This is a genomic window from Phytoactinopolyspora alkaliphila (assembly GCF_010550695.1).
Classification (GTDB): Bacteria; Actinomycetota; Actinomycetes; order Jiangellales; family Jiangellaceae; genus Phytoactinopolyspora; species Phytoactinopolyspora alkaliphila.
In genome coordinates this window covers 169,805-227,475 of record NZ_JAAGOB010000003.1, presented here as the reverse complement: position 1 = coordinate 227,475, position 57,671 = coordinate 169,805, and the positions used below count along the sequence as shown (strand labels likewise).

Below are 57,671 nucleotides of genomic sequence, written 5' to 3'. Positions count from 1 at the left end.
CGGCCGATGGGCGTCAAGCGCTGCGACGCGCCCAAACGTTCGCGAACGGTTGTGCACCGTGCCCCCTCTCAGCGCGACACATCACGCGTGGGCGGTGTGGGAGGTGCGGCGTTCGCGGTCCCACTCCGCCCAATGCCGAGACTCGCGCGCGGCACCCCCGGGGTGTCACGCGCGAGCTCGACCCAGACCCGTGACCGTCAGGAAAGACCGGTCTCAGGCGGTGTGTATCTGAAGTAGACGACGTGGTCTCCGTCGCCCCGTCCGCCCTGTGCCAGTGTCAGCTCCCGGACGGACCCGATCTCTTCGATTGCCGGCGGTTCATAACTCAACTGACCGCCCCCCTCTCCCCTTGATTCTCCGCGGCCGCGGGACAGCTCAGGTGTCCCGTCCTGTCCGCGACTTGCAGCATATCGACCTATTCAGTGGCAAAGGGAGTACATCGGAGGTGAATTCCCAGCCAGTTGCTCGGTCAACGGGCGCCGGCGGTGTCCAACAGGTTCTTTTCCCGCAACATCTCCAGGAACGCGTCCACGTCGGTGCTGGCCTGTTCAGCTGGAATACCGTAGGCCGCCATCAAACCGTCGGCCAGCTCATCCACGGATGTTTCCTCGGCCAGCAGGCGCAAGAGCGTCGACCCGGTCTGATTGGTTCTCAAATATGTGGACGATGACAGGTCGAGAATGACCATCTCGCCATCGATCTCACGCCACGTCACGCCGTCAGTACGGAGCTTCACGCAAGCCCACTCCCCCCAGAGCTCGGTCCTGGCGACTCCGTCCCACCGGGCGCCGACGACCGCGTATGTGAGCGACACAGTACACCAAGCACGCTCAAATGGCACGAAAACGCAGCGCTTGGAATCAACGGACCCAACCGGCGGGATCACGCAGCCGCGGCGGCAGCCGTTGCTCGCCCACCCAGCTGGTCACCATCACGTTGAACAGCTCCGGCGTCTCGCCGTTCCAGCGGGCTCCGGTGTTCGGCGCATAGCGGGCCTCACCTCGCCCGAACCCCTCGGCGAACAGCGGCAGCGACTTCATCACCAGCTCACTCTCACGTTCCCCGGCCACCGCCAGCAGTGGGCTCTGCGACTGTGCGGCCCCAGGTGGGATGGTGAAGCTGAAAATCTCCTCGCCCATCCGGCTGAGCGACTGCCGCGAGCCGAAGGTGTTCGCCTTGCGGTAGCCGTCGACGTCCTCCTCGGGAACGCCGTAGGCCTCCGCGCTCGCCTTCGCGGACAGCCCTCTGGAGGAGTATTGCATCATCAGCTGGCTGCGCCGCCACATCCGCTTCGACATCGACCCCGCGACGACGCTGACACCAGAGACGATGGCGCTGGCCACTAGCTCCGGCCGGGCCGCGGCAAGCACGGCGGTCACATAGCCGCCGAGGGACATGCCCACGATGTTGGCCCGGCCGCCCAGTTTGACCTCGATCACCTCGGCCACCTGCTTCGCGGTGGCCTCCAGCGACTCCCACGCGATGCCGGCGCTTCGCCCGTGACCGGGCAGGTCAACCGTCACGCAGCGCAGGCGACCCGACAGGTCGCGCACCTGACGCCGCCACATCCAGCTGGTGGTGGCGACGCCATGCAGGAACACGACCGGGTCGGCACCGGCCGGCCCGCTGTCCGCCACGTACAAGCCCACGCGTCACAGAGTAGCGATCATGTGCGACGAGCAGTAGCCCACATGCGAGCTCCGGCGATGACCGGTGCCAGGCTGTCAGTTGGCGCCGGTAATCATGCCAGCGCCGACCGTGCGGTTGGTGGCCTCGTCGATCAGGATGAAGCCGCCGGTGATCCGGTTGCGCCGGTACTCGTCGGCCAGCAGGGGCGCGGTAGTGCGCAGCCGCACCCGGCCCACGTCGTTGAGCCCGAGCTGACCCGCCGACTCGTCGCGGTGCAGGCTGTTCACGTCCAGGCGATACTGCAGGTCTTTCACGACGGTACGGGCGGCGCGCGTGGTGTGCTTGATGGCCAGCTTCTGGCCGGGCACCAGCGGAGTGTCAGCCATCCAGCAGACCATGGCGTCGATGTCCTGGGCCACGTGTGGCTGGTTGTGCGGGCGGCAGATCATGTCGCCGCGGGATATGTCCAGCTCGTCTTCAAGCCGGATAGTCACCGACATCGGGGCGAACGCCTCGCCCACCGGGCCGTCGGCGGTCTCGATTGCGGCGATCCGGCTGGTCAGCCCGCCGGGCAGGACCATGACCTCGTCGCCCTTCTTCAGCACACCGCCGGCCACCTGGCCCGCGTAGCCGCGGTAGTCGGCATGCTGCAGCGATTGCGGCCGGATCACGTACTGGACCGGGAACCGGACGTCCACCAGGTTCCGGTCGCTCGCGATGTGCACATGCTCCAGGTGGTGCAGCAGCGACGAGCCCTGGTACCAGGGCGTGTTCTCGGACCGGCTGACGATGTTGTCGCCGTGCAGCGCGGAGATGGGGACGGCGGTGAGATCCGGGATGTCGAGCTTGGTGGCGAACGAGGTGAACTCGTGCGAGATCTCCTCGAACACCTCCTCGGACCAGTCCACCAGGTCCATCTTGTTCACCGCGAGGACCAGGTGCGGGACCCGAAGCAAGGAGACGATGAAGGCGTGCCGGCGACTCTGCTCCACCAGTCCCTTGCGGGCGTCCACAAGCACGATGGCCAGATCGGCCGTCGACGCACCGGTGACCATGTTCCGCGTGTACTGAACGTGGCCCGGGGTGTCGGCGATGATGAACTTCCGCCGCGGCGTGGCGAAATAGCGGTAGGCCACGTCGATGGTGATGCCTTGCTCACGCTCGGCACGCAGGCCATCGGTCAGCAGCGCCAGGTTCGTGTATTCGTCACCGCGTTCCTTGCTGGTCCGCTCGACGCTCTCCAGCTGATCGGTGAAGATCGACTTGGAGTCGAACAGCAACCGCCCGATCAGGGTGCTCTTGCCGTCGTCGACGGAACCGGCCGTGGCGAAGCGCAGAAGCCCGCCCGTCGCCCCGGCTCGAAGATCGGGCGTCATCAGAAGTACCCCTCTTTCTTGCGGTCTTCCATCGCCGCTTCGCTCACCCGGTCGTCGCCGCGAGTGGCTCCGCGCTCGGTCAGCCGCGTGGCGGCGACCTCCTCGATGATCTTTTCGATCGTGTCGGCGTCGGATTTCACGGCCGCGGTGAGCGTGGCGTCACCCACGGTGCGGTACCGCACCTTCTCCAGGAAGGTCTGCTCGTCGTCTCGCGGCCGGGAGAACTCGTTGTTGGCGTAGAGCATCCCGTCACGGAGGAAGACCTCGCGTTCATGGGCGTAGTAGATCGACGGCACCTCGATGTTCTCCTGTGCGATGTACTGCCAGACGTCCAGCTCGGTCCAGTTGGACAGCGGGAAGATCCGGATGCTCTCGCCCAGGTGGATCCGGCCGTTGTACAAGTTCCACAGTTCGGGACGCTGATTCTTCGGGTCCCACTGCCCGAAGTCGTCCCGGAAGGAGAAGACGCGCTCTTTCGCACGGGCTTTCTCCTCGTCGCGGCGGGCACCGCCGAACAGAGCGGTGTACCGGTTCTTCTCCACCGCTTCGAGGAGCACCGGTGTCTGGATCCGGTTGCGCGAGCCATTGGGCTCCTCCGCCACCAGCCCGCGGTCGATGGCATCCTGCACGGACGCCACCACCAGGTTCACCCCCAGCTCGGCCACCCGGCGATCACGGAACTCAAGCACTTCGGCGAAGTTGTGGCCCGTGTCGACATGCATCACCGGGAACGGAATGGGCGCCGGCCAGAACGCCTTCTCCGCCAGCCGCAGCATGACAATGGAATCCTTGCCGCCGGAGAAGAGCAGTACGGGACGTTCCAGCTCCGCCGCGACCTCCCGGAAGATGTGGACCGACTCGGCCTCGAGAACGTCGAGCTGGCTCAGTTGGTAGTCATGCAGCGTCATGTGTGGGACCTCACGGCGGGTGCCGGATCAGTTGCTGAGCCGGAAGAAGCGGCCAGGAGCGCGTCCGCGAGCTCCGGCCGCGCGACCAGCAGGTCGGGCAGGTAGGGGTTGGCGTCGTTATAGCGTAACGGTGAGCCGTCCAGCCGGCTCGCGTGCAGGCCTGCGGCGCGGGCGACGGCCACCGGCGCTGCGGAATCCCATTGATACTGGCCACCGGCGTGGACGTAGCCGTCGGCCTCACCAAGCACCACCGACGCCACCTTGTAACCGGCAGAGCCCATCGGCACCAGCTCGGCGGGAAGCACCCGGGCGACGTTTTCAGCGACGGCGGGCGCCCGGCTGCGGCTGACGGCGATGCGCCACGGCTGTTCATCTGAGCCGCGGCGCGTGGACGGCACCTCCGGCGCGGGATCGGTGGACAGTGTGACGGCACGCCCGGGCAGAGCGACGGCGCCGGCCGCCAGCTCACCCCGCTCCCACAGCGCCACGTGCACCGCCCAGTCGGAGCGGCCCTCCGCGTACTCCTTGGTGCCGTCGAGCGGGTCGATGATCCAGACCCGCTCCGCTTCCAGCCTGGCGAGGTCATCAGCGGCTTCCTCGCTCAGCACGGCGTCGGCGGGCCGTGCCGACGCCAGAGCGGCCGCCAGGAATTCCTGTGCCGACCGGTCCCCGGCGGCGCGCAGGGACGCCGCGTCGAGGTGGCCACCGTCCCGGCGACGAACGTCGAGCAGCAGGGCGCCCGCCTCGTGCGCGAGGCGAGTCGCCAGGGCGGCGTCGGTCTCAGTCACGGTTCTCCTCGAAGCGGGGCCAGCCATCCAGGGTAGGGCCAAAGCTCACGACGTCCGACGCCTGCCCATTATTCGGGACGTGCTGTCCACATGACGGAATCGAACCGACGAGCCGCTGTCGTTAGAACGTGCGGAGGAACGCGTGCACGCCACAGAGGTCGTAGGCCCAGATCAGCTCCACCGGCCGGAACTCCTTGCGCTGCACCCGGTCGAGCAGCATCGGGTAGTCGATGCCGGGCATCCGATAGTCCGGATCATTCAGGTAGTGCTCCAGCCGGTCCCACGGCACGGTGTCCATGACATGTTCGTCAAACAGGGTCTTGTCCCGGCGGTCCAGCACCGAGTCCGGCACCCTGCCCCGCAACGCCTTCCGCACGATCGACTTGGGCGTGAGATCGGGGAACTTGACCTCGGCAGGGAGCCTCAGGAACCACTCCCAGAGATCGCGGTCAGCCAGCGGCTGCCGCACCGTCACTCCCTCCGCGGCGGCGCAGATCTCCTGCGCCTCCGATGTAGTGGTGGTGCCCCGAGCCGCCTGCAGGGTGGGCGTCGCCCAGCGTTTGCGGACCGGGTTCAGCAGCGCCGTCTCGTAGCGGTAGCCGCCGACGACGGTCATGTCGGTCCAGGCTGGGAAGAAGTTCGACTTCCGGCGCACCGCGCGGGCCTTCAGCTTCCCCAGCGGCGCCGGCGTGAGCTCCCACACCAGCCGCCGCGCCAGCCGGCGACGTCCCATGCCCGCCGCCCTGCGCTGCGCCATCTGATCGCCCAATGCCCGCAGGCGGCCGTGCGAAGCGAGATGGCCGAGCAGGAAGGAGTTCACCGTGAACACATACTCGGCCAGTGTGCCGGTCAGCACCTGAGTGGCTCCGAAACCGGCTGCGGCCCGATATCCGTACGCCGCCGTCGCCATCGGAAGGCTATCCCAGGGACCATCGGCGAGCGCCACCCATCGGTCCAGCTCGTCGAGCGGGCCCGCGGACACCTCGAACTCCTCCAGCGGGATGCCCAGCTGCTCGGCGACGGCTCTGGTGTACGGGCTCTCGTCGACGCTGGACTGCCGCGGGTACACGTAGGTGTAGGCCTGCAGCGGCGCACCACCGAGCGACAGGTGACGAGGTGCCGCGAACGCCGCGACGGCCGGGGAGTCGATACCCCCGCTCAGCGCCACAGCTTCCGCGCCGTAGACCGTCCGCTCGACGGCCCGCCTCATCACCTCGACGAGTTCCTCGACCGCGTCGTCCAGCGAGAGCTTCGAGGTCTCCAGCATCTCCGGGCCAGGGTTCCAGTGCAGGTCCTCGGTGCTTCCGTGCGGGCCGACGGTCTGGACGCTTCCGTACCGAAGCCGCGAGACACCCTTGAGCGCCGATGCCTCAGAGACGCCCCGGAAGTACGTGGTGGAAATCGCGTCGAGGTCCGGCTGCCGGATCAGGCCAGCACCGGCCACGACCTGCTTCGCCTCGCTCGCGCCCCACCACGTGCGGCCGTCGTCGCGGAAGAAGAAGGTCCGACCGCCGATGTGGTCCCGGAAGGACCAAGCGCGGTCTCCGTCGCTGACGATCCCGGCGAAGGCACCGCGCAGCCGGGCCGGCGCCCCAGCACCCCAGCGGGCGAACGCCGCCGCCACCACGCGGGCGGACTCGTCCTGCCCGGCGGGCTCACCCTCAAGCCTCAGGTCGGCTGCGAGGTCGGCCACGTTGTCCAGCGGACCGAGCAGAGCACACGCCCAGCGCCCGTGCGAGCCCAGGCTCGAGACGCTGCGCTCCCCGTCGCCCACCACCGCAACGATCGCGTTGCCTGACTCCAGCGTCTGCACCACTGAACCCCGGTGCGGAACGGCCTTGAGCATCCGGATTACCGCGCCCGGATCAGGCCTGTTCTCACGCGATACCACCCCTGCGATTGCTCCAACCGCCATTCTTGCCCCCTCAACTAGCCACCCTGAAACCGCCATGATAGTGTTCTCCATCACTAGGGGGGCAGCATTTGCTTCCGAGGGGTGACAATCGGGGCAATGCGCCCCAGGGGGGAGACACGATGTACGAGCGTCCACAGCTTTACGTCATCGGGTCGGTCGTCGAGCACACACTGAGCCGGTGCAACCCGAACCTTTCGGGTCCGCCGCCGAAGGACAGCGCCGACGTTCCGCACCACATCGACCAGCACGGGGAATGCTCCGCCACAGGTGACAACGGCGGCGGCTTCTCCTGACAGACCTACGGCAAGGGCCCCGATCCTCGTGATCGGGGCCCTTCGCTTTGTGCGGAGCAGGTCGGTGCGCGCCACTCAGTACGCGCCGGTTCCGCGGACGACGGCTCCCGCCGTGCGGCCGAGCAGACGGGCATCGCCTCGGATCGTCCAGTTGTCCACGTACCTGAGGTCAAGGCGCACCGTCTCGTCCCAGGTCAGATTGGATCTGCCGCTGACCTGCCACAGGCCGGTGATCCCGGGGGTGACGAGCAGGCGTCGCATCTCCACCTGGTCGTAGGTTGCGACCTCTTCCACCAGCGGCGGCCTCGGCCCCACGAGCGACATCTCGCCCCGCACCACGTTGACCAGCTGCGGCAACTCGTCCAGGGAGTACTTCCGCAGGATCCGGCCGACGCGGGTGACGCGCGGATCGTCGTACATCTTGAACATCGGGCCCTCGACGTTCACCGACGCCAGCAACGACTCCCGGCGCTGATCGGCGTCGACGAACATGCTGCGGAACTTCAGCATGGTGAAGCGACGGCCTGCTCGGCCCACTCTTGTCTGCCGGTAGATCACGGGGCCGCTGCTGGACACCTTGACCGCGATAGCCCCCATCAGCAGGATCGGCGCCAGGGCCACCAAGAGGACGCCGGCGAGCACCCGGTCGAGGCAGGACTTGACCACGCGCCGCACGCCCTCCAGGGGAGCGGCGCCGATGTGCAGGATGGTCGACGTTCCGGCGCGGCGCACCCATAGCCGGTGAGTGGCGACGTCCTCCAGGCCGAGCTCTGAGACCAGCGCGACCCCGCGCTCGCTCAGCGCCCAGCCCAGAGCACGCAGACGACCATTGGTGAACTGCGACCCCGGCGCGATGCACACGGTGTCGGCCCCAATTTTGTCCAGGGCCACCAAGACCCGTCGTACCACCTCGTCGTCGTGAAAGGCGTCCGGCTCGGCCGGCAGGAGCGGCAGCCGGCTGAGCTGGGGTACGTCCTCGACGACCTCGCTCTCGCCTTCCACGCACGCGCCGACGACGACAAACGGATGATCGGTATCACTGGACAGCCGGTCCACGACGGCCGTGATCTGCCTGCCCGGTCCCACGGTGAGCGTTCTTCGTACCGCGAGGCCCTGCCGGCGCAATGACCTCAGTCGATGACGCGCCACGCTCCGGACGAGAAGAGTGCCCGCCAGCACCAATGCGGAAACTGACGCAAACCACGCGTATCGGGCGCCGCTCCACCCCGATCGGGTAACCAGATCGAGGATTATCTGCAGCCCGCCACCCCACAGGATGCCCGCGGCGACCACCTTGGCCAGAGCGGTGCTGGCGGTGATGATCCGCTGATACCAGGAAACGATCCGCTGCGGCGCGGCGCGCCTGCTGCGTGGATCGTGCCGCTGTTTCGTCCTGACGTGCCGACGCACGCGCAAGCGCGAACCAGTCGGCGAGATGCCGACCGTTGCCATGGCCCCCCCAGGCTTCGACCCGAACCGTGGCCCCCCCACAGTTCAACCCCTCGCCGACCCTTTTCGGACATAGCCGACAACAGGTACTCACGGACTATACGCCTTGACGGCCCAGTGCGCGACGCAGGGGTACTGGCGGGAATGTAAACGTTTGGGCTGAACCGGTCAGCTGTTGTAGTGGTTCTGCGCATAGGTGAGGCCGTCGACGACGAGCGCCTCGACGGCGTCGGCGGCGCGATCCACCTCAAGATCCAGCTCGCGGCGCTCGGCCGCGGTGAACGCCTTCAGCACATAGGCGGCGGGGTCGGTCCGCCCGGGCGGTCGCCCGATGCCGAACCGGATCCGGATGTAGTCGCCGGTGCCGAGTGAGGCGCGCACGGAACGCAGCCCGTTGTGGCCGTTGTCGCCGCCGCCGCGCTTGATCCGCAGCGTGCCGAAGGGGAGGTCCAGCTCGTCGTGAACGACGACGAGCTGCTCCGGACCGACCTTGTAGAAGTCGCAGAGATTCTTGACCGGCCCGCCGGACTCGTTCATGTACGAGCGAGGACGAGCCAGCGCCACCCGATTTCCGGGAGGACCGCCGAGCCGGGCCTCAGCCACGTCGGCCCGCCGCCAGCGGTGTGCCTTGAACGACGCGCCGGCGCGGGCGGCCACGAGCTCCACCACCATGGCGCCGACATTGTGACGGGTGTCTTCGTACTTGGGGCCGGGGTTGCCGAGCCCCACCACCAGCCACGAGTCGCCGGATGTCACTGCCGCTCCTCCAGCCCCTTCGGACGTGGGCGATGCACAAGGGATCGTTTCTGCCTCGTGCAGCCCCTGCTGTGGCTCACCTGAAACCAACGGACCGCACGGGCACCGCGAGAAGCGGCGGCCGTGCGGTCAGGAGGATACTCAGGACTCGTCGGACTCGGAGGCTTCCTCGTCCGGCGCAGCCTCGGTGGCGGTCTCCTCGGCTGCGGCCTCGGCCGCGGCGTCGTCCTCCGCCGCCTGGTCGTAGGCCGCGGTGATGTTGACGATCAGCAACTCCTCGTCGGACACGAGTGTGGTGCCCTTCGGAAGGTCGAGATCCTTGGCGTGGATCTGACTGCCGATGTCGAGACCCTCGATGGAGACGTGCACGCTCTCCGGCAGGTGGGTGGCCTCGGCCTCGATCGAGATGCTCGGGTTCTCCACGCTGACCATGGAGCCGGAGATGGCGTCGCCGTCCACGATGACCGGGATGTCGACGGTGACCTTCTCGCCACGCCGGACCAGCAGCAGGTCGACGTGCTCGATGAAGCCCTTCAGCGGGTCCCGCTGGACGTGCTTGGGCAGTGCCAGCTCCGGGCTGCTGCCGGCGATGTCCAGGGTGAGCAAGGCGTTCGGGTTCTTCAGCGCGAGCATGGTGTCGTGCCCCGGGAGCGCCAGGTGAACGGGATCGGTGCCGTGGCCGTACAGGACCGCCGGCACCTTGTCAGCACGACGCAGCCGGCGCGCGGCACCCTTGCCGAACTCGGTGCGCAGTTCGGCGGCAATCTTGACATCGGACACGGTGAAACTCCTCCACGGGCGGTGGGTGATCTACAGGCGTCAGTGGTGGCTACGGCGACGAGCGCGCGCCGGAAGCGCACCGCGTCGATCACGGAGCTCATTCGAAGAGCGCCCTCGCCGAGGCAACCACGCGATTCTACCTGTCCTCGTTACCCAAACGCTAACCGGGGGGACGTCAGGTGTTCCCGTTGAAGAGGCTCGTGACCGAACCGTCCTCGAAGACCTCACGGATCGCCCGCGCCAGCAGCGGCGCAATCGACAGGACGGTGAGCGTGTCGAAGTGCCGGTCCGCCGGAATTGGCAGCGTATTGGTCACTACCACCTCGCGGATCCCGGAGTTCTTCAAGCGGTCTACGGCGGGCCCGGAGAGCACCGCGTGCGTAGCTGCGACCAGGACGTCCCGCGCGCCGTTGGCGATCAGCGCCTCCGCGGCCTGCGTGATGGTGCCGGCCGTGTCGATCATGTCGTCGACGAGCAGGCAGGTGCGTCCGGCGACCTCACCGACCACCTCGTGCACCTTCACCTGGTTGGCGACGTTCGGGTCGCGCCTCTTGTGGATGATGGCCAGGGGCGTGCCCAGCCGGTCCGCCCAGACGTCGGCCACCCGCACCCGGCCGGCATCGGGTGAGACGACGGTCATGTTGCCCGAGTCGTACCGCTCGGAGATGTGGTTGGCGAGCAGTGGCAGTGCCCACAGGTGGTCGACCGGCCCGTCGAAGAACCCTTGGATCTGTGCCGTGTGCAGATCCACGGCCATCAGCCGGTGTGCGCCCGCGGTCTTGAACATGTCGGCCACCAAGCGCGCGGAGATGGGCTCGCGGCCCTGGTGCTTCTTGTCCTGCCGGGCATATCCGTAGAACGGCATCACCACGGTGATCCGCTTGGCCGATGCCCGCTTGAGGGCGTCGACCATGATGAGCTGCTCCATGATCCACTCGTTGATCGGAGCGGTGTGGCTCTGCAGGACGAACGCGTCGCAACCGCGGACACTCTCGTCGAAGCGGACGTACAGCTCGCCGTTGGCGAAGTCATATGCCCTCATGGGCACCAGGTCCACCCCGAGCCGTTCGGCGACTTCGTCGTTGAGCGTGGGGTGAGACCGCCCCCCGAACAGCATCAGCATCTTCGTACCGCTTGCCCGTAGGCCGTTCACTGGTCGCTCCCCTCGATGCTGCTGTCGCCTTCTGCCATGTGGTCAGTGTGCCTTGCCTTCGCCCGCCGTGCAGCTTCGTCCGTGGGGGTTCCGGCGCGCCTGCGCTCCACCCAGCCCTCGATGTTGCGCTGACGTGCACGGGCGACCGCAAGCTCGCCCGGCTCCGTGCCGGACGTCACAGTGGATCCCGCCGCGACGTAGCTTCCGTCGGCAAGATCCACCGGTGCCACGAGCACGGAGTCACTGCCGACGAACGTGTGGTGGCCGATCGTGGTGTGGTGCTTGGCGACGCCGTCGTAGTTGGCGACGATGGTGCCGGCGCCGATGTTGACGCCGTCGCCGATGGTCGCGTCACCGACATAGGAAAGGTGCGGCACCTTCGAGCCGGCTCCGATGCTGGCCTTCTTGGTCTCGACGAACCCGCCGATCTTGCCCTTCTCACCCAGCGTGGTCTCCGGCCGTAGATAGGAGAACGGGCCGACAGTGGCACGGGCGCCGATCTGTGCTCCGATCGCGTGGGTCCGCACCACGCTTGCTCCGGCGCCGACGACGGTGTCGCGCAACGTCGTGTCCGGCCCGACCTCGGCACCCGCGCCGACGCGAGTGCTCCCGTGCAGCTGGACTCCGGGACGGAGGATGGCGTCGGCGTCGACCGCGACCGTGACGTCGATCCACGTCGTGGCGGGATCGATGATGGTGACGCCGCTTTGCATCAGGCCGGTGGTGATCCGCCGGTTCAGCTCACGGCCGAGCGCGGCGAGCTGCGCGCGGTCGTTGACGCCCTCGGTCTGCCACACATCCTCGGTGACGAGTGCGCCCACGCGGCGGCCGTCCGCCCGCGCGTGCCCGAGTACATCGGTCAGGTACAGCTCTCCCTGGGCGTTGTCGGTGGTGAGCCGGCCCAGCCCGGTGCGCAGGACGTCGGCATCGAAGACATAGATGCCGGAGTTGAACTCCTTGATCCGCAGCGTGTCCGCGTCGGCGTCCTTGTGCTCCACGATGCGGGCCACGCCGCCGTCATCGTCCCGGACGATCCGCCCGTATCCCGACGGGTCGTCGAGCTCGGCGGTGAGCACGGTGACTCCGTTGCCGGCGTTGACATGCGCGTCGACGAGCTCGTCGAGAGTCGCGCCGGAGAGCAGGGGCACGTCACCGTAGGTGACGACGACAACGCCTTCCAGCTCCGGCAGCGTCTCCAGGGCGCACTGCACCGCATGGCCCGTACCGAGCTGCTTGTCCTGGACTGCGGTGGTGACCCGCGGCGCCACGTCGGCAAGGTGCGCAGCGACCTGATCACGGCCGTGCCCGATCACCACGGCAAGATGGTCCGGCTCCAGCGACTGCGCCGCCGCCACGGCATGGCCGACGAGGGTTCTTCCGGCTAGCTCGTGCAGAACCTTGGGAAGCGATGACTTCATGCGAGTGCCCTCGCCAGCGGCGAGGACGATGACAGCTGCGGGACGCGTAGACACGCGGGCGCGCTCCTGAACATCGGCGGGTGGGAACGTCCTTGACGATACTCCCCCATCGCCTGCCGCACGAACTCGCCGTGAAAGACGCCCAACCGATGAGCGCTGACGATGATCCTCAAGATCACAGCGATGATCGGCGACGGTCCCAAGTTGTGCGGGGATTCGAACCAAGCTCCCGGGAGAGGATTCGAACCCCTACCTACAGGCACCAAAAGCCCGCGTGCTGCCATTACACTACCCGGGAGAGTTTGTCAAGTCCGCGGATCACGAATTCAACTGGCTCGAGATTACCCCACGCCTCTCGATGGCCTTACAGATCCCTCGCCACACGCCATCCATCGATCGATACTCCCTCGAACTCTTCGAGACCCGGATGATCAAACAACCCCGATACGCCTCTCCGATGTTCTTCCGAACTGTTCTCGGATTGTGCCTCTTCAGGGTTGTCCGCGCGAAACCGTCGAAGGGAACCCCGACGACGTCGGCCCAATGCTGCTCCGCGGCAGGCACATCCGCAGATTCATGAATGTGGACCCGAAAGCGAAGCCGATCATCGGACACACCCATCATCCGGAGCCAGGCCAGGTGAAGCCTGATCACATCCGGATCACTGTTGATGAAATCAAGCGTCTCCGTCAAGTTCCACGGTTTCCTCTTCGAGCCCTCCGCCCAATACATGACCGCGCCGATCAGCTGCAGCTCGCGCTCACTCAACTCACCGACCTCTCCCACCATCTCATTCAGGATCCGCTCGCGCTGTTCCGACTGTCTGGCCTTGTAGCGATCCCACCGCATGCGGGCCGCGCGCTTGGCCTGAGCCATCCGGTCAGGCGTCGGCTCCCACGCCACCTCTTTAGTGATCAACCAGGCCGTGCTTCGGGCCAAGCCAAGCTCCTCGGCGATCTCTGGCACGGATTGCCCGGCACGGCGCAACTCCAGAGCGCGCACCCTCACGTCCTCCGGAATTCTCGGTCGGCCCTCCCCGCGCCGTAGACGCCCATCACCCGGCTGATGGTGCTGGCGCTGACATGGAGTTCCGACTTGATCTGGGCGTACGTAGCCCCGGATTCACGCATCGCGCGAATCTTGCTCACCAGTTCTTCGTCATCAATCAACCGCGTACCCATGGACAAATAATACCTGTACGCAGGCATAAATTCAAACCTGTGTTCTAGTCCGCCCTTGACGGCAGTCCAGCGAACGCTGCCGGATGCATAGCAGCGCACAGAGGGGGTACCCCACCGAGACGAGAGCTGTACGACGTGTACGTGGTGCGCTCGATCGGTCTCGATATTTCAGTACCTACGGTGTCGTAGGTTACGGTTGCGTAGGAAAGGTACCCCTAAGCACCCGGAGGGCCGGTCATGGCTTCTACCGATACCGCAACCCAGTCCAGCACCCCGCGGCCATCGAGTTCCGAGCCTGATGCCTCCGCAGCCAATGGCAACGGGCTCAACACCTACGGGGCGCATGAGGGCGAGACCCCTTCCACCGGGCGGCGTATCACGCTCGCCCTGTTCATCGGACTTCCCTTCCTCGCCATCCTCGCGGCCATTCCGGTGGCCTGGATGGGCGGCTGGCTGAGCTGGCTGGATATCGTGCTGGCCGTCGTCATGTACGTCGTCGCCGGACACGGCATCACCGTCGGCTTCCACCGGCACTTCACCCACCGGGCGTTCAAGGCCAACCGCGGCCTGAAGATCGCTCTGGCCATCTCGGGCAGCCTGGCCATCGAGATGCCGGTGACCCGCTGGGTGGCGGACCACCGCCGGCACCACAAGTACGCCGACAAGGATGGCGACCCGCACTCGCCGTGGCGCTACGGCACCAGCGTCCCGGCACTGGTCAAGGGCATGTTCTATGCCCACATGGGCTGGATGTTCGACGTCGAGCGCACCGACCAGCAGAAGTATGTACCTGACCTGCTCAAAGACCGGGACATCCAGCGGATCAACAAGGCATTCCCCGCACTGGTCGCGTTCTCCTTGCTCTTCCCGCCACTCGTCGGCGGACTGGTCACCTGGTCCTGGCAGGGTGCGCTGACGGCGTTCTTCTGGGCCACGCTGGTCCGGATCGGCCTGCTGCACCACGTGACGTGGTCCATCAACTCGATCTGCCACGCCATGGGCGAGCGTCCGTTCGACAGCCGCGACAAGTCCGGCAACGTCTGGTGGCTGGCCTTCCTCTCCATGGGAGAGTCGTGGCACAACCTGCACCACGCCGACCCCACCAGCGCACGGCACGGTGTACTGAAGGGGCAGATCGACTCCAGCGCGCGCATCATCCGGATCTTCGAGAAGTTCGGCTGGGCCTACGACGTCCGGTGGCCGAGTCCCGAGCGAATCCAGGGAAAGCGGGTCGACGACTACGGCGGCGAGAAAACCCTCATCGCTCCCTGACAGCAATCGGTGCTGACGCTGGCCGCCGGCCTGCCAGGTTGGCGGCCTTCGCCGTCGCCTCTCGTGCCTCGTCAGCGGGTTCATGTGCCTTTGACGTGATCGCTCGTGACAGGTAACCTCAGATAGGTTTCACAACCAGTGGGTGTCCCGTTAGGTGAGGCTCCTGAGCAAGTACGTGTCTGCTGCCCGGAAAGATCGAGAGATTCCAACGGGTTGAACAGGCCGTGGCCGAATCAAGGTCCGGCTTAACGCAGACTGGCGGTCGTCGGCCGTCTAGATGCTCAGTGCTGAAGCTCTGACGTTGGGAACACGCCGGGCCGTCGTGCCACGGTGCCCTTCGTCTGCGCTTCTCCGGCCTCTCCTGTGCTCCCTCGCTGAGTCGTGCCGCGCGATCCGAAGGAGGTGGAGGCTATGCGTCGTCGATCATCTATGACCGACAGTGAGCCGAGCCATAGTTGCCCTCCCCTCTCGGTGTCGTTCACCTGACATATCGATGCCCTGGGTGGCACGGTGATCCATGGTGCCACGCCGCGGCCGGCACATGAGGCAGAAGCTCAACGCGGGAATCGATTATTGACTTAGCACTGTGACGTGCCTGGTCCCACCAGCGCATGTCCGAAAACCCCCTGGGCGGTGAACCATGAGCGTCGACGAACTGTTTGACATGCTGAAGGAGCAGGACCTCCCCTATCTGAAGGATTGGCTCAGCGCTCAGCCGCCACACGCCATCGCGGATGAGCTTATTCGTGTCGACGCCGCCGGGATGGCGCTGGTGTTCCGCCTGCTCGACAAAGGCAAGGCGCTGGCTGTGTTCGAGGAACTCGACCCCTCGGACCAGCAGGAGATCCTGGCCGGCTTGCGTGACCGGGCGTTCAGCGAACTGGTCGAGGGGATGGACCCCGACGACCGTGCCCGGCTGATCGGCGAGTTGCCGGCCAAGGTCGCTCGCCGGGTTCTCGCCGGTCTCAGCCCGCACGAGCGTCAGATGACCGCCGCTCTCCTGGGCTACCCGGAGGGTTCCGTGGGCCGGATGATGACCCCTGAGGTCGTCGCGATCCACCGCAACCTGACCGTCGCCGAGGCTCTGGACGTCGTGCGCACCAAGGGCGCGAACGCCGAGACCGTCTACACCCTTCCGGTGGTAGACGACGGCCGCCGCCTCGTGGGCATCGCCTCACTCCGGGACCTGGTGACAGCCGACACGGGGCGACGCGTGGACGGCCTGGCCGAGAAAGAGTACGTGTCGGCACGAGCCACCGACGACGCGGAGGCAGCCGCCCGGTTGATGCGCGACGCGAACCTCCTCGACCTGCCGATCGTCGACAGCGAAGACCGCCTGCTCGGATTTCTCACCATCGACGACGCCGTCGAGGTGATCGAGGCCGCGGACACCGAAGACGCCTACCGGCAGTCCGGCTCCGAGCCACTGGCCGGCTCGTACCTCCTGGTCAGCATCCGCCAGCTGGCCAGCCGCCGGGCCCCCTGGCTCCTGCTCCTCTTCGTCGCGGCGATCCTGACCATCAACGTGCTGGACTTCTTCGAGGAGAATCTGGCCGAGGTCACCGCCCTTGCCCTGTTCATTCCGATGATCACCGGCGCCGGCGGGAACACGGGTGCCCAGTCGGCCACCTCGGTGGTGCGCGCGCTGGCACTCAGTGACGTCCGCATCCGGGACCTGCCGCGGGTGCTGTGGCGGGAGGCACGCGTGGGCGCGATCCTGGGCGTGGTGCTGGCCACTATCGGCATCGGCATCGGCACCATATTCGCCGACTTCGATCTGGCCATCGTCATCGCCATATCGCTGCTTGCCGTGTGCACCTGGGCGGCGATCGTCGGCGGATCCATGCCATTGCTGGCGAAGAAGCTGAAGATCGACCCCGCGGTCGTGTCGGCGCCGATGGTCGCGACCCTGGTCGACGCCACCGGGCTGATCATCTACTTCCTCACCGCCCGCGCCATCCTGGGCATCTAGTTGCCCTGCACGCCAGCCCCGTCGTTCGGGCCCCGGGGAACGCTTCCTGGTGCGTCGTCGTGCCTCTGTGCCGCGACCCGCCGCTGCGTCGCTGGCCGCGCCTGCGGCGCGGCACACCCCCGCCCGGCATGATGGGGGTGTGGACACCGACGACGCCGCAGATCCGAACGCGGCAGGCAACCGAATCCGGATGACCGGGAAACAACGCCGGGAGCAGCTTCTCGACATCGGGCGAACCTTGTTCGCGGAGCGAGGCTTCGACGGCACCTCGATCGAGGAGATCGCCGCTCGCGCACGAGTCTCCAAGCCCGTCGTCTATGAACACTTCGGCGGCAAGGAAGGCCTCTACGCGGTGGTCGTCGACCGGGAGATGGAGCGTCTGCTCGACAGCATCACCAACGCCCTCGGCTCGGACACCCATCCCCGGGTGCTGCTGGAGCATGCCGCGCTGGCGCTGCTGGGCTACATCGAGACGTCCACGGATGGGTTCCGCATCCTGGTGCGTGATTCACCGGTGGCGCAGTCCATCGGCGGTTTCGCCAGCCTGATCTCCGATGCCGCCAGTCAGGTCGAGTACCTGCTCGCCGCCGAGTTCTCGTCCCGCGGGTTCGATGCCGAGTACGCGCCCATGTACTCGCAGATGCTGGTCGGCATGGTCGCGCTGACCGGCCAGTGGTGGCTCGACGTCCGAACCCCGGACAAGCACGAAGTCGCCGCGCACCTGGTGAACCTCGCCTGGAACGGCCTCGCCGGCCTGGAACAGAGTCCCACCCTCAACGGCACCCCCTCCCCGCCGCCGCCCCCTCCCAAATGATCATGTAAACCATGTTTTCTCGTGCTTCACCAGGGCTGCAGGCATGGTGAAGCACGAGAAAACATGGTTTACATGATCATTTGGAGGACACGGCGGTGGATGGGGCGGAAGGCGCGGGCGGGCCGCCCGGCCGCTCACCGGTGGGCGACGGCGAACACGCGTCGGTAGTGAAGCAGTGTTCCGTGCACACCCACGGGGTACGCCGCATGCAGGCGGGCCCGATAGGCCTCGGTGAACTCGGCCTGCTCGTCGTCGTCGAGCAGATCGAGAACCGGCCGCAGGGCCGAGCCACGCACCCACTCGAGGACGTCGTCGGGACCGGGCAGCAGATGATGGTAGGTGGTCTCCCAGACCTCGGCGGCCAGGCCCAGGTCAAGTAGCGCGTCCAGGTACTCCTCCGGTTCGTGGGCCGCGGGCCAGGTCACCTCCAGCCGACCCGCCCACCGGGGCGACGCGGCCAGGTCACGCAGCTCCACATGGCTCGGCTCGCCGAAGTTGGCCGGTACCTGGAACGCCAGCCAACCGCCGGCGGCGATGAACGAGGCCAGCCGCGCAAGCATGCCGAGGTGCCCGGAGACCCACTGCAGCGTGGCGTTACTGAGCAGGACGTCGACCGGCCCGTCCGGTTCCCAGCTCCGCAGGTCGGCATGGACAAACTCCGCGCCGTGGTACCGGCCGGCCCGCTCGATCATCTCGGCCGACGAGTCGACGCCGACGATGCGCGCCCCTGGCCAGCGAGCCGCCAGTCCAGCGGTCAAGCCACCCGGCCCACAGCCCAGGTCGACGACGTGGCGAACCGGTCCGGGCCGGACCTGCGCCACAAGGTCGTGGAAGGGGCGACTGCGCTGATCGGCGAAGGTCAGGTACTGGTCCGGATCCCACATGGCCGACTCCTTCAGTTCTGCGTCACCCGCGCGACGGATTTATCTCGACTTCAAGATAAACCATGGAACCCGAGATGCCTTGATGTCAAGATTCTTGACACGTATCGTGCTCTACGTGACGACTGACGAGGTTGATCGGCTGGTCGAGGCCTGGCGGCGAGAGCGCCCGGAGCTCGACGTATCCCCGATGGAGGTGCTCTCCCGAGTCACCCGGCTCGCCCGTCATCTGGACCGGGCCCGGCGCTCAGCGTTCGCAGCGCTCGGGCTGGAGCCATGGGAGTTCGATGTCCTCGCCGCACTGCGGCGCTCCGGCGCTCCGTACGAGCTCTCACCGGGCACCCTGCTGGCGCAGACGATGGTGACCAGCGGCACCATGACCGCACGTGTGGACAAACTGACCGCCCGCGGCCTGGTCACCAGGCGCCGCGACGATCAGGACCGACGCGCCGTCAAGGTCGCTCTCACTGATGCCGGCCGGGCCGCTGTGGACGCCGCGCTCGACGGACTCCTCGCGCATGAGCGGACGATCCTCGCCAACGTCACCCCGGAGGATCAGGCGATGCTGGCGACGCTTCTGCGCGCCGTGGTGATCCCCTTCGACGACACCGCCGGCTAGCTGTCCCGGCGAGCGCCGGTCAGTCGCTTCCCCGGTCGCTCCGGCGTCCGGAGGCGACGAGCTCTCGCGCGGCACGGAATGCCCGGACGAGGAGCAGAGCGAATCCCATGCCGGTGACGCCGAGCACTGCACCGGCCGCAACACCCACCGCGCGGGCCCGGGTGACGGCGGAGTCCGTAGCGGCCTCCCGGTCCATACGCGCACCACCAGCACGCGCTCCCCCGGCACGGGTTCCCGCGGCGTGAGTTCCCCCAGCGCGGGTACCCCCGGCGCCGTTTCCCTCGCGGCTGCCGGCGTCCTCATCGCGTTCGGCTTCCACGATGGCGCGGGCCGCGGTCGCGCTGCCCATGGCGCCCTCGACGACGACGGCCGGGGCTCCCGCCTCCGCCGCCCGCTCCTCCCTCTCGAGAAGATCGATCGCGCTCTCCGCGGTGACGGCAGCCAGCACCATGAGCAGGCGGGTGACGATATAGATCCACGCGATCACGATCACCGGGGTGGCGAACGCGCCATACGACGAGGCCGTGCCGGCGCCGACGACGTACTCGACCAGGAAGGTCTTCAGGATCTCGAAGACCACCGCGCCGAAGAGCGCGGTGATGATCTGCTCCCGTGCCGGTACCCGGATCCGCGGCAGCCCGGCCAGCAGGTAGGCGAAAAGCAAGGTATTGACCGCGATGGACAGCCCCGCACCGACCAGTTCGAGGGTGCCAGTGCCGATCGAGCCGTCGATGCCCAGCCAGCTCAGCAACTGCCTGGTCATCTGACGGACCAGCACGCTGATGGCCCACGAGGTCACGAGCAGCAGGCCGAGTCCGACCAACGAGACCATGTCGAGCAGTTTGCGGACCACAAGGTTGCCGGGCTTGTCGTCCATGCCCCACATCGACCGCACGGCCGCCCGGATCGAGTCGACCCATCGCAGCCCGGAGAAGAGCAGAATGGCGAAACTGACCGCACCGACGGCGCCCGCGTTCTCGTAGAACCGGCCGACCTCGATCTCGAGATTGGGCAGGTTCTCGTTGACCAGATCCTGGATGGTGGCGATACCCGTCCTGCCGGCCACGCGGCTGGCAATGGCGGCAGACAACAACAGCAGCGGGAACAGGGATACGAAGCCGTAGAAGCTCGCGGCACCGGCCAGCCGGTCGCCTCGCAGATCTCCGTAGCGCCGCCATGCGCGCACCGGCAGCGTCGGCTGGAGGCGTTGCCACAGAGATTCGGCGCGGCTTGCGAGCTTCTTGACACGGGCGACGAGTGCTCGAACGCGCGCGATCACCCCGTCGGCCCCTCCGGAGCGGGCTTTCCTCCTGCCACCACTCGCTTGGCGGCCTTCAGCCGCGCTTCACCGCCGCGGCGCTCGGCGACCGGGTCGCCGTCGGCGGTCAATTCGAAGTCGCACTCCCGGCGCCAGAACCCGTCCGCGCCATGCTCATACAGGCTGAACGCGTTGACGTCGAAGACTGCCTCGTACCCGGCAAGCGTCTTGAACGCCGAGCGCATGGCGTCCTCCGGAAGGTAGTGCGCCACCGTCACGTGCGGGTGGTACGGGAAAGACAGCTCGACGGCCAGCGGGCCGGTACGGATGGCGAAGGAGAGCCGCTCACATCCGGAGATTCCCTCGGCGAGGGCCACGAAGACCACCGGCGAGACCGGCATGAAGGTCGCCGTGCCGCGCAGGTGCACCCGGAACGCCGGGAAGCTCTCCGCCACCTTGCGCAGGTGCGTCAGGATCTGGTCGTAATGCTCGTCCGAACCGTCCTCGAGCTCCGTCGGCGGGACGAGGGTGATATGTGAGGGGATCGCATCGGCCAGGGGATCGCCGAACGAGCGGCGCCAGTCCTGCAATTCGCTGCCGTAGGGCTCGGGCACCGGTACGGCGACACCGATGGTGCGACCTTGAGTCTCGGGTGCGGGATCCACCAGTTCACCGCGCCGTCATCGGCGCGAGGAATCCGACTCGCTCGTAGGCGCGGCGCAACATGGGCTCAGCGGTGGCCTGCGCTTTCTCTGCTCCGCGTGCGAGCAGGGCATCCAGCTCGGCTGGATCATCGAGCAGCTCACGCACGCGCTGCTGGAACGGAAGCACAACATCCAACACTGCTGCGATGACCTCCTTTTTCAAGTCACCGTACCCCCGCCCGGAGAAGTCTTGCTCGATCTGCGCGATCGGGCGCCCGGTCAGAGCGGACAGGATGGTGAGGAGATTGGTCACTCCGGGCTTGTTCTCCCGGTCTGCAAGCACGTCGCGTCCGGTGTCCGTCACGGCGCTCTTGATCCGCTTCTCGATTACCTTGGGGTCGTCGAGGAGCTCGATCAGTCCGGCTCCGGCGACGCTTTTGCTCATCTTGGCCGTCGGGTCCTGCAGATCGTAGATCTTCGCCGTCGCCTCGGGAATGAACGGCTTGGGCAGCACGAACGTCTCCCCGAACCGTGAGTTGAACCGGCCGCCGACGTCCCGGGTCAGCTCGACGTGCTGGCGCTGGTCCTCCCCGACCGGAACGAAGTCCGCGTTGTAGAGCAGGATGTCCGCGGCTTGCAGCACCGGATAGGTGAACAGTCCGACCGTGGTGGCGTCGGCGCCGTGCCGGGCGGACTTGTCCTTGAACTGCGTCATCCGGCTGGCTTCACCGAACCCGGTGATGCAGCTGAGGACCCAGGCGAGCTGCGCGTGCTCGGGCCGGTGGCTCTGAACGAACAGCGTGCTGCGTTCCGGGTCCACCCCGCCCGCGATGTACTGGGCCGCCGTGACCCGGCTGCGCTCACGCAGCTCGGCGGGGTCGTGGCCAGCGGTGATGGCGTGCAGATCGACGACGCAGTAGAAGGCGTCGTGGTCATCCTGCATCGCCGCCCATTGCCGCAACGCGCCCAGGTAGTTGCCGAGGTGCAGGGACGCATTGGTCGGTTGCATTCCGGAGAACACGCGCGGGCGGTTGCTGGTCATGACACCCATTCTGGCAGCTTCGGTCCACTGTTGTGTGCGGAGACTGTCGAGTTGGCCGTCACGGAAGTATCACCGCAGGTCTCAGCCACCAGGGAACTCGGCATGAACCCGCAAGCGCGAAACCCGGCGGCCGTCGAGCGCGAGCACCTCCAGTCTGGCATCGCCGACGTCGACCACATCCCCCACTTCCGGCAGCCGGCCGAGCCGGGACACCAGATAGCCGGCGACCGTCTCATACGGCCCCTCCGGCAGGTTCACCCCGGTCTCGTCGGCGAAGTCCTCGATGTTGAGCAGGCCGTCGACGTAGGCCACCCCACCGGCCGTCGCCTGCCCGGTGTCTTCTTCGGCATGGTGCTCGTCGTACTCGTCCCAGATTTCGCCGACCAGTTCCTCGACCAGGTCCTCCAGCGTCGCGATTCCCGCCGTCCCGCCGTACTCGTCGACGACGATCGCCAGATGAGCCCCCTGCCTGCGCATCTCCGACAGTGCCGGCAGCACCCGCTTGGTGCCCGGCAGCACCAGCACCTCCCGGGCCAGCTCGCCTACCTGGATGTCACGCGTGGATGGCGCCGCCTCGTACAGGTCGCGGACATGCACGAAGCCGACGACGTCGTCGACCGAGTCCCGGAACACGGGGTACCTCGAATGGGGCATCCGCGAGGCGAGCGTGATCGCCTCTTCCACCGGGACACCGGCACCCAGGAAGTCGACTTCCGTCCGGGGCAGCATGACCTCCCGGAGCTGCCGGTCACCCACCGCGAAGACGTCCTCGACAATGCGCCGCTCCTCGTCGCTCAGGCCCTTGTGCGCGGCGACCAGCTCACGCAGTTCCTCGTCGCTCATCTCTTCACGGCGAGCCCCAGGATCACCGCCGAGCAACCGGACGACGACGTCGGTCGAGGCGGAGAGGAGCCAGATGACCGGCCGCATCAGGGTGGCGAACCGGTCCAGGGGAGCCGCCACCACGCGCGCCACACCTTCAGCTCGTTGCAGGGCGATGCGCTTCGGCACGAGTTCGCCGAGGACCAGGGAGAGGTAGGCGATGAGCACGGTGACGCCGATGAACGCGACCGTCGAGGCGAGGCCCCCGGACAGGCCGGCGCTCTCCAGCGTGGGAGCGATCTCCGGCGCGAGTGCCGACGCCCCGTAGGCGGCCGAGAAGAACCCCGCGAGGGTGACGCCGATCTGCACGGCGGACAGGAACCGGTTCGGGTTGCGGGCAAGGGCCGCGGCCCGCGCACCTCGCTTGCCTTGTTGCGCGATGTGCTCGAGCTGGCTTTCGCGCAGCGCGACGAGCGCCAGCTCGGTAGCCGCGAACACTCCGCCGATCAGGACGAAGAGCAGGACGAGACCGGCGCTGACGAGCATGCTCTGGCTCACACTGTCGAATCTTAGAGCTCGAGCGGAACGGGGCGCCGGAAAAGTCAGCGAGCCTGGGCCAAGGAGCGCATCGAATCCCAGACCCGCGCCCGTGCGAAGCTTGGTCGAAGCGTCCCGTCGCCGCATCCGAAGGAGTGTCCCGATGCCGAACCATCCGCGTGCGGGCCAACCGGCCGAGCCATCCGATCTCGTCGACGTCGCTCGCCTGGTCACCGCGTACTACACCGCCAGCCCAGACCCCGGCGACCCCGCACAGCAGGTGAGTTTCGGCACGTCGGGGCACCGCGGCTCGGCATTCGACACCGCCTTCAACGAGGCTCACATCGCCGCGACCGCCCAGGCGATCTGCGACTTCCGGCGGGAGAACGGCATCGGAGGCCCGCTGTTCCTCGGCAAGGACACCCACGCACTGTCCGAGCCCGCGTGGGCCACCGCGATCGAGGTGTTCGCGGGCAACGAGGTCACGCTGCTGATCGACGAGGCGGGCCGGTACACGCCCACGCCCGCCGTGTCGCACGCGATCCTTCGGCACAACGCCGGGCTCGCCTCCGCGGAGAAGAGTTCCGCCATGGCCGCCGCCGCAGGAGCCACCGGCATGCCTGTGGCAGCCCTGGACGCGGGGATGAACCGGGCCGACGGCGTGGTGGTCACGCCCTCGCACAATCCGCCTTCGGACGGCGGGTTCAAGTACAACCCGCCGGACGGCGGACCGGCCGGGTCGGAGATCACCGGGTGGATCCAGTCGACGGCGAACCGCTATATCGAGGCCGGCCTGGACGGGGTGCGGCGGATCCCGCTCCAGCGAGCGCTGGCCGCCGAGACCACCTCCACGTACGACTACATGGGCATCTACGTCGACGACCTACCCTCCGTCGTCGACCTCGACGCGATCCGCTCGGCCGGCGTGCGGATCGGCGCCGACCCGCTGGGCGGCGCATCCGTGGACTACTGGGGCGCCATCGCCGAACGGCATCGGCTCGACCTGACGGTGGTCAACCCACTCGTCGACCCGACCTGGCGGTTCATGACGCTGGACTGGGACGGCAAGATCCGGATGGACTGCTCGTCGCCGTCGGCGATGGCGTCGCTGATCGGTCGCCGGAGTGAGTTCGACGTCGCGACCGGGAACGACGCCGACGCGGACCGGCACGGCGTCGTCACGCCCGACGCGGGCCTGATGAACCCGAACCACTTCCTCGCGGTCGCAATCGACTACCTGTTCAGCCGCCGCGACGACTGGCCCGACGCTGCCGGAGTCGGCAAGACGCTGGTGAGCTCGTCGATGATCGACCGTGTCGCGGCGGCGCTGGAGCGGCCCTTGATCGAGGTGCCGGTCGGGTTCAAGTGGTTCGTTCCCGGGTTGCTGGACGCCTCCGTGGGGTTCGGCGGCGAGGAGTCCGCCGGCGCGTCGTTCCTGCGTCGCGACGGGCGGGTGTGGAGTACCGACAAGGACGGCCTGATCGCCTGCCTGCTGGCGGCGGAGATCATCGGAGTCACCGGGCTGACGCCGAGCCAGCGCTACGAGGCGCTCACCGAACGGCACGGCAATCCCGTCTATGCCCGGGTGGACGCGCCGGCCAGCCGTGAGCAGAAGTCCGTCCTCGCCAAGCTCTCCCCGGAACAGGTGAGCGCCACCGAGCTGGCAGGTGAGCCCATCACGGCCAAGCTCACCCGGGCTCCCGGGAACGACGCGGCGCTCGGCGGCCTCAAGGTCACGACGGAGTCCGGCTGGTTCGCGGCGCGCCCATCAGGCACCGAAGACGTCTACAAGATCTACGCCGAGAGCTTCCAGGGGGCGGAGCACCTGGCTCGTATCCAGGAGGAGGCGCGGGCCGTCGTCGGCGCCGCTCTCGGCGACTGACCGGCTCCTCGCCGTCGCCCCTGCGCACTGAGCGCTGAGTGAGGTCGATTCGGTACGGCAACCCCCGGGCCGTGTCCAGCAGAAATGGCACGATATAATCCAACTGGCACGTCCCGCTCGCCCCTGCCGCGCGGCTGAATCGCTCACCACCCACGACAGCGGACAAGCATTGCCTCCTTTGACATATCCAGAACCGGCGTCGCGTTCGGTGCCGCCGCGACGCTTTGAGTCACGTCGGCGGCCCGGCCGAAGGCACCGCGCCCACGCCCGGACACTCGCATGACGATGCTCGCCCTGATCGCGGCACACATCGTTGCGGCGGTGGCTGCTCCTGCCCTGGTGCGAGCGCTCGACCGGCGCGCGTTCGCAGTGCTGGCTGTGATTCCGGCCGGCGCGTTCGTCTGGGCGCTGTCCCAGACGAACTCCGTCACCGGCGAACGTGGCGGCGCTGTAGAAGAGCACCGCACGTGGATCGACTCCGTGGGACTGGACCTGTCTTTCCGCCTGTCGGCGCTGTCCTGGCTCATGACGCTTGTGGTCACAGGTGTCGGCGCGCTCGTGCTCGTCTTCTGCGCGTACTATTTCCGGCCCGGCGCAAACGGCACCAAGCGGTTCGCCGGTGTCCTCACCGCGTTCGCCGGCGCGATGCTGGGCCTGGTCCTCGCCGACGACCTCATCCTCCTGTACGTCTTCTGGGAACTCACCACCGTCCTGTCGTACCTGCTGATCGGGCACAACCCGGAGCGTCGGGCAAACCGCCGCGCGGCCATGCAGGCGCTGATCGTCACGACCGCGGGCGGCCTCGCGATGCTGGTGGGCGTCGTCATGCTCGGCCAAATCTCCGGGACGTACCGGATCTCCGCGATCCTGGCCGCTCCCCCGTCCGGCACGGCCGTCACCGTTGCCGTCATGCTGCTGCTGGCCGGGGCGGTGTCGAAATCCGCCCTCGTACCCTTCCACTTCTGGCTGCCCGGGGCGATGGCCGCACCCACACCGGTCAGCGCCTACCTCCACGCGGCCGCGATGGTGAAGGCCGGCGTCTACCTCGTGGCCCTGCTCGCCCCCGCGTTCGCCGATGTCACCCCGTGGCGTCCGACGTTGATGAGTTTGGGCGTAGCCACCATGATCCTGGGCGGGCTGCGCGCCCTGCGCCAGAACGACCTGAAGCTGCTGCTTGCGTACGGCACGGTCAGCCAGCTCGGCTTCCTCATGGTCTTGACCGGCGCGGGAACCCAAGTGGCCGCGCTGGCAGGGCTGGCGATGCTGCTCGCGCACGCCTTGTTCAAGGCGGCATTGTTCCTCCTCGTGGGTGTGATCGACCGCTGTACGGGCACCCGAGACATCCGCCGGCTCAACGGCGTGTGGTCGAGAATGCCGGTCGCCTTCGCCGCGGCGGTGCTCGCCGCCGGGTCGATGGCCGGGCTCCCTCCGCTCGCGGCGTTCGTCGCGAAGGAGACCGCATACGAGGCGTTTGTGAACGGCGAGGCGGGCATGCCCGCGGCGGCCTCATGGGCGACCCTGGCAGGGCTCGTCATCGGCTCCGCCCTGACGGTCGCCTACAGCGCCCGATTCCTGTGGGGAGGATTCGCCCGCAAGGACGGCATGCACGCCGCGGGCGAGCCGGCGGGCGAATGCAAGACCCCGGCCGTGGGGTTCGTCGCACCATCCGTCCTGCTGGCGCTGGCCGGCCTGGCCGTCGGTTTCGCGGGAGCGGTGGAGACCCGGCTGCTGCGCCCGTACATCGAGCTGTTCCCCAGCCATGGACATAGTTCCAGCCTGTCGCTTTGGCACGGGTTCAATCTCGCCCTCGGCTTGTCCGTGCTGTCGCTCATCATCGGCTTGATGCTGTTCCACCGCAGAGTCGCAGTAGAGAGAGTCCAGCACAGATTGGCGCCCCGCCTCGATGCGGAGGCCGGCTATCGCGCCATGATGCGCAACCTCGACCGGCTGGCGGTGTCGATCACGGGTGCGACGCAGCGGGGGTCGTTGCCGGTGTACATCGCCGTGATCCTCATTGTGGTCATCACAGTCCCAGGAACAGCACTGCTTGCTGTGAACTACTCCTGGAGCGCCCTGCACTGGTGGGACACCCCGGCCCAGGCCGTCGTCAGCGCCGTGATCGTGATCGCGGCGATCGGCGCCGCACGTTCCAGGCGGCGACTCAAGGCGGTCATCCTCACCGGTGTCGTGGGCTACGGCGCGGCCCTGCTCTTCGTCCTTCACGGTGCTCCAGACCTCGCGCTGACCCAGATTCTGGTGGAGACCATCACCCTAGTGATCTTCGTGCTGGTCCTGCGCAAGCTTCCGACGTATTTCTCCGACCGCCCGCTCACGGCAAGCCGGTGGTGGCGCATGGCCGTCGGTGTGCTGGTCGGCCTCGTCATGGCGACGCTGACCTTCGCCGCAGCGTCGTCGCGCACCGAGGCGCCGGTCTCGGAAGGCTATCCCGGACCCGCGGTGTCCTACGGCGGAGGAGAGAACGTCGTCAACGTGGCGCTGGTCGACATCCGGGTGTGGGACACCATGGGAGAGATCTCGGTGCTCGTGGTAGCCGCGACCGGAGTCGCGAGTCTGATCTTCCTCATCACCGGCCGCTCGGGTAGATGGCGCACGTCGCTCGACACGTCGCAGGTCCCCCGCTTCCGCACCACCGATCAGCCGACGCGGACACGTTGGCTGGCGACGTCACAGGTCATGGCCCCGGATCGGCGATCGCTGGTGGTGGAGGTCGTCACCCGCCTGCTGTTCCACACGATCCTGATCTTCTCGATCTACTTGTTGTTCACCGGCCACAACAATCCCGGTGGAGGCTTCGCGGGAGGACTCGTGGCCGGCTTGGCACTCACCGTGCGCTACGTCGCGGGAGGTCGCCGCGAGCTCAACGCGGCGGCACCGGTGGACGCCGGCCTGGTGCTCGGCATCGGTCTGTTCATCGCCACTGGTTCCGGGTTGATTCCGCTCATGTTCGGGGGTGAAGTCCTGCAGAGCGTGCTGATCGACCTGGACCTGCCGCTGATCGGGCACGTGCACTTCGTCACCTCACTCTTCTTCGATGTGGGGGTGTACCTCGTGGTCATCGGCCTAGTGCTGGACATGCTTCGCAGCCTCGGCGGCGGTATCGACAGCGACTACGAGAACGACGACGCATCCGATGCCGGCCGTAGCGACGACGCGGACGCGGACGACGAGCCCGCCGGCCCACGCCCCGCGGAGCCGGAGCCCTACCTGCCGGGAGCTGGGGCATGAGTACCAACGTCGTTCTGACCATCGTGGTGGGCGCCCTGTTCGCCGCGGGTGTTTACCTGATCCTGGAGCGCAGTCTCACTCGTGTTCTCGTCGGCATCCTGTTGATCGGCAACGGCGTGAACATCCTGTTCCTGGTGGCCTCCGGTCCGGCCGGCAAGGCCCCGCTTCTGGGAAGCAACGCCGCCGACGAGATCAGCGATCCGTTGCCGCAAGCTCTGGTCCTCACCGCGATCGTGATCACACTCGGAGTCTCGGCGTTCGTCCTGGCGATGGCCTACCGCAGCTGGCAACTCAACCAGCACGACGACGTGCAGGATGACGTCGAAGACGCGCTCATCCGGCGGCTTGCCGAGATGGACGAAGCATCGGCCAGCTACGACCGCAGTGCCGGCGGCACTCTCGACGAAGAGGGCAGCGATGTGCCGGACGTCACGTCGAGCCAGCCCGACGGCTCTGGCGATCGGGGAACATCGTGATCAACGCATTGCTGCCGCTACCGGTGGTGCTGCCGCTACTCGGCGCCGGTCTGGCCTTCGCCTTGGGCCGATCCGCCCGTGCGCAGCGCATCGTCAGCTTGGTGGTCCTCACCATCACCGCCGTTGTCGCCTGCATCCTGCTGGTGCACACGCATGCGAGCGGCCCGCTCGCGATGCACGTGGGCGGCTGGCCGGCTGAGATCGGCATCTCCTTGGTGGCGGACCGGCTTTCCGCCCTGATGCTGCTGGTTTCGCTGATCGTGGCGCTATGCGTGCTGGTCTATTCCCTTGGGCAGGGCGTGGGCGAGTACGGCCGGGAGACGCCGCTGTCCGTTTTTCACCCGACGTTTCTCGTGCTTGTGGCCGGGGTCTCGAACGCGTTCCTCTCAGGGGACCTGTTCAACCTCTATGTCGGGTTCGAGGTCCTTCTGGTGGCGAGCTATGTGCTGCTCACCTTGGGGGGAACCGGGGCGCGCATCCGCGCCGGGACCGTCTACGTGATCGTCAGCCTCGTCTCGTCGATCATCTTTCTCGCAGCCATCGCGTTGGTATACGCCGCCACCGGAACCGTGAACCTGGCTCAGCTCAGTGAACGGCTCGGCGATCTTCCTACCGCGGTCGGGCTCGCTCTCCAGTTGATGCTCCTCATCGCGTTCGCCATCAAGGCCGCGATCTTCCCGCTGTCCGCGTGGCTTCCGGACAGCTATCCGACAGCGCCCGCACCTGTCACCGCCGTGTTCGCCGGGTTGCTGACCAAGGTGGGCATCTACGCGATCATCCGCCTACAGACGCTTCTGTTTCCTGGCAGTCCGCTCACCGAATTGCTGATGTGGGTGGCCTTGCTGACAATGATCATCGGAATTCTGGGGGCCATCGCACAGTCCGACATCAAGCGAATGCTCTCGTTCACGTTGATCAGCCATATCGGCTACATGGTGTTCGGCATCGCGCTGGCCACCGATGCCGGGCTCTCTGCCGCCATCTTCTATGTGGCGCACCACATCACCATCCAGACCACCTTGTTCCTGGTCGCGGGACTGATCGACCAGGTGGGCGGCAGCACCGCGCTTGATCAGCTCGGGTCGCTCGCACGCCGCGCACCGATTCTCGCCATTCTGTTCTTCGTTCCCGCAATGAACCTGGCGGGTATTCCGCCGTTCTCCGGTTTTCTCGGCAAGCTCGGGCTCATCCAAGCGGGCGTCGACGACGGATCATGGCTCGCGTATCTGCTCGTTGCCGGGGGCGTGGCCGCAAGCCTGCTCACCCTGTACGCCATGGCCAAGGTATGGAACCGGGCATTCTGGCAGCCACGGGCCACTGACGACGCGCCTCTTCCGCTGGAATCGCGTGCGGCTGGTGGCGCGCTGCGGGACGTGACCGATCTACACGGCAAGCCGGCCCGGATGCAGACGGCACGTCCGGATCTCAAAGTCTCGTTGAGCAGGGTTGTCCGGCTGGCCATGGCCGCACCAGCCGCCGCCCTGGTCCTCTTCAGCACGGCATTGACCCTGGTCGCCGGGCCGCTCTTTGCGCTGACCGACGACGCCGCACGTGACCTGCGCGAGCGCACCCCGTACATCGAAGCAGTGCTCGGAGATGCCGGCGATGAGTGAACTCAAGCGCGTCGCACGTCGCAAACGAGCACTGCAGTGGCCGGTGGTGCTCTGGCTGACCGCCGCGTGGGTGTTGTTGTGGGGTGAGCTCAGTGTCGGCAACGTGCTGTCCGGGCTGATCGTCGCGGTCGTTGTGATCCTGGTGTTTCCGCTGCCGCCTATCGCGTTCAATGGCCGGTTCCGCCCGGTGGGCTTGTTTCGCCTGGTTGCCCGGTTCTATATCGATCTCGCTTTGGCAAGCCTGGACGTGGCCCGGCTGGCGCTACGGATCGGCAAGCAGCCCAAGAGCTCCGTCATCCGGGTCGATCTCCGCGCCCGGTCCGACCTGTACATGGTCCTGACGGCCGAATTGCTCTCGCTCATCCCGGGCAGCGTCGTCGTGGAGGCGGACCGGTCTTCCTGGACGCTGTATCTGCACGTGCTTGGCGCCGAGACCTCCGACGACATCGAGCGAGCCCGGCGCACGGCACTGCAACAAGAAGGCCGACTGATACGCGCGTTCGGATCGGATGCGGAACTCGCCGATTACGCGCGCGCGGCGAGGGAAGGACGTCCTCAATGACCGTAGCGATCATCGCAGCCGCCGTCATGCTGACAGCCGCCGCGTTGCTGGCGCTCACCCGGATGACACTCGGTCCGACCACTCTCGACCGGATCATCTCGCTTGATGTGATCACCGCTATCGGTGTCGGCGGGATCGCGATCGAAGCCATTCTCAACCAGCACTCCAGCACGATCCCGATCCTGGTGGTTCTCGCTCTGGTCGGCTTCATCGGTTCCACCACCGTGGCCAGGTTCGCGGCCGGGCCTCGACGGGATGACGACTGATGACGTGGACCGGTGCCGCAGACGCGGTCTCCGCCGTGTTGCTCCTCGCCGGCACGGCCCTTTCCCTCGTCGCCGCGATCGGGGCTCTCCGGTTTCCCGACGTGCTGACCCGCATGCACGCCGCGACCAAACCGCAGACCCTGGGGATGTTACTGATCCTTCTGGCGCTGGCGTTTCGCCTGCGCGAGCCATCAGTGATCGGCATGCTGCTGGCGGTCGCGCTGTTCCAATTGCTCACCGCGCCCGTGGCGGCGCACATGGTGGCCCGGTCCGCGTACCGGCGGCGATACTTCTCCGACGAGGCGATCGCGGTCGACGAACTGGCGGGCACGGACGGCGAGCGGCCATGAGCGGCCTCCTGGGCATATCTTCCGAGACATTTCACTGACGCGTTACTAAGTCCGTGCCACCCGAGCTCAGCCAGGTTTGTTTATGTGCGATATTGTTTTGATCTGGCAGTCAATGGGAGGTGATGTTCGATGCTGGCGGAACAGCGGCGGTCCCGCATCCTGCATGAGGTCGCACACCGCGGCGCAGCCCGGGTCACCGACCTCGCCGTTCTCCTCGACGTCTCCGAGATGACCATCCGGCGCGATCTCGACGTCCTGGCAGACCGAGATGCACTCGACAAGGTCCACGGAGGAGCCACCGCTCGTCGCGCGCCCAGCACCGACGAGCCCGGCTTCGCGGCGAAGTCGGTCCGGCAGCAGGCGGAGAAGGAGGCCATCGCCCAGGCGGCCGCCGCCCTGGTCTCTCCTGGCGCCGCCATCGCGATCTCGGCCGGCACCACCACCTGGACCTTCGCCCGCCGTCTCAGCGCGGTGCCGAACCTCACCGTGGTCACCAACTCCATCCAGATCGCCGACGTCTTCCACGCCTCACCGTCGCCGGACACCTCGGTCGTGCTCACCGGCGGTGTACGCACCCCGTCCGACGCCCTCGTCGGCCCGGTGGCTGTCTCGGCGCTGCGCCAGCTCCATGTCGATCTCGTCTTCCTCGGCGTGCACGGCATGGATCCGGGCGCCGGATTCACCACGCCCAACATCCTCGAGGCCGAGACCAACCGGGCGATGGTCAGCGCCGCGCAACGGCTCGTCGTCCTCGCCGATCACACGAAATGGCGCACCGTCGGCCTGAGCACCATCGCCGGCCTCGATCAGGCGGACGTACTCGTCAGCGACGACGCTCTGCCCCACGACGCCCGAAAGACCCTCGGCGATGAGGTCGCCGAGCTCGTCCTCGCTCCGGGGCCTGCCGTCGCCCTGCCCCCCGACACGCACCCGGTCAACGCGAAACCAGCGCACGCCATTGACGCCATCCAGGGAGACTCGTGAAACGGACACCAGCCCGGCTCGCGGACGGCCGCGAGATCATCTACTTCGACCTGGCGGACGACGCCACGCGCCGGCTCGACGACCCGCGCGAGCTGCCGCAGGTGAGCACGGCGTCACAGATGCGCTACGACCCCCTGCTCGGCGAGTGGGTGGCGATGGCCTCACACCGGCAGACCCGCACGTTCCTGCCACCGGCCGATCTGTGCCCCTTGTGCCCCTCCCGGGACGGCAAGCAGACCGAAGTACCGTCACCGGACTACGACGTCGTCGTCTTCGAGAACCGTTTCCCGAGCCTGTCCATGGCTGCCGCGGACACGCCCCCGGGCAGTGAGCTGGTCCCCGTGCGTGCGGGCACCGGTCGCTGCGAGGTGGTGTGCTTCAGCAGCCGGCACGACGCCTCGTTCGCCACCCTCAGTCAGGCTCAGGCCCGGCTCGTCGTCGACGCGTGGGCGGACCGGACGTCCGAGCTCTCCGCTCTCCCCGGTGTGGAGCAGGTCTTCTGCTTCGAGAACCGGGGCGAGGAGATCGGCGTCACGCTCTCTCACCCGCACGGGCAGATCTACGCGTATCCGTACGTCACGCCGCGCTCCGCCCGGATGCTGGAGAACGCTCGCCGCTACCAGGACACCAGCGGCGGCCATCTCTTCGCGGACATCCTGGCCGAGGAGCGCGCCGGGGAGCGGGTGATCGTCGCCTCCCAGCACTGGACCGCATTCGTGCCGGCCGCCGCCCGATGGCCGGTCGAGGTCCACCTGTACCCGAACCGGCAGGTGCCGGACATCCCGGCGCTCACCGGCGAGGAACGCGACGACTTCGTCGCCGTCTACCTCGATGTGCTGCGCCGCTTCGACGCGCTCTACGACGCTCCCCTGCCCTACATCGCGGCCTGGCACCAGGCGCCGGTGCACGCTGGCCGGGAGCTGGGGTACCTGCACATGCAGCTGTTCTCCATCCGGCGTGCGGCCGACAAGCTGAAATACCTCGCGGGATCCGAGTCGGCGATGGGCGCGTTCATCACCGACGTCCTGCCCGAGGACGTCGCGGACCGGCTCCGCAGGGCGGAGGTCCGCTCGTGAAGCTCCTGGTCACCGGAGGTGCCGGTTACATCGGCTCGGTCGTGGGATCCCAGCTGGTGGCCGCCGGCCATGACGTCGTCGTTGTGGACAATCTGTCCACGGGACACTTCGACGCCGTTCCCGACGGCGCGGCGTTCGTCGAGGCCGACATCGCCGACGCCGCCGACGTGCTGGACACCTCCTTCGACGCCGTCCTGCACTTCGCCGCGAAGTCTCTCGTCGCCGAATCCGTCGCCGAGCCCGAGCTGTACTGGTGGAACAACGTCGCGGGAACGCTGCGGTTGCTGGACGCGATGCGATCTCGAGGCGTGCGGCGGCTGGTGTTCTCCTCTACCGCCGCCACCTACGGCGAGCCGGCCACGACACCGATCCGCGAAGACGCCCCGGCCGTGCCCATCAACCCGTACGGGCACACCAAGCTGGCCGTGGACCACGCGCTCAGCGGGGAGACCGCCGCACACGGCCTGGCGGCGGTGAGCCTGCGGTATTTCAACGTCGGAGGTGCTCATGGCCGGCATGGCGAGCGGCACGACCCGGAGTCACATCTGATTCCCAACGTGCTGGCTGTGCCGGCCGGCCGCCGAGATTCCGTCGCGGTGTTCGGCACCGACTATCCCACGGCAGACGGCACGGCGGTGCGCGACTATCTGCATGTCGAGGACCTCGGCCGGGCCCACCTGCTGGCCCTGGACTGGACCGGCCAGCCGGACGCGGCAGGCGCTCACCGCATCTACAATCTCGGATCGGGTACCGGGTACACGGTGCGCGAGGTGATCGAGTCGGTGCGCCGGGTGACGGGCCATCCTGTTCCCGTGGTGGACAAGGACCGTCGTCCGGGAGACCCCCCGGTGCTCGTCGCTTCCGCCGAGCGGATCGCCGCCGACCTGGGCTGGCGTGCCGAGCACGATCTAGACCGCATCGTTGCCGACGCCTGGGCCTTCATGCGGGAGGCCGGCCGATGACCACGACAGTGACCGGCTCCGCGCCAGGCCGGGTCAACCTGATCGGCGAGCACACCGACTACAACGGCGGGTTCGCGCTGCCTCTGGCCATACCGCAGCGGACGACGGCGTCGGTCACCGCACGCGACAACGGCACCGTGAGTGTCTCGTCGTCGGCCTCCGGCATGGAACCCACCGAGTTCGGCGTCGACACCGTTCCCGGCGACGTCACGGGCTGGGCCGCCTACGTAGCCGGTGTGTTCTGGGCGCTGCGGCAGGTCGGGCACGACGTTCCGGGCGCGGACGTGCGCATCGACAGCGACGTCCCCACCGGCGCCGGACTGTCGTCCTCGGCGGCCCTGGAATGCTCAGTGCTGGTGGCCCTTGACTCCTTGGCCGGTCTGAAGCTCGAGCCCAGCACCATGGCTCTGCTCGGGCAACAGGCCGAGAACGGCTACGTTGGCGCTCCCACCGGCGCCATGGATCAGATGGCGTCGATGCACGGCAGAGACGGGCACGTCGTTCTCTTCGACGCCGCCTCTGTGACAGCGGAGCAGGTTCCGTGCGACCTGTCCGGCGCCGGCCTCGAACTGCTGATCGTGGACACGCGTGCGCCGCACCGGCACGCTGACGGGGAGTACGGAGCGAGGCGCCGGACCTGCGAGGAGGCTGCGCACCGGCTCGGCGTCTCTTCACTGCGCGACGTGCAGGACGATCCGGTCGACGACGTGCTGAGCCGTCTCGACCGGGTGTTGTCCACCCCGTCCATCAGCTTGTCCCCTCCCAGCGCGCACGCCGACAGTTCGGCGCCGGCTCGGGCCGACGCGGACGAGGCTCCCGCGGACGACGTGGCAGTGATGCGCCGGCGAGTGCGCCATGTCCTGACGGAGAACCAGCGGGTCTTGGACACAGTGGGGCTGCTGCGCGCAGGGCGGGTCCGCGACATCGGCCCGTTGCTGACGGCGTCGCACGTGTCGCTGCGGGATGACTACCAGGTCACGGTGGCTGAGCTGGACGTCGCCGTCGACGCGGCGCTAGAAGCCGGGGCGCTGGGCGCCAGGATGACCGGCGGCGGTTTCGGCGGATCGATCATCGCACTGGTGGACACGGACCAGGACCACGTCGTCGGCGACGCCGTACGCGAGGCGTTCGCCCGGCGCGGCTTCACCGAGCCGCACACGTTCACTGTTGTGCCGTCGGCCGGCGCCTCCGCCCGCCGCCCCTCCCGGTAGCTCGCCGTTGCCAAGACGCCCCATATGCGGTTAGGCTCGCCTAAGTTAGCTACGGCTACACTGACATCGACCGACGCTGTGCTCCAACGGGGATCTGATGACCATCACCGCAACCGAACAGGATGCCGCCACCACACCGGCCGGCACCGCCGGAACCAACACCACTCCGGCACCGCAGGTGTCGCCATGGCGGCCGTTCCGGATCGTCGTCGCGCGGGTGCAGCAGCTGAGCCCCGCCTTCCTCCGGATTACGTTCACCGGAGAGGATCTCGACCAGTTCGGCCACGACGGCCCCGACCAGCGCATCAAGCTCTACATCCCCCGAGCGGGACAGGACCTCCCCGAGTTCTCGGGGCCGGACTGGTATCTCCAATACCGCGCCATGGACCCGGCAGTCCGCGGGTCCGTGCGCACCTACACGATCCGTGCCGTCCGTCCCGAGCAGCGCGAGCTCGACGTCGACTTCGTCCTGCACGGCCACGGTGATCTCGGCCCGACCGGACCGGCAGCCATCTGGGCGGCCACCGCTTCGGTGGGCGACGAGCTCGCCGCCATCGGGCCGAACCGTTTGCACGACGGCGACTGCCGCGGCCACGAGTGGAACCCGCCGCCCGCCGCCCGTGACATCCTCATCGCCGGCGACGAGACTGCCGTTCCTGCGATCGGCGGCATCCTGGACACGCTGACCCATGCGCAGACCGCTGCCCGCGTACGCGTGTTCCTCGAAGTGCCCGCCCCCGCGGACGTGCTCGACCTGCCAGCGCCGGAGCACACAGAGATCACATGGCTTCCGCGTCAGCTGCCCGACGGCACCGCTGTCCCGCACGGCCAGCGGCTGGTCGAGGCGGTCAGTGCCGCCACGTTCGACGCACCGGCCTCCACCCTCGACCACTCATCGCTGGTCGACACCGTGGACATCGACCTCGAGGTGCTCTGGGAGGTCGCGGCCGGCACCAGCAGCACGGTCTACGCATGGGTGGCCGGCGAGGCAGGCGCGGTGAAGGCGATACGGCGCCATCTGGTCCGCGAGCGCGGCATCGACAAGCGCGCCGTGACGTTCATGGGCTACTGGCGCCTCGGCCGCTCTCTCGACGACGGCTGACAGCGCGGCGGCCCGTGGCGGCGAAATTCCGTCGACAGGGGTTACGGCGGAGCTGTACGTTCAGGGCTGCCGGACGTCGTCGACAGTACTGGGGAAGCCGTGTCCGAGATCAGCCGCGCCGCGGCCATTCTCAAGGCCTTGTCCACACCTGCCCGGCTCGAGTTGCTCGCAACCGTGCTGACACGTCAGGAGCGAGGTGCCAACACCTCGGTCCAATCCCTGGCCGCTGAGTTCGACGTGCCGCCGAAATCCCTACTGAAAGACATCGTCCGTTTACAGGAGTGCGGCCTGCTGGCCCTTCACAGCCACACGGTTGCCGCAGACATGACTCCGTTGAGCACCGCCGCGGACGGGCTCTTGGCCGGTCTTCCGGTGACGAGGCTCCTCGCGGAGGAGCCGGACCTCCTTCGGTTCTTCGCGAACGGGCGGCTGACGACGCTTCCTCTGGACCGAGGTACACGGGAGCGCGTGGCTGGCGTCTTGGTCCGCTTGATCCCCGCTGGCCGGGTTCTCTCCGAGGCCGAGGTCAATCAGATGCTCAACGAGGTCTACGACGACCACGCCACGCTGCGCAGGCTCATGGTCGATAGCGGGCTGCTGACCCGCGCCGGCAGCGCCGACTATCGTCGTGTCGGAGCCGAGCCGGCCGGTGCGGATTCCACGCCCGAACGAGCCAGCACGAGGACCCCGGCCGCCACGGTCCACCCGAAGAACACCCCGTAGAGCAGACGCCGCAACAACCCGCCAGGCAGGTCCCCACACCGCCTTCATCCGAACAACGCGTCCGTATAGACCGCGTCGACCTCCTCGATGACGACGCCGAACCCGACCCCGTCCCGATCACCACCGACGTCGCGCAGCTCGACGCAGATGCCCGTCCGGCGGTCCAAGGACACCCGGTGTGCGTCGGGGAACACCGGCATCGGCTCGGGCAGAGGCACACCTTCTTCACGCAGCAGTCTGGCCGTCACCTCGCTGAACAGCAGCGCACAACAGGTACACCGGGGGTTGTAGTGGGCGGTGGGCCGGACCAGGACGTCCAGCGTCGGCCGGCCGTGCCGGAGGCTTTCGGTCAGCTCCAGCACCTCGACGCCTGGCGGCCGGACGCCGTCGTCGGCCAGGCCGCCGTCGTCGGCCAGGCCGCCGTCGTCGGGCAGGCCGCCGTCGTCGTGCTCGATGCCGTCGGCCAGTTCCAGCGGGTCGAGCATCGCCACCCACAGGTAGTTCACATACATGGGATCGTCGTACTCGACGGTGAAGCCGTCCGCGCGGGTGGCGACCAGCCCGTCGTCGCGCCACACCGGCTGCGGCGCCAGCGGATCCTGGGGCGTTCGGAATTCGGCCTCACCGGTGGGTGCGCCCGCCGCATCGTCGTGAGGATCCACCACGCCTGGCTCCGCGGCACCCATGCTCACGTACGCCGACCACCCGAACAGGCGCGAGGCGACGGACCGGGGCCGATCGGGCTCCGCGTCGCTGTACCGCGCACGGCCACGCGCCATGGTGCCCAGCCCGGCACCGCCTCGTCCCGCATCGCGCGACTCGTGGATCACCGTGGCTACGCCGCCCTCGGGTTCCACTCGCATCAGGCCCGGCCGGCGGATCCAGGCCCGCACCCGCTCGTCGTTCTCCTGCCCGATCATGGTCCTGGTCAGCTGGATCGACGACCACAGCCATGGCGACGACCTCGCCAGAGCCCGGAACGTCTCAACATCGACCATACGTGTGACGGTACCGGCGAGGGACGGGACGCCGACAGTGATTAATGGATCAGATGACCAACCAGCGCCGCGGGCGCCGTTTCAGCCACCTGATCATCTGCCGTCCACATGCCGGAGTTGATCAGGTGACGTTGTCCGCCGCTGTACAGCGTGCCCACAACGACGTGTGCACCTGATCGTTTCCACGGAAGCGATCAGGTGCACAAGCGACGATCAGGTGACACACCTCAGGCGAGGCGGGCGGCGAGGTTCTCGTCGAGAGCCGCGAGGAACTCCTCAGTGGTCTTCCACTCCTGGTCCTTGCCCACGAGCAGCGCCAGGTCCTTCGTCATCACACCGGACTCGACCGTCTTGATGACGACGTCCTCGAGGGCCTCGGCGAAGCCGGTGACCTCGGGTGTGTTGTCGAGCTTGCCGCGATGCATCAGGCCACGGGTCCACGCGAAGATCGACGCGATCGGGTTGGTGGACGTGGGCTTACCCTGCTGGTGCTGGCGGTAGTGCCGGGTGACGGTGCCGTGCGCCGCCTCCGCCTCGACCGTCTTGCCGTCCGGCGTCATGAGCACCGAGGTCATCAGGCCGAGCGAACCGAAGCCCTGCGCCACGGTGTCGGACTGGACGTCTCCGTCGTAGTTCTTGCACGCCCAGACATAGCCGCCCTCCCACTTGAGCGCGGCGGCCACCATGTCGTCGATGAGCCGGTGCTCGTAGGTGAGCCCGGCGGCCTCGAAGTCGGCCTTGAACTCGCGCTCGTAGACATCGGCGAAAATGTCCTTGAAGGCGCCGTCGTAGGCCTTCAGGATGGTGTTCTTCGTCGACATGTAGACCGGATAGCCGCGCTGCAGCCCGTAGGACAGGGACGCGCGGGCGAAGTCCTCGATGGACTTGTTGAAGTTGTACATGCCCATGACGACGCCGCCGTCCTCGGGCATGTTCACCACCTCATGCTGGATCGGCTCCGAGCCGTCGGCCGGCGTGTAGGTGATGGTGACGGTGCCGGCACCGGGAGCCTTGAAGTTGGTGGCGCGGTACTGGTCGCCGTGGGCGTGACGGCCGATGATGATCGGCTTGGTCCAGCCCGGCACCAGGCGCGGGATGTTCGAGATGATGATCGGCTCGCGGAAGACCACGCCGCCGAGGATGTTCCGGATGGTCCCGTTGGGCGAGAGCCACATCTTCTTCAGGCCGAACTCCTCGACCCGCGCCTCGTCCGGCGTGATGGTGGCGCACTTGACGCCGACGCCGTGCTCCTTGATCGCGTTGGCCGCGTCGATGGTGACCTGGTCTTCGGTCTCGTCGCGGTGCTGGATCGAGAGGTCGTAGTACCGCAGATCGACGTCGAGGTACGGGTGGATCAGCCGTTCCTTGATGAACGACCAGATGATCCGCGTCATCTCGTCACCGTCGAGTTCGACGACGGGGCCGGCTACCTTGATCTTCGCCATAAGTTCAACGCTCCTGCTGTCCGGATTCTCTCGACGTCAAGATACCAGAGCCGTTCATGGCCGGCTCCGCCCGGTGATCGCCACCCTCGCACGGTGGTGCGGCGAGGTGACGATCACCACCGGAGCGGGACTTCAGATCAGGCCGAGATCCTTGACCGCGTCCCGCTCCTCCACCAGTTCCCGCACCGACGCGTCGATCCGCGCCCGGGAGAACTCGTTCACGTCGAGCCCCTGAACGACTTCCCACCGACCGTTCCGAGCGACGACCGGGAACGACGACACCAGTCCTTCCGGTACCCCGTACGAGCCGTCGGACACGATGGCGGCGGAAGTCCACTCGCCCTGCGGGGTGCCGTGCACCCAGTCGTGCACGTGATCGATCGCCGCGTTGGCCGCGGATGCCGCCGACGACGCACCTCGCGCCTCGATGATGGCGGCGCCGCGCTTGGCGACCGTCGGGATGAACTCGTCGGCCAGCCACGCTTGGTCTTTGCCGCCAGGGGAGATGTCCAACGTCTCGGTGACCTTCGTCCCGGCGATCTCGGCGTGGAACAGGTCCGGGTACTGCGTGGCGGAGTGGTTGCCCCAGATTGTCAGCTTCGAGATGTCGGCCACGCTGGCGCCGGTCTTCGCCGCGAGCTGCGACAACGCCCGGTTGTGGTCTAGCCTCGTCATCGCCGTGAAGCGGTCAGCCGGCACGTCGGGCGCGTGCGCCTGGGCGATCAGGGCGTTGGTGTTGGCGGGATTCCCGACGACGAGGACCCGCACGTCGTCAGCCGCGCCGGCGTTGATCGCCGCACCCTGCGGGCCGAAGATGCCACCGTTGGCCTCCAGCAGGTCACCGCGCTCCATGCCCTTGCTCCGCGGCCGCGCGCCCACCAGCAGCGCCACGTTCACGCCGTCGAAGGCCCGGCCCGCGTCGTCGGTGATGTCGATACCACTCAGCAGCGGGAACGCGCAGTCGTCCAGCTCCATGGCGGTGCCCTCGGCCGCCTTCACCGCCTGCGGAATCTCCAGCAGACGCAGCTTGACCGGCGTATCCGGCCCCAGCAACTGTCCCGACGCGATCCGGAAGAGCAGCGCGTAGCCGATCTGACCGGCGGCGCCAGTGACGGTGACGGTGGCAGGGGCGTGAACCATATGAATCTCCTAGGACGGACTAACTCGGAGGTGGAACGATGAGCGCGGCAATGAGCGTACCCCCGCCCAGAAACCCGAGCGTCAGGACGTCGAGGAAACGCGACCGCACCCCCAGAAGCCCGGCCCGGCTGTTCGGCAGGATCATCCGCAGGAACGCCGCCACGCACACACCGCCCGCGATGATGACGGTGCCGCGTTTGAAGTGATCGTCGACGACGACGAGAACCCCCGCGATCACGATGCCCAGCGCGATCAGGAACGGCCATTGCCGGAACACGGCCCGGAACCAGCTCGCCGGGGTCATCCGCCGTTCCGCGGCGGTCGCCCAGCGGCTGCGCTTTCTCGCCGGTCCCTCGGTCACTGTCACCGCTCGGATATCTCTACCCAGCGCTGATCGGTGGGGCCGGTGTACTCACTGGCCGGCCTGATCAGCCTGTTGTCCTCGTGCTGCTCGATGACGTGGGCCGTCCAGCCGCTCATCCGGGAGATGGCGAAGACCGGGGTGAACAGGTCCGTCGGAATTCCCAGTGCGTGATAGACGCTGGCCGCGTAGAAGTCCACGTTCGGGTACAGGCCCTTGGCATCGAAGACGACCTGTTCCATCCGCCGGGAGAACTCGTAGTACCGCCGGTTGCCCGTGAGCTCGGCCAGTTCCTCGCTCATCTTGCGCAGGAAGGTGGCGCGCGGATCCTCGGTCTTGTAGACGCGGTGGCCGAAGCCCATCAGCTTGCGGCCGGCCTCGAGCTCGGCGCGCACGAACTCGTCGACGGCGTCGACGTCGCCCTCGATGGACGAGAGCGTGTTCATCACGGCCTCGTTGGCGCCACCGTGCAGAGGCCCACGCAGGGCGCCCATGGCGCCGGTGATGGCCGAGTGAATGTCCGACAGGGTGGCCGCGATCACCCGGGCGGTGAACGTCGAGGCGTTCATGGTGTGGTCGGCGTGCAGCACCAGGCACGCGTCGAAGATCTCCGCGGCACGCTCCGACGGCCGCTCGCCGCCGATCTGCAGTAGGAAGTTCCCGGCGATGCTCAGCTCCGGGTCGATCTGCGGGGCCTGACGGCCCTGGCGGGCTGCCTCGTAGCGCGCCACCAGGATCGGCATCTGAGCAACCAGCCGTGTGGCCTTGCGCCGGTCCGCCTCGATGGACGAATCGCCCACGTCGGGATCGTCCGCGGACAGCGACGACACCAGCGTGCGCAGTGCCTCCATGGGCGTTCCGCCGCTGGTCACGTGCGGCAGGAGAGCCTCCGTGGTGGGACCGATGTGCTGAGCCGCCATCAGCTCCTCGGTCAGGGCGTCCAGCTCCTGCCGGGTGGGCAGTGTGCCGCGTTGCAAGAGGTGGACGCATTCCTCGAAGGAGATGCGCCCGCCGATGTCCTGGATGTCGTAGCCGCGATAGAACAGGCGGCCTTCTTCTCCGTCGATATCCGAGATCGACGTCGTCGCCGCCACGATATCGGCAAGGCCGCGAGAGGATTTGTCGGCCATGTGTGTTGAGACCTCCTCGGTCATGGGGTCGGCGACACCCTACCGAAGCGTAGCCTCGCCGCCGCCCCCGGCCCAGCGATCAGTGCGCGGAGCGCGTCGACCCCAGAATCTCACACCAGCTAAATGATCATGTTAACTAGGTTTCCTCGTGCTTTACCAGGCCTGTAGGCATGGTGAAGCACGAGAAGGCATGGTTTACATGATCATTTGGAAGCGGCGTCGACGACGTTGGACAGCAGCATCGCCCGCGTCATCGGGCCCACGCCGCCAGGGTTCGGTGAGATCCACGACGCGATCTCCCGCACATCTGGATGCACGTCGCCCACGATCCGTGACTTGCCGGTCCCCGGGTCGAGCTCGCGGCTGACCCCGACGTCGAGCACCACGGCGCCCGGCTTGACGGCGTCGGGCGTGACGATGCCCGGCACCCCGGCCGCGGCCACGATCACATCGGCGTTGCGCAGGTGCGAGTTGAGGTCCGCGGTGCCGGTGTGGGTCAGGGTCGCGGTCGCGTTGACGGCGCGCCGGGTGAGCAGCAGCGGCAGCGACCGCCCGACCGTGACGCCTCTCCCGACGACGACGACCTCCTTCCCGGCCAGCGAGATGCCGTGCCGCACCAGGAGCTCGATGATCCCGTTCGGGGTGCACGGCAGCGGTGAGGTGAGCTCGGTGTTCACCCCGAGGACCAGCCGGCCCAGGTTCGTGGGATGCAGTCCGTCGGCATCCTTGGCCGGATCCACTCGTTCAAGGATCGCGTCGGTGTCGATGTGCGCGGGCAACGGCAGCTGCACGATGTATCCGGTGCACGCCGGGTCCGCGTTCAGCTCGTCGACGATGCCCTCGAGCTCGGCCTGGGTGATGGTGTCCGGCAGGTCGTGGCGGATGGAGGTGATGCCGACTTCTGCGCAGTCCTTGTGCTTGCCGTTGACATACCAGCGGGAACCCGGGTCGTCACCCACCAGCACGGTGCCGAGTCCGGGGGTCCGGCCGGCAGCGGTGAGCTTCTCGACCTGTTCGGTGAGCTCGGCCTTGATAGTGGCCGCCGTCGTCGTGCCGTCCAGAATCTTCGCCGTCATGGTCAGTGCGTCCTCACGTGTTGTTGTTCCGTCCTGCAGCCCGTGCGCCCTGGCCCTCACCTTGCAGGACGTAACCGAGCAAAGGGTCAGTGGAAGAAGTGCCGGGAACCGGTGAGGTACATCGTCACGCCGGCGGCCCGCGCCGCCTCGATCACCTCGTCGTCGCGCACGGAACCGCCGGGCTGGACGACGGCGCGCACACCGCCGTCGATGAGCACCTGCAGCCCGTCCGGGAACGGGAAGAACGCGTCGGAGGCCGCGACCGAGCCGCGCGCCCGGTCACCCGCGCGCGACACCGCGAGCCGCGCGGAGTCGACCCGGTTCACCTGCCCCATTCCCACGCCGACGGCCGCGCCGGAAGCTGCCAGCAGGATCGCGTTGGACTTGACCGCCCGCACCGCCCGCCAGGCGAAGGCCAGATCGGCGAGGGTGGATTCGTCGGACGGCTCGCCCGTGGCCAGAGTCCACGACGACGGGTCGTCCCCCGGGGCGTCGATCCGGTCCACCTGCTGCATGAGCAGGCCACCGGAGATCGCCCGGGTCTCCACCGCGCGTGGCCCGTCGGCGTCGACCCGGAGCAACCGGATGTTCTTCTTCTGGGTCAGGATCGCCAGGGCGTCGTCGTCGAACTCAGGAGCGACGACGACCTCGGTGAACACGTCGGCGATCTGCTCGGCCGCGGCAGCGCTCAATGGCCGGTTGACCGCGATGACCCCACCGAATGCCGACACCGGGTCGGTGCCGTGCGCCTTGCGGTGGGCCTCGGCCACGTCCGAGCCGACAGCGATGCCGCACGGGTTGGCGTGCTTGATGATCGCCACCGCCGGGTCGGTGAAGTCGTGGGCCGCCCGCCAGGCCGCATCGGCATCGACGTAGTTGTTGTAGGACATCTCTTTGCCGTGCAGCTGCGTGCCCCCGGCCAGCCCGGCGTGACCGTGGCCGGAGCGGTACAGCGCCGCGGCCTGGTGTGGATTCTCGCCGTATCGCAGGACCGATTCCCGGTTCCAGGTACCGCCCAGCCAGGCCGGGAACGCGGTGCCGGACGACGTGTCGGTGAGGACATTGCCCATCCAGGACGCGACATGAACGTCGTATGTGGCGGTGTGGACGAAGGCGTCGGCGGCCAGCCGCTGCCGCTCGGCCAGGGTGAAGCCGCCGGCGCGTACCGCCGCGAGCACCTCACCGTAGCGGGAAGGGTCGACGACGACGGCCACGTTGGCGTGGTTCTTGGCCGACGCCCGCACCATGGACGGTCCGCCGATGTCGATCTGTTCGATCACCTCGTCTTCGCCGGCACCGGAGGCGACCGTGTCCGCGAAGGGATAGAGGTTGCAGACCACCAGGGTGAACGGCTCGACGTCCAGCTCGGCCAGCTGGTCACGGTGGGTGTCCAGCCGCAGGTCGGCGAGAAGGCCGGCGTGCACCCTGGGGTGCAAGGTCTTGACCCGGCCGTCGAGGCATTCCGGGAAGCCGGTGAGCTCCTCCACCCTGGTGACCGGAACACCCGCGTCGGCGATCCGGGAGGCCGTGGAGCCGGTGGAGACGATCGCCACCCCGGCCTCATGCAGGCCGCGAGCCAGCTCGTCGAGCCCGGTCTTGTCGTACACGCTGATCAGCGCACGGGTGATGGGAATCTGGGCGTCAGCCGGAACGGGGGCAGGGGAACTTGTGGCGCTCATCTCACTCCTGTCGCGAGCGGCGGCCTACGCACGAAGCAGCGGCCGCGTCGACGGTCCTTCGACACGGGCCCAGGCGTCCGACCCGATGTCTGCTGCTGGTGTCGCTCCCCGGTGGTGATCCACCCTGCGCCAGTCACGACGGCACCAACCTTAACAGGCTCAGCACGCCGTCTGCCGCCCGTCCGGCTCGGCGGAGAACCGGCAGGAGAACCGACGTTGTCGGGGTCATAGGCCGGACAATGTCGGTCTTCTTCCGGCCGGCCCCGCCGTGGGCACGCTACGGGACGGTTACTTTGCGCCCGGTCAGCGTCCATCCGTGCTGAGCGAGCCGGCCGACGCATTCCACGAGCTGGGCACGCTCGGCGGTCTTGATCCGCTCGGTCAGCGTGTCGACGTCGTCGTCGCCGAGCACCGGGACCGCCACCTGAGCCAGGATGGGCCCGGTGTCCACACCGGCGTCGACGAAGAACAAGGTGGCCCCAGCGATCTTCACCCCGTACTCCAGAGCGTCGCGCGGGCCGTTCATGCCGGGAAACGCGGGCAGCAGCGAGTTGTGGGTGTTCACGTACCGGCCCTCGAAGCGGTCCAGGAAGAGCGGCCCCACAAGCTTCAGGAAGCCGGCGGACACCACCAGATCGGGCTCGAACGCCGCCACGTGCCCGGTCAGGGCCTGGTCCCACTCCGCACGAGCGGAGTAGTCCTTCACCCGATCCGCGAACGTGGGCACCCCGGCAGCTGATGCGGTCTTCAGCCCGGCGATGCCGTCCCGGTCAGCGCCCACAGCGACGACGCGCACGCCGTAGGCCGGGTCGGCGCACGCTTCCAAGAGCGCCGCGAGATTGCTTCCACCACCCGAGATCAGGACGACGATCCGGAACGGCCGCCCGGCGACTGGGGCATAACGCAACGCAGCTCTCCTCGGTTCCGATGGCGGTGTGAAGCCAGTCTAGGCGCCTAGTTACCGGTGATCATTGACGGTTACCTACATCCTGATGAGCGGGATCGCCGATGATCATGGACGATCGGGTGCTGCGCCACCTCAGCACGGTCGCGGTGATGGTCGCGGGGACGCCGACGAGGAGGAACGTCATCGCCGCCACCTCCCACGCCACGGACCCCACCTGGGACAGCCGGGCAGCGCCGATCGATCCGCTGGACAGCGTCACCAGGACGGACATGCCGATGGCTGCCGCGGCGCCGGCACCGCCCGCGGCGAGGACCATCGTCGACAGCGGCTCCTGGTGCTGTGCCAGGCGCCGGTACACCAGCAGGCCGGCAAGCACCCCGACGGCCACCGGCCCGGCGAGCACGAGCCACGCGAACGTGCCGGGCACCTCGGCCGGCAACGCACCCAGCACGGGGACGGCCGGTAGCATCCCCAGCTCCACACCGCTGGGAGCGACGACAGTCTCCGCCCCGACGGCGAAACCCGGCCCCAGGGAGAACCCCGCCGCCCACACGATGACGTTGGGCATGACCGCCGCGCTGCCGGCGGCCAGCACCGAGGTCCCCAGCGAGCCCGCGTCCAGGGCGTCGGCGAGCATGCCGATCTGCCCGGCGTTGAGAACTGAGGCGGCAACGGTCAACGCCGCGCCTACGAGCACCAGGCCGGCGATCGCCACGCCGCCGCCGGCGAGTGCCGCACGTACCTCGGGCGACAGCCTGGCCAGCCATACCTCGTCGAAGCCGGTCTCGTGCAGCACGCCCAGGGAGAAGCCGGCCAGTGCCCAGGCTGCCGCCACGGCGCCCGCCGTCAGCGGCGACGACGACACGTCGCCCGCGGTGGCGAACGTGGCCAGGAGGCTGGCACCGGCGCCGTACACGACCACGGCCGGAACGATCACGGCCGCTATGGCGCGCGGGGTCGCCGTCCCGGCCTGATGTGCGGCCCAGCGCGCCGACCGGTACATCAGCAGCATGACGACGACGGTCATGCCGAGCGGCGCGAACACGAAGTCCGCACCGTCGACGTCGAGGCCGATGCGATGTGCCACGAGCCAGATGCGGGCGCCGAACCGCAACGGGTCGGTCAATGCCGAGTCCGCACCGTCCGAAATCCAGACCGCGACGGCGGGCAACACGCCGAGGGCCAGGGTCGCGACGAGCACCCACCCGGAAGCCAGCACCGCCGCGAACCACGGCACGCGGGAGCCCCACGAGGGTTCGTCCCGGCGGAGCAAGGGTCGGGTCAGCAGGTCGGACACGCTTCTCATGGTCGCCGTTCAGAGCCGGATTCCCCCGCATACCACGCCGAGGAAGGACGGACTCTTGCTCACAAGCCGGACCTGTCCGGGGTGCGTGTGCCGGCACGCGGTCACCGGCGAAGGACTCGCCTGCAACCATCCAGGGCTTTCGAGGGTCTTCACAGGTGGAGGCGGCCACCTTGAGGGCCGGCCGTGGCATGCACCGAGAGGCAGGCGAGGGGACGATGGAGGCGGCGCGATTCCGGCATCCGGAACCATCTGCCGGACCGCCACGTCCGTCCGGAGCCGCGAGCAGACGGACAGGATCGCCGCGTCCGTCCGAAGCTGGGCGCAGGTGAGCTCGATGGACGACAGTTTCGACGAACATCTACGCCACCGGTTCGCAACCCTGGGCTCCGAGTTCCCGCCGGCCTGCCTGCCTGGCCCCCGTGCCGCGCGCAGACGGGGCACGCAACGGACCCGCAACCAGATCACCGGGACGGTTCTGGCAGGCAGCATCGTCGCGGCTGTGGGCGTGTTCGGGCTGCTCCCACCGCTACTTCCCGCCGACGACCGCCAGCTCGGGGCGCAGGCCGGCACGACCGCGTCCACCAGTCCCGGGCCGGGCGGGCACGGATACGCACCGCCGGCCGAGGCGTCGCGAGTTCCGTCCGCTTCCGTGCTCGAACTGGCCCCGGACCCGCTCCTCACCAACGAGGACGTCAACCCGGTGGGCGACTACGGCGGCTTCACCATGACCAGTGACGCGCCGCCGGACGCCGAGTGGCTCGCCTATCGCTGTCTCGACGACCTGCTGCATGTGGGCGCGGACCCGTTCCTCGCCGCCAGCTGGACCCACGAGTTGGAGAGCAGTCTGGTCCAGTTCGTCCTGCGGATGCCGGACACCGGGCAGGCCGAGCGGATCATCACCGATCACACGATCGCGCCCGAGACGTGCCGCGACGCCGAACCGGAGCGCATCAAAGAAGTCCGCGACCCCGCATCCCTGGACGTCGACGGCGGCGAAGAAGGGCTGGTCTGGACGATCGACGACGAGCCGGGCCCCAGCAATCCGGGTTCCTCGTCGTCGTTCAGCGCGGTGGCGATGGCGCGCGCGGAGAACGTCGTCGTCGTTGTCGTCTTCGGCGCCATGGACGACCCGACCCACGGCGCATGGGACGCCTACGCCGCACGGACTCTCGCGCACGCGCTCGACCGGGCGCTCGGCCGGACGTTCGGCTGAGGGGAGCCCGGGCGTGCGGCAGCGTCGTTGACCGCCCCGCCGCCCGCCGCATTCCGATCTCATGACGAAGCAGCCGAACAAGATGCAACCAGGGACGCCGGTCGAGAGTCTTGACAACTGAAGGTCGCACCCGAGCAGGAGCGGTCTACGAGCCACACACAGCGAGCGAGGACGAGATGGATGCTGCCGCGGACTTCGACGCGTTCTACAACGCGTCGAACCGCCGCGTCCTCCACCAGATGTACGCGATGACCGGGAACCTGGCCGACGCACAGGAGTGCACGCAGGAGGCCTTCGCCCGGGCATGGCAGCGGTGGAAGACGGTCAGCCAGGCGGACAGCCCTGAAGCATGGGTACGTACGGTCGCCTGGCGGATCGCCGCCAGCCGGTGGCGCAAGGCCAAGAACGCGGTCACCGCGATGACCCGCCTCGGGACACCGGAGGACACCGCGCCGCCCAGCCCCGATCACGTGGCACTGGTCACGGCGTTGCGCAAGATTCCGGAGGCGCAACGCCGCGCCATCGTCCTGCACCATCTGGTGGGCATGAGCGTGGAGGACGTCGCCCGGGAGACCGGAGCACCAACCGGGACCATCAAGGCCCGGCTGTCTCGCGGCAGATCGGCGCTCGCGGAACTGCTCAAAGACGATACGAGCCTGACGACGGGAGGTGACGGCCGTGAGTGACAACTTCGACGACCGGCTGCGGAACCGTCTCGACTCCCTGAACACCGACCTCTCCGGTGTCCGGCTGGACGGACCGGCGGCGGCCAGGCGACGAGCGGCCCAGCGCACCCGCAACCAGATCACGGGTGTGGCCCTGGCCGGAGTGGCAGTGATTGTGGCCGGGTTCATCGGCGTGACGCAGGACAGCCTGTTCTCCGCGCCGGAGCCTGCCGGAACCGAGACGCCCACCACGGTACCGAGCCCCGACGAGACCGCGGACCCGGACCAGACCGACGACGCCACGCCGCCCCCGGACGGTTCCACGGTTCCGGAGTCCGCGTTCCTGACCACCGAGGACATCACACCCGAGCTGGAGGCCGGTGACGAGTTCCCCGAGTGGGTGGAGGGCGACGCCAGGGAAGTACCGTTCGACTGCGCGCCCGCCGTACCCGACGGCGCCGCGTACAAGTACTTCTCGAACAGCGACGACGGCTATTTCCTGCAGTTCATCGAGGAGACCGGCGACCCTGTGGGCCGGTTCTCCCAGCTCCGTGCCGACATGGAGTCCTGCATCCGGGAGTTCGAGGAAGAAGCCGGGGACAGCGACGAGCCGCACACCCAGTTCAGCCAGGTGTGGGCCGTTGACGGCTTGGGCGACGAGGCGTGGATGGCCCATTACTGGTCCCGGTTGGACGAGCCGATCGACTTCGCCAACGCTCACCTGGTCGCTGTCCGGCTCGTGCGCACGGGCAACCACATCACGATGGTGATCGACGGTGGCCCGGGCCAGGACGACAACATGAACATGGCCGAGGAACGGTCGGAGCTGGCCGCGCAGCGGCTGTGTGACGCGTTCGGCACGGAATGCGTCGGTGAGGTGTCCAAGCGTCGGCTCGACCAGGAACCAGTCGGCGATCTCGCCGGCTGGCTTACCGTCGAGGACATCGCGAGCATTCCGGGGTACGACACCGTGGTCGAAGGTGACGAGCCGCTGGACCCGACCGAGGACGGGCCGTCCGGATGGCCGCTGCACAACCTGGTGGTCGACCCGGTCGCCGCCGGCGCGTCGTCGCTGCTCACCCGGGCCTACGTGCCGGAGGAGCCGGCCGATGGGCCGCTGCTGCACCAGTCGATCGCCCGGTTCCCCGACGACGCCGCGGCCCGCGCGCACTACGACGACCTCGTGAGCGCCGCCGACGAGTTCGAACAGGAGGGCGACGAGGTCACCAACACCGGCTCGGTCGACGGCGACGACTACTCGCTCACCACGTGGCGCTCGGAGAACGACGAGTTCAACACGGTCTTCGTGTACGGCGCGGTGGTCCAGGGCAGCGAGATGTCGGTGGTCTCCACCGGATTCAGCGAGTTCGAGGATCGCGACCTCACGCCGGAGCAGCTGACCGAGCTTCTGGTCCGCGCCGCCGACCACCTGCGGGACCATCAGGGCTCGTCCTGACGCCTTGCGGGCGTCCTGGCGCCTTCCCGTCGTCCTGGCGCCTTCCCGTCGTCCTGGCGCTCATTTGTCGCGCCAACCGGCTCATCACCGGGGTTTGGCACGACTGGAAGGGGTCAGGACGACGGCAAGGCGTCAGGACGTCGTCGTACGCGGAAATCCAGTTGCGGCGAGCGCGGCGGGCGGCGTTGGATAGACACACCGCGGCGACGTCCAGGAGCCCGGCACTGACACGGGACGGTGAGTTCATGAATGCGGAGCGCGCGACCATCCAGCCGTCGTGCACCCATCAAGGAGCCCCGTGTCCAAAACCACCACGGGCGTACGCCACCGGCGTCGTCCACAGAGTTTCCGCTGTCTGAACTGCCGGCTCGACGTCTCCGCCGACGCACCCGGCACCGCGCACCGCAACCACTGCCCCACCTGCTTATGGAGCATGCATGTCGACGTCAAGCCCGGTGACCGGGCCGCGTCCTGTGGAGCGCGGATGGAACCGATCGCCATCACCACACGCCGCGACGGCGAGTGGCTGGTGGTTCACCGCTGTCTCAGGTGCGACGAGCTGAGCAGCAACCGGATCGCTGGCGATGACAACGCGTTGATGTTGCTGGCACTCGCGGTCCGGCCGCTCGCACGGCCACCGTTCCCACTCGATCAGGTGGCGCGCCTCTGACGCAAGCGCGGATTGTCACCTGATCGTCGATTTGTCGCCTGATCGTCCGCGCCGGGGCGATCAGACGACGCTCCAGCCCGCTTCGGGACTGGTGTGCCGTCTGATCGCTTCTCAGTATGTGGACGGTGAACGATCAGATGACGTTGCCGCCGTGTCCGGCCGGAGTTCGTCACCTGATCTTTAGCACCCACGTCGTGGGGGGATCAGACGACAAATCGACGATCAGGTGACCAACTCCGGGTGGAGAGCGTCAGATGCCCTGGATGACCTCGCGCATGAGCTGTGCCGTGGCCGACGGGGTCTTGCCGACCTTGACCCCGGCCGCCTCCAGCGCCTCCGCCTTGGCAGCCGCCGTGCCCGACGAGCCGGACACGATGGCGCCGGCGTGGCCCATGGTCTTGCCCTCCGGAGCGGTGAAGCCCGCGATGTAGCCGACCACCGGCTTGGTCACGTTCTCCTTGATGTAGGCCGCGGCCCGTTCCTCGGCGTCGCCGCCGATCTCGCCGATCATGACGATCGCCTTGGTGTCCGGGTCGGCCTCGAACGCCTCGAGCGCGTCGATGTGCGTAGTACCGATCACGGGGTCACCGCCGATGCCCACACACGTGGAGAAGCCGATGTCGCGCAGCTCGTACATCATCTGGTACGTGAGCGTGCCGGACTTGCTCACCAGCCCGATGGGCCCGGCCGCGGTGATGTCGGCGGGGATGATGCCTGCGTTCGACTTGCCGGGGCTGATGACTCCGGGGCAGTTCGGCCCCACGATGCGCGTTTTGTTGCCGTTGCTCTGGGCGTAGGCCCAGAACTCCGCCGTGTCGTGGACCGGAATCCCCTCGGTGATCACGACCAGCAGTTCGATGCCGGCGTCGACCGCCTCGATGACGGCGTCCTTGGTGAACTTCGGGGGCACGAAGACGACCGACACGTTCGCGCCGGTCTTTTCCATCGCCTCCGCGACGGTGCCGTAGACGGTGAGCACGGCGTCACGCTTGAACTCGGTGAAGTCGAGCTCCTGGCCCGCCTTGCGGGCGTTCACGCCTCCGACGACGTTGGCGCCGGACTTCAGCATCCGCTGTGTGTGCTTGGTGCCCTCCGCGCCGGTGATGCCCTGGACAATGATCTTGCTGTTCTCATTGAGGAAAATGGCCATGGTGTCGTCGTCCCTTACTTCGCGGCCGCGAGCTCAGCCGCGCGGCGCGCGGCACCGTCCATGGTGTCGACCTGCTCGATGACTCCGTCGGCCGCCGAGGCCGCGAACTCCGAGAGGATCCGCCGTCCTTCGTCGGCGTTGTTGCCGTCGAGGCGGACCACCAGTGGCTTGCTGACGTCGTCGCCGCGCTTCTCCAGCAGGTCGAAGGCGTGCACGATCCCGTTGGCCACGGCGTCGCACGCCGTGATACCACCGAAGACGTTGACGAAGACGCTCTTCACCGCAGGGTCGGAGAGGATGATCTCCAGGCCGTTGGCCATCACCTCGGCCGACGCGCCGCCGCCGATGTCCAGGAAGTTGGCCGGCTTCACACCGCCGAAGTCTTCACCGGCGTAGGCGACAACGTCCAGCGTCGACATGACCAGGCCCGCGCCGTTGCCGATGATGCCGACCTCGCCGTCGAGCTTGACGTAGTTGAGGTTCTTCTCCTTGGCCCGGGCTTCGAGCGGGTCCGCGGCGGCCTTGTCCTCGAAGGCGGCGTGATCCTCCTGCCGGAACTCCGCGTTCTCATCAAGACTGACCTTGCCATCCAGGGCGACGATCTTGCCGTCCGGCGTCTTCACCAGCGGGTTGACTTCCACCAGCGTGGCGTCCTCGGAGGTGAACACGGTCCACAGCGTCTGCAGGACGTCGATCACCTGGTCGCGGACGTCGGCCCCGAACCCGGCGGCATCGGCGATCTCGGCGGCCTTGGCCGCGTCGACACCGGCCAGCGGGTCCACCGGGATCTTGGCCAGCGCCTCCGGGCGCTCGACCGCGAGCTGCTCGATCTCGACGCCACCCTCGACGCTGGCCATCGCCAGGAACGTGCGGTTGGCGCGGTCGAGCAGGTAGGAGACGTAGTACTCCTCGGCGATGTCGCTGGCCTGGGTGACCAGGACCCGGTGCACGGTGTGCCCCTTGATGTCCATACCGAGGATCGCCTCGGCCTTCTCCTCGGACTCGGCCGGGTTCTCGGCCAGCTTGACGCCACCGGCCTTCCCACGGCCACCAGTCTTGACCTGGGCCTTGACCACAACCTGGCCGCCGATCTCCTCAGCGGTGCGGCGCGCCTGTTCACTCGTCTCGGCGACTGATCCCGGGAGCACCGGGACGCCGTGCTTGGCGAAGAGATCCTTCGCCTGGTATTCCATCAGATCCACGCGGGCTACGTCCTTGTCGTGTCGCGGTTGCGTTGAGTCACTCGAGGTCACGCGAACTCGTTCACAAGGCCACGCGACTACTCACAGTGCCAATCTGGCCAAGGGCAGACTATCGGCGCGCCGAGCACAGCTGGTATTCGCCCTGGCCCGGAGCTGCGTCACCGTGACCAGCTTCACACCACACCGGCCAGGGCTCGTCATCACGAATGGAGCCGCGCGCGGGGACCGTCAGCGCGTCGGGCACGCCGCACCGAATGCCCCACGCGCTGACGATCTTCAGAACCGGGACGTGTGCCCTAACGCGGCGCCACCAGCACCCGGGCCGTCTCCGACTCGCCGTTCACCGTCACCGTCAGGAACGCGACGCCGGGCCGCAAGCCGGTGACGACGCCGGTCGCCGGGTCGACGGCGAGCACGGCCTTGCGGTCCGCGTCGCCCGGGGCGCCGACGTGAACGCCTTGTCCGGACCACTCGGCGCTGACCGGCCACGCGACCGGCACCGTACGGACCTCGTCCTGCCGGACCGAGGCCTCGACGGACGCCGTGGAACCGGCCACCACCCGGGCGGGCGCGTCCAGCGTGAGCTCGTCCACCCGGGGCAGGATCTCCGCGCTCAGCCAGCCGGACCCGCCCGCCCGGCCGGGCTCGACACCGAGCATGGTCCAGCCGGTGAACCCGCCGTTGTCGGGCGTGCTCGCTGGGCCCTTGCCGGAGTTCCCGACGACGACGTACGGGACGCCGTCCACCGACGAGGCGTGGAACACTCCGGCGTGGCCGGCGATGTACGCGGCGCCCTTGCCGGACTCGGCCCGGAAGTCCGCCAGCCACTTCTCCACCATCGCTGCCTCCCGGCGGTCGGCGAGCTGGCTGTTGGCGGTGGGCAGCGGGTCGTTCGGCGGGTGGTGTCCGGCGACGACGACGCCGGTCACCGACGGGTCGGACGCGGCCTCGTCCAGAGCCTCGCGCAGCACCATGATCTGGTCGAACTCACGGCCGCCCGCGCGCAGCGTGCCGTAGGCCGTGTTCAGGGTCACCACTCGAGTACTCCCCACGTCGAAGACATGCTGGGTGTCTCCGAACTCGGCGATGAAGTTCTCGATCGGGCCACCTTGGACCTCGTGGTTGCCGGGCACGTAATACCAGGGGAAGTCCGCGTCGCCCAGCTCCTCGTCGATGATCTTCCGGGCCAGAGCGAAGTCCTCCGGGGCGGCCTCGTCGACGAAGTCACCGTTGATGATGAGCGCGTCCGGGCCGGCCGCCTTCATCTCCCGCAGGGTCCGGCGTGCGGCCTGAACGATGTCGCTGTCCGGGTTACGCCCGACGAACTGGGAGTCGTTCATCACCGCGATGCGGTGAGCGGCGTCGTCGTTGGTCCCATTGACCAGTACCACCGGGTCTCGGAAGGTCTCTCGCACCGGCAGCTCCACCTCCGGCGCCACCTCGACGCTGATGTCGCTGAACGAGGTCTCGCCGTTGTAGTTCGACGACCCGTTGGCCTCGACGGAGTAGATGTCCCTGAACGTCAACGGGTACTCGGTTCCCTCGGGCACCGGGAAGCTGAGCTGCTGCCAGCCGGTGAACGTGGTGTAGCCGCCGTTGAGCGTGATCAGGGTGCCCTGCGCGTCGTAGAGGCGCATCCGGATCCAGGTGCCGTTGCCGTCGCCGCGGACCCACGCGTTGACCGCCTGTGGCTGTCCCGGAAGCTCGAACTGCTCCGGCGGCGCGGCGTAGGCGGCCCGGGTGTTCGGGCCGGTGAAGTCGTAGGCCAGCCGGACGCCGGAGCGGCCGTCCGGGCCTTCGGTGGGCTCGATGCTTCCGGTGGCACGCGCGAAGCTGATGGTCCAGTCGCTCGCGTCCGCGAAGTCGGCGACGAGCTCCTCGACCAGCCCGACGGTCACCGCTACCTGCGCTTCGGTGTTGCCGGCCGCCAGTGTGAGCAGGGCCGAACCGTCTCCGGTGAGCGGACGCACGGTGAAGCCGGAGGCGTCGGGGACGAGCTCGACCACCCCGTCGCCGCCGGAGACGGTGACGTCCACCGGCTCGACCGGGGCCCGGAAGCCCTCGGCATCGTATCCGGTGAGTTCGATCCGGCCGGTCGACTCCGCGTCGGCCAGCGGAACCAGCCTGGCGTTGGGGGTGAGCCGGGCGAGTTCGCCGAGGACGGTGATGTCGAGCTCGCCTCGGGTCTCGTCGTCGTAAGCCACGACGGTCACCGAGCCGGGCTCGGTCGCGGTGACGGTGGCCGAGGTGCCGTCGCCCTCCACCTGCGCCGAGTCTCCTTCGACGGACCACGACGGCGCGGTGTCCACCGGGTCGTGTGCCTCATCGTGACCGAGCGCGGTGACCGTGCGGGTGAGCCCAGGGAAGACCCGGTCGCTTTCCGCGTCGGTGAGCATCCGGAAGCCGGTCAGGGTGCCGGTGCCACCGCCCGCGAAGACGGCCAGGGCATTGGCCACCCGCCGCTCTTCCATGTCCGACGGACTGTTGATCACCTCGTGGTCGGGCGTCCCGGGGTCCCGGACCACCATGGTCGAGGAGCCGCCGCCGTCGATGTTGAGCGCGTTGTGCGCTCCGAGTCCGCGCATGAACTCGCCGAGCTCGGTGAGGCTCATCCCCCGGGCGTGCGACTGCCGTCCGTCGATGACGGCGAGGAACACCTCGCTACCGTCTTCGCTGATGCCCACCGCCGTGCGCGGGTGCACCGCCTGGTCGGTGAAGGTCTGCGGGGCGCCGTCGCGCACCAGTACCTGATTGCCCCCCACAGCCGCGACGATCTCGCCGATGTCGGAGCGCGGGGCGTAGGTGACGTCGACCTCCGTGCCCGGCTCGAGTGCCAGCAGCGCCTCCGCGCCCGCATCCCGGCCGACCAGGACGAGTGTGTCGTCGTCGATCGAACCGCCGCCGACCTCGGTACCGACCTCTGTCACCACACCGTCGACGACGGTGACCTCGGCTGTCGTGGACGCGTTGCCGAGTGCCGCCGAGCGCGTGTACGCGCCCCAGACGGGGGTGAACAGGCCGATGCCTCCCGCGGGAATGCTGTGGGTATTGACTCCGGCCAGCTCCAGTTCAGGGCCGTCGTCGACGACCACCTGACCTTCAAGGAAGACCTGTGCGAGCTGGAGGGCGCCGCTCTCGGTAACGGCGACGGTCTGGTGGCGGCCCGGGAGCGGTGAGCTGACCAGTCCTTCGTCGCGGCTGACGCCGGCCCCGATGGGCGCGTTGGAGTTGTTGATGTCGAAGAAGTCACCGTTGACGGCGGCCGTGGCGCCGGTGCGCTCCGCTCCGGACCGTACGGTTTCCAGCTCCGTGA

Annotated in this window: 54 protein-coding genes, 1 tRNA gene and 2 riboswitches (2 of these 57 running past the window's edge); of the genes, 22 read left to right on the top strand and 33 right to left on the bottom strand. The window is 68.0% G+C overall.

Features of this window, described 5'->3' with window-relative positions:
• The 8 genes from G1H11_RS07095 to G1H11_RS07060 form a co-directional block, all read right to left on the bottom strand.
• Nucleotides 1-57: the 5' end (the start) of an asparagine synthase-related protein gene (locus tag G1H11_RS07095; protein ID WP_163817461.1), read on the bottom strand. It extends 1,161 nt beyond the left edge of the window; 57 of the gene's 1,218 nt are visible here — the first part of the coding sequence; it begins with the start codon at nt 55-57; its stop codon lies off the left edge, out of view.
• Nucleotides 58-197: 140 nt separating this feature from the next.
• Nucleotides 198-329 carry a lasso RiPP family leader peptide-containing protein gene (locus G1H11_RS27390; protein ID WP_163817460.1) on the bottom strand — a complete coding sequence of 44 codons (132 nt, stop codon included), beginning with the start codon at nt 327-329 and terminating at the stop codon, nt 198-200.
• Between the two features lie 140 nt (nt 330-469).
• Nucleotides 470-715 carry a PqqD family protein gene (locus tag G1H11_RS07085; RefSeq protein ID WP_216843525.1) on the bottom strand — a complete coding sequence of 82 codons (246 nt, stop codon included), beginning with the start codon at nt 713-715 and terminating at the stop codon, nt 470-472.
• Nucleotides 716-860: 145 nt separating this feature from the next.
• The gene (locus G1H11_RS07080; protein WP_163817456.1) at nt 861-1,649 is read right to left on the bottom strand and encodes an alpha/beta fold hydrolase; all 789 of its coding nucleotides are present in this window, start codon (nt 1,647-1,649) and stop codon (nt 861-863) included.
• Nucleotides 1,650-1,724: 75 nt separating this feature from the next.
• Nucleotides 1,725-3,005 (bottom strand): sulfate adenylyltransferase subunit CysN, encoded by a 1,281-nt coding sequence (cysN, locus tag G1H11_RS07075; RefSeq protein ID WP_163817455.1) that lies wholly within the window; start codon nt 3,003-3,005, stop codon nt 1,725-1,727.
• Complete coding sequence (gene cysD / locus G1H11_RS07070) at nt 3,005-3,913, bottom strand: sulfate adenylyltransferase subunit CysD (protein ID WP_163817453.1); 909 nt, start codon at nt 3,911-3,913, stop codon at nt 3,005-3,007. The genes cysN and cysD overlap by 1 nt, the downstream gene beginning before the upstream one ends.
• The gene (locus G1H11_RS07065; RefSeq protein WP_343074820.1) at nt 3,910-4,701 is read right to left on the bottom strand and encodes a 3'(2'),5'-bisphosphate nucleotidase CysQ; all 792 of its coding nucleotides are present in this window, start codon (nt 4,699-4,701) and stop codon (nt 3,910-3,912) included. Before G1H11_RS07065 ends, cysD begins: the two co-directional genes overlap by 4 nt.
• A 121-nt stretch (nt 4,702-4,822) precedes the next feature.
• A complete protein-coding gene (locus tag G1H11_RS07060) occupies nt 4,823-6,616 on the bottom strand; it encodes an asparagine synthase-related protein (protein WP_163817451.1) in 1,794 nt (597 codons plus the stop codon).
• Between the two features lie 119 nt (nt 6,617-6,735).
• Here G1H11_RS07060 and G1H11_RS07055 point away from each other — a divergent pair, with 119 nt between their 5' ends.
• Nucleotides 6,736-6,909, top strand: coding sequence for a hypothetical protein (locus G1H11_RS07055; protein WP_163817449.1), 174 nt, complete (start codon nt 6,736-6,738; stop codon nt 6,907-6,909).
• A gap of 75 nt (nt 6,910-6,984) precedes the next feature.
• On the opposite strand, the gene G1H11_RS07050 is transcribed toward G1H11_RS07055, so the two are convergent.
• From G1H11_RS07050 to G1H11_RS07015, 8 genes are all read right to left on the bottom strand, one after another.
• Nucleotides 6,985-8,319 (bottom strand): exopolysaccharide biosynthesis polyprenyl glycosylphosphotransferase, encoded by a 1,335-nt coding sequence (locus tag G1H11_RS07050; protein ID WP_163817447.1) that lies wholly within the window; start codon nt 8,317-8,319, stop codon nt 6,985-6,987.
• 207 nt (nt 8,320-8,526) lie between these two features.
• Nucleotides 8,527-9,114: an aminoacyl-tRNA hydrolase gene (pth, locus tag G1H11_RS07045; RefSeq protein ID WP_163817445.1), complete on the bottom strand. Its 588-nt coding sequence runs from the start codon at nt 9,112-9,114 to the stop codon at nt 8,527-8,529.
• Between the two features lie 141 nt (nt 9,115-9,255).
• Nucleotides 9,256-9,894: a 50S ribosomal protein L25/general stress protein Ctc gene (locus G1H11_RS07040; protein ID WP_163817443.1), complete on the bottom strand. Its 639-nt coding sequence runs from the start codon at nt 9,892-9,894 to the stop codon at nt 9,256-9,258.
• Nucleotides 9,895-10,069: 175 nt separating this feature from the next.
• On the bottom strand, nt 10,070-11,047 hold the full coding sequence (locus G1H11_RS07035) for a ribose-phosphate diphosphokinase (protein ID WP_163817441.1): 978 nt from the start codon (nt 11,045-11,047) through the stop codon (nt 10,070-10,072).
• Entirely contained in the window at nt 11,044-12,519 is a 1,476-nt protein-coding gene (gene glmU, locus G1H11_RS07030; protein ID WP_163817439.1) for a bifunctional UDP-N-acetylglucosamine diphosphorylase/glucosamine-1-phosphate N-acetyltransferase GlmU, read from the bottom strand. The genes G1H11_RS07035 and glmU overlap by 4 nt, the downstream gene beginning before the upstream one ends.
• Nucleotides 12,520-12,691: 172 nt before the next feature.
• Nucleotides 12,692-12,763, bottom strand: a tRNA-Gln gene (locus tag G1H11_RS07025).
• A 20-nt stretch (nt 12,764-12,783) separates the two neighbouring features.
• Nucleotides 12,784-13,467: a hypothetical protein gene (locus G1H11_RS07020; protein WP_216843524.1), complete on the bottom strand. Its 684-nt coding sequence runs from the start codon at nt 13,465-13,467 to the stop codon at nt 12,784-12,786.
• Nucleotides 13,468-13,469: 2 nt separating this feature from the next.
• Nucleotides 13,470-13,646: a type I phosphoribosyltransferase gene (locus G1H11_RS07015; RefSeq protein WP_163817437.1), complete on the bottom strand. Its 177-nt coding sequence runs from the start codon at nt 13,644-13,646 to the stop codon at nt 13,470-13,472.
• Between the two features lie 237 nt (nt 13,647-13,883).
• Here G1H11_RS07015 and G1H11_RS07010 point away from each other — a divergent pair, with 237 nt between their 5' ends.
• The 3 genes from G1H11_RS07010 (at nt 13,884) to G1H11_RS07000 (ending at nt 17,704) form a co-directional block, all read left to right on the top strand.
• Nucleotides 13,884-14,918, top strand: coding sequence for an acyl-CoA desaturase (locus tag G1H11_RS07010; RefSeq protein ID WP_163817435.1), 1,035 nt, complete (start codon nt 13,884-13,886; stop codon nt 14,916-14,918).
• 139 nt (nt 14,919-15,057) lie between these two features.
• Nucleotides 15,058-15,232: riboswitch (M-box (ykoK) riboswitch) on the top strand.
• Nucleotides 15,233-15,558: 326 nt separating this feature from the next.
• A complete protein-coding gene (gene mgtE, locus G1H11_RS07005) occupies nt 15,559-16,890 on the top strand; it encodes a magnesium transporter (protein ID WP_163817433.1) in 1,332 nt (443 codons plus the stop codon).
• Nucleotides 16,891-17,080: 190 nt separating this feature from the next.
• On the top strand, nt 17,081-17,704 hold the full coding sequence (locus G1H11_RS07000) for a TetR/AcrR family transcriptional regulator (protein WP_163817868.1): 624 nt from the start codon (nt 17,081-17,083) through the stop codon (nt 17,702-17,704).
• A 134-nt stretch (nt 17,705-17,838) separates the two neighbouring features.
• Here the strand turns inward: G1H11_RS07000 and G1H11_RS06995 are convergent, their stop codons facing one another.
• Nucleotides 17,839-18,588 (bottom strand): methyltransferase domain-containing protein, encoded by a 750-nt coding sequence (locus tag G1H11_RS06995; protein ID WP_163817431.1) that lies wholly within the window; start codon nt 18,586-18,588, stop codon nt 17,839-17,841.
• Nucleotides 18,589-18,670: 82 nt separating this feature from the next.
• Here G1H11_RS06995 and G1H11_RS06990 point away from each other — a divergent pair, with 82 nt between their 5' ends.
• Nucleotides 18,671-19,204 (top strand): MarR family winged helix-turn-helix transcriptional regulator, encoded by a 534-nt coding sequence (locus tag G1H11_RS06990; RefSeq protein WP_163817429.1) that lies wholly within the window; start codon nt 18,671-18,673, stop codon nt 19,202-19,204.
• A 19-nt stretch (nt 19,205-19,223) separates the two neighbouring features.
• Here G1H11_RS06990 and G1H11_RS06985 read toward each other — a convergent pair whose 3' ends face one another.
• From G1H11_RS06985 to G1H11_RS06970, 4 genes are all read right to left on the bottom strand, one after another.
• A complete protein-coding gene (locus G1H11_RS06985) occupies nt 19,224-20,483 on the bottom strand; it encodes a YhjD/YihY/BrkB family envelope integrity protein (RefSeq protein ID WP_163817427.1) in 1,260 nt (419 codons plus the stop codon).
• Nucleotides 20,480-21,127: a 2'-5' RNA ligase family protein gene (locus G1H11_RS06980; RefSeq protein ID WP_163817426.1), complete on the bottom strand. Its 648-nt coding sequence runs from the start codon at nt 21,125-21,127 to the stop codon at nt 20,480-20,482. Before G1H11_RS06980 ends, G1H11_RS06985 begins: the two co-directional genes overlap by 4 nt.
• A 4-nt stretch (nt 21,128-21,131) precedes the next feature.
• The gene (trpS, locus tag G1H11_RS06975) at nt 21,132-22,148 is read right to left on the bottom strand and encodes a tryptophan--tRNA ligase (RefSeq protein ID WP_163817424.1); all 1,017 of its coding nucleotides are present in this window, start codon (nt 22,146-22,148) and stop codon (nt 21,132-21,134) included.
• Between the two features lie 81 nt (nt 22,149-22,229).
• Nucleotides 22,230-23,528, bottom strand: coding sequence for a hemolysin family protein (locus G1H11_RS06970; protein ID WP_425501183.1), 1,299 nt, complete (start codon nt 23,526-23,528; stop codon nt 22,230-22,232).
• Nucleotides 23,529-23,670: 142 nt separating this feature from the next.
• Between G1H11_RS06970 and G1H11_RS06965 the strand changes: the two genes are divergently transcribed.
• The 13 genes from G1H11_RS06965 (at nt 23,671) to G1H11_RS26920 (ending at nt 37,960) form a co-directional block, all read left to right on the top strand.
• Nucleotides 23,671-25,389 (top strand): phosphoglucomutase, encoded by a 1,719-nt coding sequence (locus G1H11_RS06965; protein WP_163817422.1) that lies wholly within the window; start codon nt 23,671-23,673, stop codon nt 25,387-25,389.
• A 285-nt stretch (nt 25,390-25,674) separates the two neighbouring features.
• Nucleotides 25,675-28,635 (top strand): Na+/H+ antiporter subunit A, encoded by a 2,961-nt coding sequence (locus G1H11_RS06960; protein WP_163817863.1) that lies wholly within the window; start codon nt 25,675-25,677, stop codon nt 28,633-28,635.
• A complete protein-coding gene (locus G1H11_RS06955; protein WP_163817420.1) occupies nt 28,632-29,111 on the top strand; it encodes a Na(+)/H(+) antiporter subunit C in 480 nt (159 codons plus the stop codon). Before G1H11_RS06960 ends, G1H11_RS06955 begins: the two co-directional genes overlap by 4 nt.
• Nucleotides 29,111-30,724: a Na+/H+ antiporter subunit D gene (locus tag G1H11_RS06950; protein ID WP_163817861.1), complete on the top strand. Its 1,614-nt coding sequence runs from the start codon at nt 29,111-29,113 to the stop codon at nt 30,722-30,724. Before G1H11_RS06955 ends, G1H11_RS06950 begins: the two co-directional genes overlap by 1 nt.
• The gene (locus G1H11_RS06945; RefSeq protein ID WP_163817418.1) at nt 30,717-31,286 is read left to right on the top strand and encodes a Na+/H+ antiporter subunit E; all 570 of its coding nucleotides are present in this window, start codon (nt 30,717-30,719) and stop codon (nt 31,284-31,286) included. The genes G1H11_RS06950 and G1H11_RS06945 overlap by 8 nt, the downstream gene beginning before the upstream one ends.
• On the top strand, nt 31,283-31,552 hold the full coding sequence (locus G1H11_RS06940; protein WP_163817416.1) for an MrpF/PhaF family protein: 270 nt from the start codon (nt 31,283-31,285) through the stop codon (nt 31,550-31,552). Before G1H11_RS06945 ends, G1H11_RS06940 begins: the two co-directional genes overlap by 4 nt.
• Nucleotides 31,552-31,902 (top strand): monovalent cation/H(+) antiporter subunit G, encoded by a 351-nt coding sequence (gene mnhG, locus G1H11_RS06935; protein ID WP_163817414.1) that lies wholly within the window; start codon nt 31,552-31,554, stop codon nt 31,900-31,902. The genes G1H11_RS06940 and mnhG overlap by 1 nt, the downstream gene beginning before the upstream one ends.
• A 129-nt stretch (nt 31,903-32,031) precedes the next feature.
• Nucleotides 32,032-32,886, top strand: coding sequence for a DeoR/GlpR family DNA-binding transcription regulator (locus G1H11_RS06930; RefSeq protein ID WP_163817412.1), 855 nt, complete (start codon nt 32,032-32,034; stop codon nt 32,884-32,886).
• Entirely contained in the window at nt 32,883-33,962 is a 1,080-nt protein-coding gene (galT, locus tag G1H11_RS25155; protein WP_163817410.1) for a galactose-1-phosphate uridylyltransferase, read from the top strand. Before G1H11_RS06930 ends, galT begins: the two co-directional genes overlap by 4 nt.
• Complete coding sequence (galE, locus tag G1H11_RS06920) at nt 33,959-34,924, top strand: UDP-glucose 4-epimerase GalE (protein ID WP_163817408.1); 966 nt, start codon at nt 33,959-33,961, stop codon at nt 34,922-34,924. Before galT ends, galE begins: the two co-directional genes overlap by 4 nt.
• The gene (galK, locus tag G1H11_RS06915) at nt 34,921-36,135 is read left to right on the top strand and encodes a galactokinase (protein WP_163817406.1); all 1,215 of its coding nucleotides are present in this window, start codon (nt 34,921-34,923) and stop codon (nt 36,133-36,135) included. The genes galE and galK overlap by 4 nt, the downstream gene beginning before the upstream one ends.
• 97 nt (nt 36,136-36,232) lie before the next feature.
• Nucleotides 36,233-37,237 (top strand): siderophore-interacting protein, encoded by a 1,005-nt coding sequence (locus tag G1H11_RS06910; RefSeq protein ID WP_163817404.1) that lies wholly within the window; start codon nt 36,233-36,235, stop codon nt 37,235-37,237.
• Between the two features lie 99 nt (nt 37,238-37,336).
• The gene (locus tag G1H11_RS26920) at nt 37,337-37,960 is read left to right on the top strand and encodes a DUF2087 domain-containing protein (protein ID WP_216843520.1); all 624 of its coding nucleotides are present in this window, start codon (nt 37,337-37,339) and stop codon (nt 37,958-37,960) included.
• A 44-nt stretch (nt 37,961-38,004) separates the two neighbouring features.
• Here G1H11_RS26920 and G1H11_RS06900 read toward each other — a convergent pair whose 3' ends face one another.
• The 9 genes from G1H11_RS06900 to G1H11_RS06860 all read right to left on the bottom strand — a co-directional run bounded on the left by G1H11_RS06900 (nt 38,005) and on the right by G1H11_RS06860 (nt 47,993).
• A complete protein-coding gene (locus tag G1H11_RS06900) occupies nt 38,005-38,958 on the bottom strand; it encodes a hypothetical protein (RefSeq protein ID WP_163817402.1) in 954 nt (317 codons plus the stop codon).
• 227 nt (nt 38,959-39,185) lie between these two features.
• A complete protein-coding gene (locus tag G1H11_RS06895; protein WP_163817400.1) occupies nt 39,186-40,403 on the bottom strand; it encodes an NADP-dependent isocitrate dehydrogenase in 1,218 nt (405 codons plus the stop codon).
• Nucleotides 40,404-40,535: 132 nt separating this feature from the next.
• On the bottom strand, nt 40,536-41,543 hold the full coding sequence (locus G1H11_RS06890) for a malate dehydrogenase (protein ID WP_163817398.1): 1,008 nt from the start codon (nt 41,541-41,543) through the stop codon (nt 40,536-40,538).
• Between the two features lie 19 nt (nt 41,544-41,562).
• Entirely contained in the window at nt 41,563-41,910 is a 348-nt protein-coding gene (locus tag G1H11_RS06885; protein ID WP_216843519.1) for a DUF3017 domain-containing protein, read from the bottom strand.
• Nucleotides 41,907-43,034 carry a citrate/2-methylcitrate synthase gene (locus G1H11_RS06880; protein WP_163817396.1) on the bottom strand — a complete coding sequence of 376 codons (1,128 nt, stop codon included), beginning with the start codon at nt 43,032-43,034 and terminating at the stop codon, nt 41,907-41,909. Before G1H11_RS06880 ends, G1H11_RS06885 begins: the two co-directional genes overlap by 4 nt.
• Nucleotides 43,035-43,237: 203 nt before the next feature.
• A complete protein-coding gene (locus tag G1H11_RS06875; RefSeq protein ID WP_163817394.1) occupies nt 43,238-44,110 on the bottom strand; it encodes a bifunctional methylenetetrahydrofolate dehydrogenase/methenyltetrahydrofolate cyclohydrolase in 873 nt (290 codons plus the stop codon).
• Nucleotides 44,111-44,196: 86 nt separating this feature from the next.
• Nucleotides 44,197-45,789 (bottom strand): bifunctional phosphoribosylaminoimidazolecarboxamide formyltransferase/IMP cyclohydrolase, encoded by a 1,593-nt coding sequence (gene purH, locus G1H11_RS06870; protein ID WP_163817392.1) that lies wholly within the window; start codon nt 45,787-45,789, stop codon nt 44,197-44,199.
• Nucleotides 45,790-45,849: 60 nt separating this feature from the next.
• Nucleotides 45,850-45,936, bottom strand: a riboswitch (ZMP/ZTP riboswitch).
• Between the two features lie 130 nt (nt 45,937-46,066).
• A complete protein-coding gene (gene purN / locus G1H11_RS06865; RefSeq protein WP_163817390.1) occupies nt 46,067-46,696 on the bottom strand; it encodes a phosphoribosylglycinamide formyltransferase in 630 nt (209 codons plus the stop codon).
• A gap of 61 nt (nt 46,697-46,757) precedes the next feature.
• Nucleotides 46,758-47,993, bottom strand: a complete 1,236-nt coding sequence (locus tag G1H11_RS06860; RefSeq protein WP_163817388.1) for a cell division protein PerM — start codon at nt 47,991-47,993, stop codon at nt 46,758-46,760.
• 343 nt (nt 47,994-48,336) lie between these two features.
• Here G1H11_RS06860 and G1H11_RS06855 point away from each other — a divergent pair, with 343 nt between their 5' ends.
• From G1H11_RS06855 to G1H11_RS06840, 4 genes are all read left to right on the top strand, one after another.
• Nucleotides 48,337-49,215 (top strand): hypothetical protein, encoded by an 879-nt coding sequence (locus G1H11_RS06855; RefSeq protein ID WP_163817386.1) that lies wholly within the window; start codon nt 48,337-48,339, stop codon nt 49,213-49,215.
• Nucleotides 49,216-49,391: 176 nt separating this feature from the next.
• Nucleotides 49,392-49,901, top strand: coding sequence for a SigE family RNA polymerase sigma factor (locus G1H11_RS06850; protein WP_163817855.1), 510 nt, complete (start codon nt 49,392-49,394; stop codon nt 49,899-49,901).
• Complete coding sequence (locus tag G1H11_RS06845) at nt 49,894-51,336, top strand: hypothetical protein (RefSeq protein WP_163817384.1); 1,443 nt, start codon at nt 49,894-49,896, stop codon at nt 51,334-51,336. The genes G1H11_RS06850 and G1H11_RS06845 overlap by 8 nt, the downstream gene beginning before the upstream one ends.
• 298 nt (nt 51,337-51,634) lie before the next feature.
• Nucleotides 51,635-52,006: an RNHCP domain-containing protein gene (locus G1H11_RS06840; protein WP_163817382.1), complete on the top strand. Its 372-nt coding sequence runs from the start codon at nt 51,635-51,637 to the stop codon at nt 52,004-52,006.
• Between the two features lie 250 nt (nt 52,007-52,256).
• Here the strand turns inward: G1H11_RS06840 and sucD are convergent, their stop codons facing one another.
• From sucD to G1H11_RS06825, 3 genes are all read right to left on the bottom strand, one after another.
• Nucleotides 52,257-53,156 carry a succinate--CoA ligase subunit alpha gene (gene sucD, locus G1H11_RS06835; RefSeq protein ID WP_163817380.1) on the bottom strand — a complete coding sequence of 300 codons (900 nt, stop codon included), beginning with the start codon at nt 53,154-53,156 and terminating at the stop codon, nt 52,257-52,259.
• 14 nt (nt 53,157-53,170) lie between these two features.
• Nucleotides 53,171-54,358: an ADP-forming succinate--CoA ligase subunit beta gene (gene sucC / locus G1H11_RS06830; RefSeq protein WP_163817378.1), complete on the bottom strand. Its 1,188-nt coding sequence runs from the start codon at nt 54,356-54,358 to the stop codon at nt 53,171-53,173.
• A gap of 296 nt (nt 54,359-54,654) precedes the next feature.
• On the bottom strand, nt 54,655-57,671 hold the 3' portion of the coding sequence (locus G1H11_RS06825; protein WP_163817376.1) for a phosphodiester glycosidase family protein. It continues 253 nt past the right edge of the window; the window shows 3,017 of its 3,270 coding nt (coding positions 254-3,270); the start codon falls outside the window, past its right edge; its stop codon occupies nt 54,655-54,657.

Bases quoted from the DNA above. Each gene is read 5' to 3' on its own strand.
- mgtE (WP_163817433.1), top strand. From the start codon at position 15,559: ATGAGCGTCGACGAACTGTTTGACATGCTGAAGGAGCAGGACCTCCCC.
- G1H11_RS06880 (WP_163817396.1), bottom strand. From the start codon at position 43,034: ATGGCCGACAAATCCTCTCGCGGCCTTGCCGATATCGTGGCGGCGACG.
- G1H11_RS06955 (WP_163817420.1), top strand. From the start codon at position 28,632: ATGAGTACCAACGTCGTTCTGACCATCGTGGTGGGCGCCCTGTTCGCC.
- G1H11_RS06895 (WP_163817400.1), bottom strand. From the start codon at position 40,403: ATGGCGAAGATCAAGGTAGCCGGCCCCGTCGTCGAACTCGACGGTGAC.
- galK (WP_163817406.1), top strand. From the start codon at position 34,921: ATGACCACGACAGTGACCGGCTCCGCGCCAGGCCGGGTCAACCTGATC.
- G1H11_RS06990 (WP_163817429.1), top strand. From the start codon at position 18,671: ATGTCAAGATTCTTGACACGTATCGTGCTCTACGTGACGACTGACGAG.
- G1H11_RS06965 (WP_163817422.1), top strand. From the start codon at position 23,671: ATGCCGAACCATCCGCGTGCGGGCCAACCGGCCGAGCCATCCGATCTC.
- trpS (WP_163817424.1), bottom strand. From the start codon at position 22,148: ATGACCAGCAACCGCCCGCGCGTGTTCTCCGGAATGCAACCGACCAAT.
- G1H11_RS06850 (WP_163817855.1), top strand. From the start codon at position 49,392: ATGGATGCTGCCGCGGACTTCGACGCGTTCTACAACGCGTCGAACCGC.
- G1H11_RS06910 (WP_163817404.1), top strand. From the start codon at position 36,233: ATGACCATCACCGCAACCGAACAGGATGCCGCCACCACACCGGCCGGC.
- G1H11_RS06995 (WP_163817431.1), bottom strand. From the start codon at position 18,588: ATGTGGGATCCGGACCAGTACCTGACCTTCGCCGATCAGCGCAGTCGC.
- G1H11_RS07055 (WP_163817449.1), top strand. From the start codon at position 6,736: ATGTACGAGCGTCCACAGCTTTACGTCATCGGGTCGGTCGTCGAGCAC.
- G1H11_RS07000 (WP_163817868.1), top strand. From the start codon at position 17,081: ATGACCGGGAAACAACGCCGGGAGCAGCTTCTCGACATCGGGCGAACC.
- G1H11_RS07010 (WP_163817435.1), top strand. From the start codon at position 13,884: ATGGCTTCTACCGATACCGCAACCCAGTCCAGCACCCCGCGGCCATCG.
- G1H11_RS06945 (WP_163817418.1), top strand. From the start codon at position 30,717: ATGAGTGAACTCAAGCGCGTCGCACGTCGCAAACGAGCACTGCAGTGG.
- purH (WP_163817392.1), bottom strand. From the start codon at position 45,789: ATGAGCGCCACAAGTTCCCCTGCCCCCGTTCCGGCTGACGCCCAGATT.
- G1H11_RS06930 (WP_163817412.1), top strand. From the start codon at position 32,032: ATGCTGGCGGAACAGCGGCGGTCCCGCATCCTGCATGAGGTCGCACAC.
- sucD (WP_163817380.1), bottom strand. From the start codon at position 53,156: ATGGCCATTTTCCTCAATGAGAACAGCAAGATCATTGTCCAGGGCATC.
- G1H11_RS07015 (WP_163817437.1), bottom strand. From the start codon at position 13,646: ATGGGTACGCGGTTGATTGATGACGAAGAACTGGTGAGCAAGATTCGC.
- G1H11_RS07060 (WP_163817451.1), bottom strand. From the start codon at position 6,616: ATGGCGGTTGGAGCAATCGCAGGGGTGGTATCGCGTGAGAACAGGCCT.
- G1H11_RS06875 (WP_163817394.1), bottom strand. From the start codon at position 44,110: ATGACGGCGAAGATTCTGGACGGCACGACGACGGCGGCCACTATCAAG.
- G1H11_RS06900 (WP_163817402.1), bottom strand. From the start codon at position 38,958: ATGGTCGATGTTGAGACGTTCCGGGCTCTGGCGAGGTCGTCGCCATGG.
- mnhG (WP_163817414.1), top strand. From the start codon at position 31,552: ATGACGTGGACCGGTGCCGCAGACGCGGTCTCCGCCGTGTTGCTCCTC.
- G1H11_RS06960 (WP_163817863.1), top strand. From the start codon at position 25,675: ATGCTCGCCCTGATCGCGGCACACATCGTTGCGGCGGTGGCTGCTCCT.
- G1H11_RS06890 (WP_163817398.1), bottom strand. From the start codon at position 41,543: ATGGTTCACGCCCCTGCCACCGTCACCGTCACTGGCGCCGCCGGTCAG.
- cysN (WP_163817455.1), bottom strand. From the start codon at position 3,005: ATGACGCCCGATCTTCGAGCCGGGGCGACGGGCGGGCTTCTGCGCTTC.
- G1H11_RS06855 (WP_163817386.1), top strand. From the start codon at position 48,337: ATGGACGACAGTTTCGACGAACATCTACGCCACCGGTTCGCAACCCTG.
- cysD (WP_163817453.1), bottom strand. From the start codon at position 3,913: ATGACGCTGCATGACTACCAACTGAGCCAGCTCGACGTTCTCGAGGCC.
- G1H11_RS06940 (WP_163817416.1), top strand. From the start codon at position 31,283: ATGACCGTAGCGATCATCGCAGCCGCCGTCATGCTGACAGCCGCCGCG.